The sequence below is a fragment of the Nocardia neocaledoniensis genome (assembly GCF_003182135.1).
GTDB lineage: Bacteria > Actinomycetota > Actinomycetes > Mycobacteriales > Mycobacteriaceae > Nocardia > Nocardia neocaledoniensis.
Genome location: NZ_QGTL01000010.1, coordinates 224,630 through 269,058, shown reverse-complemented (window position 1 = coordinate 269,058; position 44,429 = coordinate 224,630). Strand labels below are relative to the sequence as shown.

At 70.7% G+C, this 44,429-nt stretch carries 43 protein-coding genes and 2 pseudogenes (1 of these 45 cut by a window edge); 28 read left to right on the top strand and 17 right to left on the bottom strand.

What is annotated here, in order from left to right; translation table 11 throughout:
- A pseudogene (locus DFR69_RS25180) lies at positions 1–378 on the bottom strand (hypothetical protein); the annotation flags it as partial.
- A gap of 597 nt (positions 379–975) precedes the next feature.
- Here DFR69_RS25180 and DFR69_RS25175 point away from each other — a divergent pair.
- The 5 genes from DFR69_RS25175 to DFR69_RS25155 all read left to right on the top strand — a co-directional run bounded on the left by DFR69_RS25175 (position 976) and on the right by DFR69_RS25155 (position 6,784).
- Positions 976–2,340, top strand: coding sequence for an FAD-dependent monooxygenase family protein (locus DFR69_RS25175; protein ID WP_186817444.1), 1,365 nt, complete (start codon positions 976–978; stop codon positions 2,338–2,340).
- Positions 2,341–2,377: 37 nt separating this feature from the next.
- Entirely contained in the window at positions 2,378–4,420 is a 2,043-nt protein-coding gene (locus tag DFR69_RS25170) for an AAA family ATPase (RefSeq protein WP_110040079.1), read from the top strand.
- 123 nt (positions 4,421–4,543) lie between these two features.
- Complete coding sequence (locus DFR69_RS25165) at positions 4,544–5,347, top strand: CPBP family intramembrane glutamic endopeptidase (protein ID WP_110040078.1); 804 nt, start codon at positions 4,544–4,546, stop codon at positions 5,345–5,347.
- A 70-nt stretch (positions 5,348–5,417) separates the two neighbouring features.
- Positions 5,418–6,254: an NAD(P)H-binding protein gene (locus tag DFR69_RS25160; protein WP_110040077.1), complete on the top strand. Its 837-nt coding sequence runs from the start codon at positions 5,418–5,420 to the stop codon at positions 6,252–6,254.
- A 98-nt stretch (positions 6,255–6,352) separates the two neighbouring features.
- The gene (locus tag DFR69_RS25155) at positions 6,353–6,784 is read left to right on the top strand and encodes a bifunctional nuclease family protein (RefSeq protein WP_110040076.1); all 432 of its coding nucleotides are present in this window, start codon (positions 6,353–6,355) and stop codon (positions 6,782–6,784) included.
- A gap of 22 nt (positions 6,785–6,806) precedes the next feature.
- Here the strand turns inward: DFR69_RS25155 and DFR69_RS25150 are convergent, their stop codons facing one another.
- Both DFR69_RS25150 and DFR69_RS25145 read right to left on the bottom strand, forming a co-directional pair.
- Positions 6,807–7,262, bottom strand: coding sequence for a nuclear transport factor 2 family protein (locus DFR69_RS25150; protein ID WP_261774626.1), 456 nt, complete (start codon positions 7,260–7,262; stop codon positions 6,807–6,809).
- Between the two features lie 101 nt (positions 7,263–7,363).
- Positions 7,364–7,987 (bottom strand): TetR/AcrR family transcriptional regulator C-terminal domain-containing protein, encoded by a 624-nt coding sequence (locus tag DFR69_RS25145; protein ID WP_110040075.1) that lies wholly within the window; start codon positions 7,985–7,987, stop codon positions 7,364–7,366.
- 33 nt (positions 7,988–8,020) lie between these two features.
- Between DFR69_RS25145 and DFR69_RS25140 the strand changes: the two genes are divergently transcribed.
- From DFR69_RS25140 to DFR69_RS25130, 3 genes are all read left to right on the top strand, one after another.
- Positions 8,021–8,851 carry an acyl-CoA thioesterase gene (locus DFR69_RS25140; RefSeq protein WP_244198445.1) on the top strand — a complete coding sequence of 277 codons (831 nt, stop codon included), beginning with the start codon at positions 8,021–8,023 and terminating at the stop codon, positions 8,849–8,851.
- Between the two features lie 88 nt (positions 8,852–8,939).
- Positions 8,940–10,019 carry an alkaline phosphatase family protein gene (locus DFR69_RS25135; protein WP_208644042.1) on the top strand — a complete coding sequence of 360 codons (1,080 nt, stop codon included), beginning with the start codon at positions 8,940–8,942 and terminating at the stop codon, positions 10,017–10,019.
- 141 nt (positions 10,020–10,160) lie between these two features.
- Positions 10,161–10,478 (top strand): GYD domain-containing protein, encoded by a 318-nt coding sequence (locus DFR69_RS25130; protein ID WP_110040118.1) that lies wholly within the window; start codon positions 10,161–10,163, stop codon positions 10,476–10,478.
- 9 nt (positions 10,479–10,487) lie between these two features.
- On the opposite strand, the gene DFR69_RS25125 is transcribed toward DFR69_RS25130, so the two are convergent.
- On the bottom strand, positions 10,488–11,411 hold the full coding sequence (locus DFR69_RS25125; protein ID WP_110040074.1) for a LysR family transcriptional regulator: 924 nt from the start codon (positions 11,409–11,411) through the stop codon (positions 10,488–10,490).
- A gap of 136 nt (positions 11,412–11,547) precedes the next feature.
- On the opposite strand from DFR69_RS25125, the gene DFR69_RS25120 reads away from it, so the two are divergent.
- Together DFR69_RS25120 and DFR69_RS25115 are read left to right on the top strand one after the other, a co-directional pair.
- Complete coding sequence (locus tag DFR69_RS25120) at positions 11,548–12,738, top strand: MFS transporter (RefSeq protein ID WP_110040073.1); 1,191 nt, start codon at positions 11,548–11,550, stop codon at positions 12,736–12,738.
- A 28-nt stretch (positions 12,739–12,766) separates the two neighbouring features.
- Entirely contained in the window at positions 12,767–14,014 is a 1,248-nt protein-coding gene (locus DFR69_RS25115; RefSeq protein ID WP_110040072.1) for an SGNH/GDSL hydrolase family protein, read from the top strand.
- Positions 14,015–14,066: 52 nt separating this feature from the next.
- Here DFR69_RS25115 and DFR69_RS25110 read toward each other — a convergent pair whose 3' ends face one another.
- Entirely contained in the window at positions 14,067–14,705 is a 639-nt protein-coding gene (locus tag DFR69_RS25110; RefSeq protein ID WP_110040071.1) for a LysE family translocator, read from the bottom strand.
- Between the two features lie 274 nt (positions 14,706–14,979).
- Here DFR69_RS25110 and DFR69_RS25105 point away from each other — a divergent pair, with 274 nt between their 5' ends.
- From DFR69_RS25105 to DFR69_RS25085, 5 genes are all read left to right on the top strand, one after another.
- Entirely contained in the window at positions 14,980–16,578 is a 1,599-nt protein-coding gene (locus DFR69_RS25105; RefSeq protein ID WP_110040070.1) for an ATP-binding cassette domain-containing protein, read from the top strand.
- A gap of 121 nt (positions 16,579–16,699) precedes the next feature.
- Entirely contained in the window at positions 16,700–17,920 is a 1,221-nt protein-coding gene (locus tag DFR69_RS25100; RefSeq protein WP_110040069.1) for a cytochrome P450 family protein, read from the top strand.
- Positions 17,921–18,087: 167 nt separating this feature from the next.
- Positions 18,088–18,276, top strand: a complete 189-nt coding sequence (locus tag DFR69_RS25095; protein ID WP_110040068.1) for a hypothetical protein — start codon at positions 18,088–18,090, stop codon at positions 18,274–18,276.
- Positions 18,277–18,565: 289 nt separating this feature from the next.
- A complete protein-coding gene (locus DFR69_RS25090; RefSeq protein ID WP_110040117.1) occupies positions 18,566–20,803 on the top strand; it encodes an ATP-binding protein in 2,238 nt (745 codons plus the stop codon).
- A gap of 117 nt (positions 20,804–20,920) precedes the next feature.
- The gene (locus tag DFR69_RS25085) at positions 20,921–21,739 is read left to right on the top strand and encodes an IclR family transcriptional regulator (RefSeq protein ID WP_110040067.1); all 819 of its coding nucleotides are present in this window, start codon (positions 20,921–20,923) and stop codon (positions 21,737–21,739) included.
- 76 nt (positions 21,740–21,815) lie between these two features.
- On the opposite strand, the gene DFR69_RS25080 is transcribed toward DFR69_RS25085, so the two are convergent.
- From DFR69_RS25080 to DFR69_RS25070, 3 genes are all read right to left on the bottom strand, one after another.
- Entirely contained in the window at positions 21,816–22,673 is an 858-nt protein-coding gene (locus DFR69_RS25080) for a tyrosine-protein phosphatase (protein ID WP_110040066.1), read from the bottom strand.
- Positions 22,674–22,811: 138 nt separating this feature from the next.
- A complete protein-coding gene (locus DFR69_RS25075; protein ID WP_110040065.1) occupies positions 22,812–23,885 on the bottom strand; it encodes an alcohol dehydrogenase catalytic domain-containing protein in 1,074 nt (357 codons plus the stop codon).
- A 2-nt stretch (positions 23,886–23,887) separates the two neighbouring features.
- Positions 23,888–25,072: an LLM class flavin-dependent oxidoreductase gene (locus DFR69_RS25070; protein ID WP_110040064.1), complete on the bottom strand. Its 1,185-nt coding sequence runs from the start codon at positions 25,070–25,072 to the stop codon at positions 23,888–23,890.
- Between the two features lie 277 nt (positions 25,073–25,349).
- Here DFR69_RS25070 and DFR69_RS25065 point away from each other — a divergent pair, with 277 nt between their 5' ends.
- Positions 25,350–26,810: an alpha-L-fucosidase gene (locus DFR69_RS25065; protein ID WP_167456393.1), complete on the top strand. Its 1,461-nt coding sequence runs from the start codon at positions 25,350–25,352 to the stop codon at positions 26,808–26,810.
- Positions 26,811–26,821: 11 nt separating this feature from the next.
- Positions 26,822–27,415: a TetR/AcrR family transcriptional regulator gene (locus DFR69_RS34600; protein WP_167456392.1), complete on the top strand. Its 594-nt coding sequence runs from the start codon at positions 26,822–26,824 to the stop codon at positions 27,413–27,415.
- Positions 27,416–27,452: 37 nt separating this feature from the next.
- Here DFR69_RS34600 and DFR69_RS25055 read toward each other — a convergent pair whose 3' ends face one another.
- From DFR69_RS25055 to DFR69_RS25025, 7 genes and pseudogenes are all read right to left on the bottom strand, one after another.
- Complete coding sequence (locus DFR69_RS25055) at positions 27,453–27,932, bottom strand: hypothetical protein (protein WP_244198444.1); 480 nt, start codon at positions 27,930–27,932, stop codon at positions 27,453–27,455.
- Positions 27,933–28,039: 107 nt separating this feature from the next.
- Positions 28,040–28,957, bottom strand: a complete 918-nt coding sequence (locus DFR69_RS25050) for a TAXI family TRAP transporter solute-binding subunit (RefSeq protein ID WP_110040061.1) — start codon at positions 28,955–28,957, stop codon at positions 28,040–28,042.
- On the bottom strand, positions 28,954–30,375 hold the full coding sequence (locus DFR69_RS25045) for a sensor histidine kinase (protein ID WP_110040060.1): 1,422 nt from the start codon (positions 30,373–30,375) through the stop codon (positions 28,954–28,956). The genes DFR69_RS25050 and DFR69_RS25045 overlap by 4 nt, the downstream gene beginning before the upstream one ends.
- Positions 30,376–30,391: 16 nt before the next feature.
- Positions 30,392–31,051: a response regulator transcription factor gene (locus DFR69_RS25040; protein WP_110040115.1), complete on the bottom strand. Its 660-nt coding sequence runs from the start codon at positions 31,049–31,051 to the stop codon at positions 30,392–30,394.
- Between the two features lie 46 nt (positions 31,052–31,097).
- On the bottom strand, positions 31,098–32,468 hold the full coding sequence (locus DFR69_RS25035; protein WP_110040059.1) for an MFS transporter: 1,371 nt from the start codon (positions 32,466–32,468) through the stop codon (positions 31,098–31,100).
- A 117-nt stretch (positions 32,469–32,585) separates the two neighbouring features.
- A pseudogene (locus DFR69_RS25030) lies at positions 32,586–32,940 on the bottom strand (hypothetical protein).
- Positions 32,941–33,160: 220 nt separating this feature from the next.
- Positions 33,161–33,649 (bottom strand): DUF6328 family protein, encoded by a 489-nt coding sequence (locus DFR69_RS25025; RefSeq protein WP_110040058.1) that lies wholly within the window; start codon positions 33,647–33,649, stop codon positions 33,161–33,163.
- Between the two features lie 148 nt (positions 33,650–33,797).
- On the opposite strand from DFR69_RS25025, the gene DFR69_RS25020 reads away from it, so the two are divergent.
- The 7 genes from DFR69_RS25020 (at position 33,798) to DFR69_RS24990 (ending at position 37,866) form a co-directional block, all read left to right on the top strand.
- The gene (locus DFR69_RS25020; RefSeq protein ID WP_110040114.1) at positions 33,798–34,031 is read left to right on the top strand and encodes a hypothetical protein; all 234 of its coding nucleotides are present in this window, start codon (positions 33,798–33,800) and stop codon (positions 34,029–34,031) included.
- Positions 34,032–34,058: 27 nt separating this feature from the next.
- A complete protein-coding gene (locus DFR69_RS25015) occupies positions 34,059–34,613 on the top strand; it encodes a type 1 glutamine amidotransferase domain-containing protein (protein ID WP_110040057.1) in 555 nt (184 codons plus the stop codon).
- Between the two features lie 51 nt (positions 34,614–34,664).
- Complete coding sequence (locus DFR69_RS25010; RefSeq protein ID WP_110040056.1) at positions 34,665–35,333, top strand: methyltransferase; 669 nt, start codon at positions 34,665–34,667, stop codon at positions 35,331–35,333.
- Positions 35,311–35,520, top strand: a complete 210-nt coding sequence (locus tag DFR69_RS25005; protein ID WP_244198443.1) for a CDGSH iron-sulfur domain-containing protein — start codon at positions 35,311–35,313, stop codon at positions 35,518–35,520. The genes DFR69_RS25010 and DFR69_RS25005 overlap by 23 nt, the downstream gene beginning before the upstream one ends.
- Entirely contained in the window at positions 35,517–36,512 is a 996-nt protein-coding gene (locus tag DFR69_RS25000) for an iron-containing redox enzyme family protein (protein WP_110040054.1), read from the top strand. The genes DFR69_RS25005 and DFR69_RS25000 overlap by 4 nt, the downstream gene beginning before the upstream one ends.
- Before the next feature lie 19 nt (positions 36,513–36,531).
- Entirely contained in the window at positions 36,532–37,134 is a 603-nt protein-coding gene (locus tag DFR69_RS24995) for a TetR/AcrR family transcriptional regulator (protein WP_110040053.1), read from the top strand.
- A gap of 318 nt (positions 37,135–37,452) precedes the next feature.
- Positions 37,453–37,866, top strand: coding sequence for a helix-turn-helix domain-containing protein (locus DFR69_RS24990; protein ID WP_110040052.1), 414 nt, complete (start codon positions 37,453–37,455; stop codon positions 37,864–37,866).
- 26 nt (positions 37,867–37,892) lie between these two features.
- On the opposite strand, the gene DFR69_RS24985 is transcribed toward DFR69_RS24990, so the two are convergent.
- Positions 37,893–38,693: an LLM class flavin-dependent oxidoreductase gene (locus DFR69_RS24985; RefSeq protein ID WP_110040051.1), complete on the bottom strand. Its 801-nt coding sequence runs from the start codon at positions 38,691–38,693 to the stop codon at positions 37,893–37,895.
- An 81-nt stretch (positions 38,694–38,774) separates the two neighbouring features.
- On the opposite strand from DFR69_RS24985, the gene DFR69_RS24980 reads away from it, so the two are divergent.
- Positions 38,775–39,602: an SDR family oxidoreductase gene (locus tag DFR69_RS24980; protein ID WP_110040050.1), complete on the top strand. Its 828-nt coding sequence runs from the start codon at positions 38,775–38,777 to the stop codon at positions 39,600–39,602.
- A 1-nt stretch (position 39,603) separates the two neighbouring features.
- On the opposite strand, the gene DFR69_RS24975 is transcribed toward DFR69_RS24980, so the two are convergent.
- The gene (locus tag DFR69_RS24975; protein ID WP_110040049.1) at positions 39,604–40,887 is read right to left on the bottom strand and encodes an MFS transporter; all 1,284 of its coding nucleotides are present in this window, start codon (positions 40,885–40,887) and stop codon (positions 39,604–39,606) included.
- Positions 40,888–40,991: 104 nt separating this feature from the next.
- Here DFR69_RS24975 and DFR69_RS24970 point away from each other — a divergent pair, with 104 nt between their 5' ends.
- The 3 genes in view from DFR69_RS24970 to DFR69_RS24960 are tightly spaced (at most 44 nt apart) and all read left to right on the top strand, a layout consistent with a single transcriptional unit that may run on beyond the window.
- Positions 40,992–42,212 (top strand): acyl-CoA dehydrogenase family protein, encoded by a 1,221-nt coding sequence (locus DFR69_RS24970; protein ID WP_110040113.1) that lies wholly within the window; start codon positions 40,992–40,994, stop codon positions 42,210–42,212.
- Complete coding sequence (locus DFR69_RS24965) at positions 42,209–43,639, top strand: LLM class flavin-dependent oxidoreductase (protein WP_110040048.1); 1,431 nt, start codon at positions 42,209–42,211, stop codon at positions 43,637–43,639. The genes DFR69_RS24970 and DFR69_RS24965 overlap by 4 nt, the downstream gene beginning before the upstream one ends.
- A gap of 44 nt (positions 43,640–43,683) precedes the next feature.
- Positions 43,684–44,429, top strand: the 5' portion of a protein-coding gene (locus tag DFR69_RS24960) for a styrene monooxygenase/indole monooxygenase family protein (RefSeq protein ID WP_110040047.1). The gene runs 640 nt beyond the window's last position; the window shows 746 of its 1,386 coding nt (coding positions 1–746); the start codon lies at positions 43,684–43,686; the stop codon falls past the right edge of the window.

The window sequence follows — 44,429 nt, the reverse complement described above, 5'->3', positions numbered from 1 at the left end:
GCTGTCGATCACCGGTCGGATCTGCCCCCGAGCGACGGCCGGGATCACCTCGGGCAGGAGCGCGGCGATGACCTCGGCCATCTCCTGGTCGCGGGTGAAGCCGGCCGGATCGAGATCGCCGGGGCGGGGGAGGACGAAGCGTGGATCGTCGCCGAGCGCGACCACGTCACCGGCGTATTCGAAACCGGCGATGAACCGGTTGCCGTGTCCGCCGTGAGTCGGGTCCGCGGGGGCGAGCATCGGCAGGTCGGCATTGTTGGTGGCGGCGGCCCGATTGCGCACCAGGATCTGACCTGCTGCCGGCTGCGGGCGCGGAACTTCTCGTAGTACCCAGTCGGGGCCGATTCCGGAAACGAGTGCGCGCGTCGTGTCGATCAAGCGTGCTCCTGGCGGTAGCTGGGTCAGCGGTGCGCCCGACAGCTCCGGCCGGGGTGAGGATGTCCTCCGGCGTGGCCTCGATCCAGGGTGTTACCGAGTCCGGGCGACCTACATCAAGGATCCGGACAAACGCATGATTCTCGTTCAGCTCCAGCCAGCCGTCGGCACCACTTCGGAGGAAATGGTCCATAGCCCGCCGGAAAGCTGACCTGCGACCTGAAACCCCTTGGTGTGGCGGTAAGAAGGCACGAAGAATGCGCGTGAGAGCGGTTACCACTGTTCCGTGGGCGATACATCGCCGAGGTCTACGAGGCGAAGACGGCGAAGTTGCTGGGGACCGAGGTGGTTCTCGGGGACGCCTACCGCGGATGCCCGATGCTGGTGCGGTTCGAGTCGAACGAGCGGCAGTGGCTGTTCTCGAATCCGGACCTGACCGAATTACAGAAGGCGCTGGGCAAATACGTCTACCGATGAACAGGACAGCTGGGGGCACCACCCGGCAGGACGTCACGGGAATGAACAACGAAATGGACTGGTAACCGAGCACTTCTCGGCAGCATCCTGGCCACCCGTCGCCGAGATGTCAGGAGGTGCGTGATGGTGCGCAGAGGTGAACACGCGGTCGTGCTGGGTGCGAGTCTGGGAGGACTGCTGGCCGCTCGGGTGTTGTCGGAGTTCTTCGACCGCGTCACCGTCGTAGAACGGGACCGGCTCGGGGACGGCCGGGAGTTTCGCCGGGGTGTGCCGCAGGCGCGACACGTTCACGCGCTGCTGCCGAGCGGGTCGCAGGCGATGGAGACGCTGTTCCCCGGACTTCTCGCCGAACTCGCCGCGCACGGGACGAAGGTGATCTCCGACTACACCGAATTCTTCTTCTCGATTGCCGGGCACCGGCTCTCGGCCGGGGCCGACCCCCGAGTGCTCACCTACCTTCCGACGCGACGGCAGTTGGAGAGCCGGATCAGGGAGCGCGTCGCCGCGATCTCGGCGGTATGTATCGCCGATGGCCGTGATGTCGTCGGCCTGGTGAGTGATCGGTCGGGCGGCCGTATCGCGGGAGTGCGGGTGATGGCCCGCGAACCGGGAAGTACCGAGGAACTGGTGAGCGCCGACCTGGTGGTCGATGCGACGGGCCGCGGCACCCGCGTACCGGCCTGGCTCACCGCACTCGGCCACGAGGCGCCCGCTGAGGACACGGTCGCCGTGCACGTGGGCTATTCCAGCACGCGACTGCGGCTGTCTCCCGGCAGCGAGCCGGAGAAGATCGTGCTCATCGGACCCACGCCCAGCCGTCCGACCGGAATGGCCCTGCTGGCCACCGAGGACGAATCCTGGCTGTTCACCGCGACCGGCTACGGAAACCATCGCCCCGGCGACACCGTCGAGTCGATGGTCGACGGCGTCGCCGGATTCGCTCCACCGCATGTCGTCGAAGCGTTGCGGGCCGCGGAACCGCTCGCGCCGGTGGCCGGCTACCGCTACGAGGCCAATCGCCGACGCCGATACGATCGGTCGTCGCGCCCGCCGGGCGGACTGATCGCCCTCGGCGACGCGCTGTGCGGCTTCAATCCGATCTACGCGCAGGGCATGTCGGTGACCGCGCTCGAGGCGCTGGCCCTGCGCGAGTCGCTGCGCGCCGGCCGCGGCGACCTGGAACGCCGGTATTTCCGCGCCGCGGCCCGGATCGTGGAGGTCGCCTGGGAGCTGGCCGTCGGCCAGGATCTGACCCAGCCACTGGTCGAGGGCCCTCGACCGCTGCGGGTCCGGCTGGTGAACAAGTATGTCCGGCGGTTGCTCGAAGCCGGCGAGCACGATCCGGTCGTGGCCGCCCGATTCCTTCGGGTGTCGGCGTTCGTCGACGCGCCGGCCTCGCTGCTACGCCCAGATATCTTCGTCCGCACGGTGTTCCGATCCCGACGGCACCCCGACCCCGTCCCGGTCCCCGCCGCGCTCACCCGATGACCCTCCTCTCTGGCCTCGGAGCTGATACACAAGGGCGATGACGACACCGCCACCCACCGTCGCCGACCGGCTGCGCAGGGCCCGCCGGCGCCGGTTCGTCGGCCGCGTCGGTGAGGTGGAGTTGTTCCGTGCCGCGCTCGACGCCGATGAACCGCCCTTCACCCTGCTGTTCTTTCACGGCCCGGGTGGCATCGGCAAGACCGCGCTGCTCACCGAACTCCGGGATGTCGCGGCCACCGCCGGAGTCCGGACGGCCTGGATTGACGGTCGGGCCGTGGACCCGACGCCCGCGGCGTTCCAGCGTGTGGTGGAACCGGGCGACAGCGAATTCGTCCTGTTCGTTGACACATTCGAACGGCTGACACCGCTCGAGAGCTGGCTCCGCGAGGATTTCCTGCCCGCCCTGCCCGCCTGCGCGCTCGTGGTTGTCGCGGGAAGAAACCCACCGGCACAGGCCTGGACGGCCGATTCCGGCTGGCAGGAACTGCTGCGGGTGATTTCCCTGCGCAATCTCGCCCCGGACGACGCACGCGCGTATCTGCACGCCGCGGGCGTCGCCGAGAGCTCTCACGAACGAATCCTCACGCTCACTCACGGTCATCCGCTGGCCCTGTCGTTGCTGGTCGATGTCGTGCGACAGACGTCGGCGGACCTTCCGGCGAGTCTGCTCGAAGCACCGGACGCGGTGCGCGCGTTGCTGGAGCGATTCGTCGATTCCGTTCCCGGCCCGGCACATCGGTCCGCGCTCGAGGTGTGTGCCCATGTCCGCCACACGACCGAGGCGCTGCTGCGGGCCGCGATCGGCGACGCCGGGAGCGCCGAGGTGTTCGAGTGGCTGCGCGGGCTGGCGATCATGGAGCACGGTCCGCTCGGGCTCGCCCCACACGACATCGCGCGCGATGTGCTCGACGCCGACCTGCGCTGGCGCGATCCGAGCACCTACCTCGAGATCCATCAGCGGATCCGCGCGCATCTGCTGGAGCAGCTCGACGGTGCCGCGCACGACACGTCACCGGTCGCGGATCTGGTGTTCCTGCACCGCCACAACCCGACGATCTCCGGCTATTGGGACTGGTCGAGTTTCGGGCGCGCGTTCCCCGACAGGTTCCGCGCCACCGACCGGGAAGCGATCCTGGCGATGACGAAGCGGCATCAGGGACCCGAGCAGGCCGAACTCGTCGAATTCTGGCTCGAACGCCAGCCTGAGAGATTCGTCGCGGTGCGTGCATCGGGAAGCACACCGATCGGCTTCTTCTGCCGGCTGGCCCTGCACGAGGCGACCGAGGCCGACCTGACCGCGGACCCGGGGACGCGCACCATGTGGGATCACGCCACCCGCTACGGGCGTACGACGCCCGACGAGCCGGTGTTCGCCGGGCGCTTCCTCGTCGACGCGGAGGCCGATCAAGGCCCGTCGCCGACGATGAACACGGTGACCGCGTTCTCCACCCACGCGTGGCTGTCCCAGCGAGGAGTCGCCTGGGACTTCATCGGCGCCTTCGCCGAGTCCGAGTCCTGGGAACCGTTCATGCGCCACATCGACTTCCACCACGCCGACGGCTACACGATCGGTGCGCGACGGTACGCGGTCTACGCCCACGACTGGCGCCGCGTCGGTGTCGCGCAGTGGCTGGACCTGACCAACGACCGCGTCCTCGGCGCGCCGCTCGCCCGTCCGGTCCCGCCCGAGCCCGAACTCGTTCTCTCCCACCAGGAATTCACCGACGCGGTCCGTGCCGCACTGCGCGCCATGAAGCGCGGTGCTCGACTGGACCGCAATCCGCTGCTGCGCTCCCGTGTGGTCCGCTCCCGGCCCGGCGCGGCGACGGGTCAAGAACTGCGCGCGCTGATCACCGAGATCGCGGAATCCCTGCGGGCCGATCCCCGCGGCGCCAAGTTGCACCGCGTGCTCGACCGCACGTTCCTGCGCCCGGCCCCGACCCAGGAACTGGCGGCCGCGATGCTCGATCTGCCGTTCTCCACCTATCGGCGCCACCTCACCCAGGGGATCGAACGCGTGGCGGCCGAACTCTGGGAACGCGAGCTCTACCGGCCAGGAGGCGACTCTCCGGAACACTGACGAGAAGTGTTCCCGGCCTCGAGCGAGCGCGGCGGCGTTTCAGGGTGAACCTCAGGGTTTTTCCAGGATCCGGTGGCCGCGAACGGATTGCTACGGTCCGTGCATGAACCGAGGGAGGCAGTCATGACGACAGTCCGCGCGCGCTCCGATGCTGATCGGTCGGCTGTCACCGATGTCGCCTGGTTCGTCGCGATCGCCCTCGCGCTGTGCTACGCGCTGTCGGTTCCGATGGTGTTCCGGCTCGTTCCCGCCGACGTCAACAACCTGATCGTGCCGATCCTGCAGCTGACCCCGCTGCTCGCGGCGATCATCATGTGGCGCCTCCGGCGACCGGGCACGTTCCGGGAGACCTTCGCCACGGGGTGGCGCGGCACGCTCAGGTGGTCGAGCCTCGGTATCGGGCTCATCGCCGCGATCGCCGCCATCCAGGCCGCGATCGCGCTGGCGTGGGGGATCTGGCCGCTCAACCCGCTCGACGAGATCTTGGCGGCGACCGTCTGGCTCGTTCCGGTCTTCGTCCTGCAGTCGGTCTTCGCTGTCGGCGAGGAGTTCGGGTGGCGCGGCTGGCTGGCGACCCGCGCCGCCTCGTGGGGGTTCTGGCCGCTGGCCTTCGTCAGCGGCGTGGTCTGGATCTTCTGGCATCTGCCCGTGCTCGCCGTCATCGGTGATCGCCCACCGGGGGACATCGTCATCTACTTCGCGGGCATGCTGCCGTGGGCGCCGCTGCTGCTCGCCCTCCGTCGGCGGTCGGGCAGTGTCTGGCCTGCGGTGCTGACACACGGAGCGATCAACAGCGTCCGGGTGTACCTGTTGCAATCGGTCCCCGACGCCACCGATCACCTGCTGATCGAAGTGATCGGCTGGGTACTGACGCTCGCCGCCGCGATGTGGCTGATGCGCGAAGGCCGCCGCGATTCGATCAAGTAGAACGGAATGATCTGTTCTGTTAGAGTCGTGGAGCGGCCGGTTCGAGCCGCGCCTTTCGAAGGAGAAGCTCATGTACTTGGTCGTCGGTGCCACCGCTCACTTCGGCCGCCAGGCCGTTGATGCCCTGCTCGCGGCGGGGCAGCCGGTCCGCGCGTTGACCCGGCGCCCGGAGTCGGCCGATCTGCCGCAGGGGGCTGGGGTGGTGGCGGGGGATCTGACCTCGGCGGAGTCGCTCGCGCCGGCGCTGGCGCAGGTGGAGGCGATCTTCCTGGTGCTGCCGTACGGCATGGACGTGGCGCCGCTGCTGGCCGCGGCACGCGAGGCCGGCGTCGCGCGGATCGTGTTCCTGTCCTCGGGCGCGGTGGTCGACGGTGACCAGCCGCAGCCCGATGTCATCGCGCGCTACCACCGCGAGGTCGAGCTCGCGATCGAGGCGTCCGGGATCGAATGGACCTTCCTGCGGCTGTTCTTCCCCGCCGTCAACTCGCTGTCGTTCGCGATGCAGCTCGCGGGCGGCGACGTGATCCGGGCGGCGTACGGGCAGGCCACCGCGGCGCCCATTCACGAGGACGACGTGGCGGAGGTGGCCGCGACCGTCCTGCGGGGCGGGCACGCCGGGCGGATCTACGAGCTCACCGGCCCGGAATCGCTCACTCAGGTCGAGCAGGTCGACATCCTGGGCGCGGCGCTCGGGCGTCCGCTGGTGTTCGAGGAACTCGACGACGCCGCGGTGCGGGCGCAGATGGCCCAGTTCATGGATCCCGCGTTCATCAACGCGCTGTTCGACCTGATGGCGGCCACGGTCGGCAAACCGGCGCCGGTCAACACGGTCGTCGAACAGCTCACCGGCCACGCCCCGCGCGGCTACGCCCAGTGGGTCACCGACCACCTGGTCGACTTCCGCTGACCCTGCCCCTGCGGTCGCGAGTGCGGGTGTGGGAAGGGCGGAGGCCATCGCGCCGGTAGCATCGCGTTGGCCTCCGCCACTATTCGAAGAGGGACACCATGCGCGAAGTGCACGTGGTCGGTATCCGCGTCTCGGACGAGCAGGCCGCCGGCGAAGAGCCGAAGTCTCGGGCGGTCCTGATGCTGCGTGAGGCGTTGGGTGCCCGCCGCTACGTCCCGGTCGCCATCGGGAACGCGGAAGCCACCGCGGTCGTCCTGGAACAGGAAGGCGTCACGCCGGTCGAGCCGCTGACCCACGATCTGATCAACAACCTCCTCGTGGCGCTCGGCCACCCACTCCTCGAAGTCCAGATCAGCGACTACCGCGACGGAACCTTCAAGTCCGACTTGATCTTCCACGGCGCCCTCCGAGTCCCCGCCCGCGTATCGGACGCGGTGAACGTCGCGATGCGCGCACGGGCCCCGATCTACGTCGACGAGCAAGTGCTGGACGAGGTCGCACTCGTCGAACGCTCCGAAACCGAGGGGTGATCGGGGGCGTGGACGGCGGGTGTCAGATCGGTTCGCGGCCGGCGGCTACCCGGCCCGCGACGTGGCGGACATCGCGATGGGAGATGAGCCACTCGCCCTCGTGCTGTTCGAACTCGTCCCGGACCAGTCCGATGACGACCCAGTATGCCGGTCGGCCGACGTCGGTGCTCGAAAACCAGTGCCACACAGTGGCATAGGCGGTGAGTAGGGGAGTGTCACCGTTCCACTCGATGGTGGTCTGCCCGATGACATGCGCGACCAGGGAGCGCTGTGACTCGGGCACCCGGCTCATGTGCGCGGTGAACTCGTCGCGGCCGTGGAACAGTACCGGTGGGCCCGGCATGATCCGGTACTCGATGAGTGCATCGGGGGTGAAGCACTCGGAGAACCGCTCAGTCTGCCTGGTGTCGGCGATCCGGAAGAACTTGTGGAACGTGCGCAAGATCGCCCGCTCCGCTTCCGATGGTGGCGAGGAGATCGCCCCGCACTGCGGTCACGTCGGTCCTTTCGCTGCCGGCGGCCACGGAGCGCGCCGTTCGGTCGGCCGGTTGGTGGAGGCGTCGTGGAAAGTGTGGTGGCTCAGTGGGTTTCCGGCGTTTCGTAGGCCCGCAGGAAAGTGCCGACCGCGGCGGTGGCCACGGCGCGCATCTCGGCGGCCGTGACCTTTCGGGTGCCGAGCCGGGTCCGGCCCTCCATCGGACCGGTGATCAGCGCGAGGAACTGTTCGGCGGCGGTCGCCGGGTCGCTCGCGCGCAGGCGGCCCGCCAGCGCCAGGCGGGCCAGCCGATCGGCGAGGGCGTCGGCGAGCTGATCGGATGTCCGGCTCGCGACCACGTCGATCAGCTCGGGGAACTGGGCGACCTGACCGTAGGTGAGCCGGCGCGGCGACCGGGACCGCTCGGTACAGCACGATCGGATCAACCGGTACGCCACGTCTTCCAAGGTGGCCCGCAGATCCGCGCCCGGGTCGCGCAGCCGCTCGAGCACCGCCAGGTTCTCCGCGAGCACCGCGTCGCCCGCGGCGGCGAGCGCATGCCGGAACAAGGTTTCCTTGTCGTCGAAGTGGTTGTAGACGGTGGGTTCGGCGGCACCGGCCACCTTCGCGATCTTGCAAGTGGCGTTGTCCGCCCTCGGCCGGTGCGGCCGATCCTCCCGCTCACCGCGCACCAGGGCTTCTCCGGTGGGCGACGGGTGTGCGAGCATTCCGCGGTGGCTGGTGGAACTGATAATTGGCCGGTGGTCGACCTGGTCGACCTGCTGGATGTGCTCGAGCTCGAGGAAGTCGCGACGGGGCGGTTCCTGGCGCGGAATGTGACGTCGACGCTGCCGACCACGTTGGGTAGTCAGACGCTGGCGCAGGCCGTGGTCGCGGCCGAGCGGACGGTGCCGCACATGGCGGTGCAGTCGCTGCACGGGGTGTTCCCGCGCGGGGGATACGCCGACCGCGCGGTGGACGTGGAGGTCGAGGTCGTGCAGTCGGGGCGGTCGCTGGCCACCGCGCAGGTGACCTTCCGTCAGGACGGGCGCGAGCACGCGCGGGTGCTGACCATGCTCAGCGTCGACGAGCCCGACTTCCTCGCGCACCACGCCGCGCTGCCGGCCGATGTGCCGGGGCCGGAGGACTGCGCCGACCTGCCGTGCGCGCTGCTGCCGTGGGAGGTCCGGACGTTCGGTGGCGCCGACGCGCTGGCCCTCGACTTCGCGGGCCCGCCGTCGCTGGATGTGTGGATGCGCTGCGACAAGGCTCCCGATCTGCCGATGCTCTCGCGCGCTCTGCTGGCGCACGGCAGTGAGGGGTTCCTCGGTCCGGTCACCCTGCGGCCGTATCCGCAGGCCGAGATCGCGCGGCGCGGCGGCCGGGGGCGATCGGCCATGCTCGCCCAGACCGTTACCTTCCATCGGCCGTTCACCGTGCACAACTGGCTGCTGCTGCGCTGTGAGAGCCCGTTCGCGGGCGCGGGACGCATGTACTCCCGCATCCAGATCTTCACCCGCGCGGGCGAATTGGTGGCCTCGGCGGACGCGCAGGGTCTGATGCGCGCAGAGGGACCCGCCGCGCAGGCCTGAGCGCTCCGGCGCCGACGAACACCGACGTTTATCGGTCAATTGTCCAATTATCGCGTATCGAGGCCGCCCGGGTATTACGGTGCCGCGCATGGCTCGTACTCAGCACATGCTCGCGGCCGCCGCCCTGGCCGCCGTCCCCTTCGTCGCGACCGCGCCGGTGTCGGCGGCGCCGGTCGTCGACAAGGTCGTGGTCATCGGCATCGACGGCACGCTGTGGAGCGAGGTGGCGGCCGCCGATGCCCCGAACCTCGACCGGCTGGCCGCGGAGGGCACTCTGGCGCGCACCTCCATCGCCCCGCACACGACGATGTCGTGCGTGTCCTGGGCGACGGCGCTGACCGGTGTGTGGGACACCAAGCACGGCATCCAGGACAACGGGTCCACCTGCGCCGCCGCTGCTTTCGCGCCGTATCCGACGGTGTTCACCCAGGTGGAGCGGGCGCGGCCGGCGTTGTCGACGGCGTCCATCGGCACCTGGGACAAGATCGGGATGATCGCGCGGACCGGCAGCCCGGCGGCCGACCGGGTGACGGTCACCCAGCTCGATCCCACCGGCGCGGGCGTCTGTGAGACCACCGCCGACGCCAACGCCACCGCGGCGGCGGTCTCGGCCATCACCGAGGACGGGACCGATCTGCTGTTCACGCACCTCGATCAGGTGGACATCGTGGGCCACACGCTGCGCGGAATCTGGCCGCAGGCGTATCGCGATGCCATCGGCCGCGCCGACGCGCTGGTCGGCAAGATCACCGCCGCGGTGGACGCGCGGGCGGCGTCGCATCCGGACGAGCGGTGGACGATTCTGGTCACCACCGACCACGGGCACACGCCGGACGGTGGGCACGGCGGCCAGAGTGCCTACGAGACAGCAAGTTTCGTGCTGGCGCGCGGGGCCGGGTTCGCGGCCGGTGCGCAGCACAACGGGTACACCCTCGCCGACATCACCCCGACCGTGCTGGACCTGCTCGATGTCTCGGCACCCTCGAATCTCGACGGTGAGTCGATGCTGACGGGTGGTTCGGGCGACCCGGCCGCGCCGGTGCCGACCACGCCACCGGTCGATGCCGGGATCACCGGTTCGTCGTCGGGATCGGCACAGGCGGCGCTGGTGGCGAACCCGTTGTGCCTGCTCGGGAGTGGATCGGCGGGTGGCTCGTCCGACCGATGACGTGCCGGACGCCGAGGTATCGCGGTAGTTGCGGTGCCGCATCAGTGCGGCGACAGCGACTCGCGCTGGATGTTTGCCGCAGCACCCGCCGCCTAGGCTCGGTCTCGACGAAATCGTGTCCGACCGAGGAGGATGGTGCAGATGCCCAAGTACCTGTGGCGGGTCAGCTATTTCCAGGAAGGCGCGCAGGGGCTGTTGGCGCAGGGCGGTAGTGCGCGCCGGGCAGCGATCACGGAGATGGTCGAGAGCGTCGGGGGATCGGTCGAGGCGTGCTATTTCGCGTTCGGCGAGGACGATCTGTACGTGATCGGCGAGGTCCCGGACGACGTCGCGGCCGCGGCGCTGGCCATTCGCACGGCCGCCGCGGGCGCCGCGGTGTCCCACACGGTGAATCTGCTGACGCCCGCGCAGGTCGATGAAGCCGTCGCGCTGGACGTCACCTACCGGCCGCCGGCCTGACCACTCGGCTCACCGCGCGCCTCCGCGATCCGGTGGCGCGATGAAGTAGTGCTCGGCGCGATCCGCGACCGTGTCGACCACCGCGCGGACGAAGGCCCGGAGCCGGGCATTGTCGGCGCCCGGGAGCCAGACCGGTCGCCAGACGTGGCCGCGGCCGTCGTCGAAGGGGACGTAGACGGCGCCGTGGCGGGGGTAGTGACGTTCGGCGTGCGCGCCGGCGGGGTGGACCCCCGCACCGAAGGACACGGCGGTCAGCACGTCTTCGAAGGTGTGCGCGCCGACGGGGGTGGCGGGGGTGATGTGCCAGGTCTCGTCGAGATAGCGCTGCCAGTAGACACCGGACGGGCCGCCGATGGAGATCACCTCGACGCCGGACAGGCTCGCGCCGAGGGAGCCGGCGCGGGCGAGCCGGTGGGCGCGGGGGACGACGAGCCCGGTGGGTTCGGTGAGCAGCGCCGGTCCGGCGACCAGGTCGTGTTCGCCGACGGGGGAGTGGCTGATCACCAGGTCGAGTTCGTCGCGGCGCAGCGGGCCGAAGACGTCGCCGAGGTGGACCTCGCGGGCGTGCACCTCGCACTCGGGATGACGGCCGCGGAAGGTCGGGACGGAGTCGACCAGCAGACCGGCGGCGAGCCCGCCCAGATATCCCACGCGCAGCGTGCCTTCCACGCTGCGCGCCGCAGCCCTGGCCCGCTCCACGGCCCGGTCCAGCTGGGCCCGGATCGGTAGCAGGTCGTCGCGCAGTATGCGCCCGACGGGCGCCAAGCGGACCTGCCTGCTGGTGCGCTCGAACAACGGTGCGCCGAAATGACGTTCGAGCTTCTTGATCGTCTGGCTGACCCTGGCCTGCGTCAGGAACAGGCGTTCGGCGGCCCGGCCGAAGTGCAGTTCCTCGCACAGCGCCAGGAAGATCTCGATCTCCTGCCGTTCCATAACTCTCGCTAATCGGTCATGTCGCCACTGGCCGTTGATGGTTCGGCAGCGCGCCAGCAATCTGAAAACACGATCAGCCTAACGATCGCCACCGACACCTTGCTGAGCAGAAGATCTCGCACCGAGGAGCCCGCCCATGACAACGCTATCGACTGCCCCACCCCGGGCCCGGACCGCACACGAACCGGAATACGCGCTGGGTGCACTGGCGCTCGGCGCCTTCGGCATCGGCCTCACCGAATTCGTCCTCGTGGGACTGCTCGGCGTGATCGGCGACGACCTGTCGATCTCGGTGCCGAGCGCGGGCCTGCTGGTCACCGGCTATGCCGCCGGTGTCGCCGTCGGCGCGCCGCTGATGACCGCGCTGGGCGCCCGCGTTCCGCGCAAGACGATGCTCGCGTCGCTGCTGGGGATCTTCGTCGCGGGCAACCTGCTGTCGGCCGTGGCGCCGAACTACGAACTGCTGCTGGCGGGCCGGATCGTCGCGGCGCTCACCCACGGCGCGTTCTTCGGGATCGGTGCGGTCGTGGCGGCGGACCTGGTCGCGCCGCAGCGCCGGGCCGGCGCCATCGCCACCATGTTCACCGGGCTCACGCTGGCGAATGTGGCGGGGGTGCCGCTCGGCACCGCGCTCGGCCAGGCCTTCGGCTGGCGTTCGACGTTCTGGGCGGTGACCGCCGTCGGCGTGGCAGCGCTGGCCGCGGTCCTCGCGCTGGTGCCGCCACAGCCGCGCGAATTCGTGGACTTCCGAGCACAATTGGCGGTGTTCGCGCGGGTCCAGGTGTGGTCGGCGCTGCTGATCACCGCGCTCGGCTTCGGCGCCGTCTTCGCGGTGTTCACCTTCTTCGAACCGATCCTGACCGAGGTGACCGGGCTGCCGGACGCGGCCGTGCCCTGGCTGCTGGTCGTCTTCGGCGTCGGCCTGTTCGGCGGCAATCTCATCGGCGGCAGACTCGCCGACCGCGCGGTGCTGCCCACCTTGATCGGCGCGCTCGCCGCCCTGACGGTTGTGCTGGTGATCTTTGCTGCCGTCGCCGCCCACCCGGTCGGAGCGACGGTGACGATCCTCGCGCTCGGTGCGACCGGCTTCGCGATCGTCCCGGCGGTGCAGATGCGGGTGCTCGACACCGCGGGCCGCGCGTCGACGCTCGGTTCGGCGGCCAACATCTCCGCCTTCAACGTCGGCATCGCCGCGGCCTCCTGGCTCGGCTCCGCCGCCATCGACCGCGGGCTCGGTCTCACCGCGCCCGCCTGGATCGGCGCCGGTCTGGCGGCCGCCGCGCTGGTCGTCACCCTGGTCTCCCGCGCGCTCGACGGCCGCGGATAACCCCCACTCCCGAGAAACGACACACATCATGCACGTCTGGAAGAAGATCATGACCGCTGCCCTGGCGATCACCGCCACCGTCGCCACCGCGGCTTGCGGCGACACCTCCGCGAAACCCGGCGACGAACCCAGGATCGCCTGGTCGGTGCCGATGCAGCAGCCGAGTGCCGGCTTCGAGCCGAACTGGTCGCTCGACGGCTTTGCCGAGCACACCCTCCGGCAGGTCGTCCGGGTCACCACCGGCGGCGATTCCGCGCGCATCACGCTGTCGAACCTGTTCGGGCGCGACGAACTCCGTATCGCCGCCGCCACCATCGGCCGCACCGAGTCCGGCGCCGCCGTGCACCCGGACAGCCTGCGGCCCTTGCGTTTCCACGGCAGCGAGAGCGCCACGATCGCCCCGGGCGCCGACCTGACCAGTGATGTCGCCGAATTGCGGCTGGCCCCACTGGAATCCGCGACCGTCACGCTCTACCTGCGTGAACCGTCCGGTCCGGCCACCTTCCACGCGCAGGGCTACGCCACGTCCTACCGGGCCTCCGGTGACCACGTCGGCGCGGCCGACGGCGCCGCCTTCACCGACACCACGCACTCCTGGTACTACCTGTCGAGCGTGGAGATGACGGGCGGCACCGCCGGCGCGGGGGCGATCGTCGCGTTCGGCGACTCGATCACCGACGGCTTCGGTTCCGACAACGACGGCGACAACCGCTATCCCGACGCGCTGGCGGATCGACTCGCCGCCGCCGGGACGCCCCGCGTGGTGCTGAACGCGGGCATCGGCGGGAACACCCTGCTCAGCGATTCGCCGTGGTACGGCGAGAGCGCGACGCGGCGCTTCGACCGAGACGTCTTGGCGCACAAAGGCGTACGCACCGTCGTACTCCTGGGCGGGCTCAACGACATCGGCTTCTCGGAAGTGGACCTGCCGACCTACAAGCCGAATCCGATGGTGTCGGTGGAGCAGTTGATCGCCGCCTACCGCGACTTGATCGCCCGTGCCCACCGGGCCGGACTCACCGTCGTGGGCGGCACGCTGTTGCCGATGAAGGGCGCCGAGTACTACACGCCGACCTCGGCCGCCAAACTCCGCGCGGTCAACGAATGGATCCGCACCAGCGGCGCATTCGACGCCGTCGCCGATTTCTCGGCCGCCGTCGCCGACCCCGCCGACCCGGACCGCTTGAACCCCGCCTTCGACTCCGGCGACCACAAGCATCCGAACGCCGCGGGATACCGCGCCATGGCCGCGGCCGTGGACCTGAACACCCTCTGAACCCCGCGGGGCGCACCCGGTCCCGGCTCCCACGACAGGAGCCGGGCCCGGGTCAGTCCTTGCGTCCGGTCGCGGCGACGGTGACGCCGAGTCCGATCATGGTGAGCCCGCCGACCCCGCCGACCAGGGAAAGCCGCCGCGGTGACCGGGCGAACCACTCCCTCGCGGTGGCCGCGGCCATGCCCCACACCAGGTCGGACGCCACGGCGATGACGTTGAACACGAGTCCGAGCAGCAGCATCTGCGCGACGACGGATCCCTGCGACCGGTCGACGAACTGCGGCAGAACCGCGGCGAAGAACACGATGGTCTTCGGATTGGTGACCCCGACCGCGACACCCTCCCACAACGTCCGCAGACCACCCTGTTCGCCGCCCGCCCCGGCAACTGCAGTCCCCAAGGACCCGCGCTCCCGCCACGCCTTCACCCCCAGGTACACCAGGTAGGCGGCACCCACCAGCTTGAGAATCGTGAACGCCAGAACCGACCGTTCGACCACCGCGCCGACCCCGAAGGCCACGGCCACGACCAGCACATAGGCGCCAGCGGTGTTACCCACGACCGTGGTCAGCGCCGCACGGCGACCCTGCGACAGCGCCCGGCTGATGACGAACAGCACACTGGGCCCTGGCACCACGATCAGCAGGAACGACATCGCCGCGAAGGCGAGCAGACGGTCGGCGGACACCATCACTCCATGCAAGCACGCCCGGCCACCGTTCCTCCACCGGATTTCGCCGCCGCGGCCGGGTGCTAGCCTGACCACGTGCTCATCGAGGTCGACAGACTCTAGCCGCCCTCTCGAAGGCGGCGCCCCGAACTCACGTTCCCGCTCGTGCCGGAATGTGTCTTCGGCGTACCCGATCGAGCCCGCGCTTCCCGCGCCCTCGTCGCCTTCGACGGCTTCCGCGAATTCCGAACCTTTGCGGCCGCTCGTGTCACGAGCAGGAAGAGTCGAACGACCCATGTCATCATTCACGCATTCCGCGATCACACTGCACGACCTGAGTTTCGAATGGCCCGACGGGACCGTCGCGCTCGCCGGAGTGAACGGCGCGTTCGGTGCCGGGCGCACCGGGCTGATCGGCCGGAACGGCGCGGGCAAATCCACGCTGCTGCGCCTGATCGGCGGGCAGTTGACGCCGACGTCCGGGCACATCGATACGACCGGTGCGGTCGGGTATCTGCCGCAAACCCTCACGCTCGGCCGCGAGCAGACCATCGCGGATCTGCTCGGTGTCGCCGGAAAACTGGCGGCGCTGCGCGCGATCGAAGCGGGCGAGGTCGCGGATCGGCATTTCGAGACAGTCGGCGACGACTGGGACATCGAAGCCCGCGCGGACGAAGCACTGCACGAGATCGGTTTCAGCGCCGCCGATCTCGACCGGCGAGTCGGCGCGATCTCCGGCGGCCAGGCCGTTCTGGTCGCGATCACGGGACTGCGGATCCAGCGCACGCCGATCACCCTCCTCGACGAGCCCACCAACAACCTGGACCGCGCGACCCGCTCCGCGCTCACCGGCTTCGTGGATACCTGGCCCGGCACCCTCGTCGTGGTCAGCCACGACCTCGAACTGCTCGAGCACATGGATGCCACGGCGGAGTTGCACGGCGCGAACCTGGCCGTGTTCGGCGGTCCCTACAGCGCCTGGAAGGAACACGTCGAGCAGGAGCAGGCTGCGGCCGCCCAGGCGGCGCGAAGCGCCGAGCAAGCGCTGAAAGTCGAGAAGCGGCAACGGATCGAGGCCGAGACCAAGCTCGCCCGGCGGGAACGGACCGGGCGCGCCACCCAGCGCAACGGCGGCATCCCCCGGATCATGGCGGGCAACCGGGCCAGCAAGGCACAGGCCTCGGCGGGAGTGATGCGCACCACTCTCGATGCGAAAGTAGCTGCGGCCCAGGAGATTCTGGTCGCGGCGGCCGAACGGGTGCGCAGGGAGGAACACATCCGGCTCGACCTGCCGGATCCCGACGTGCCGCGGGGCAGGCGGATCGCCGAACTCCGCGACGGCGCGCGGGTCATCAGCATCCAGGGGCCGGAACGGGTCGCGGTCGTCGGAGGCAACGGGGTCGGCAAGACGACCTTGATCGAGGACCTGCTGCACGGTCGCGATCCGGCACGCGGCGTCCTGTTCACCGATCGCGTGGGATATCTGCCGCAACGCCTGGACGGATTGGACGAGCAGGCCAGTGCGCTCGAGAACGTGCACGCCGCCGCGGTGACGACGGCGCCCGGCGTGATCCGCAACCACCTCGCCCGGATGCTGTTGCGCGGCAACAGCGTCGATCGCCCGGTCGCGACGCTGTCGGGTGGCGAACGCTTCCGGGTCTCGCTGGCGCGACTGCTGTTCGCCGATCCGCCGGTCCAGTTGCTCGTCCTCGACGAGCCGACCAACAACCTCGACATCGCCAGTGTTGATCGACTCGTCGAAGCGCTGACCGCCTATCGCGGCGCCGTGCTGGTGATCAGCCACGACTACCCCTTCCTGCGCCGGCTCGGCATCGACACCGTCGTGGAACTCGACGCCGAAGGGCATCTCCATCAGGATGGCGCGCTGGAGTGACCTGACAGTTCCGGTCCCGTGGAATCCCCCTGGTCACTCCTCCACGCGGGGTAAGTTGCCACCCAGTGGTGAAAACAGCTGCGGCGCTGTCGATCGCGGCCGCGCGGGGTGGAGGAGTGTCATGGAACCGATCGTGCTCGATTCGACCGGCGTCGACATCCAGGGGGAGTCGGATCGGATCCGGCAGCGCGGCCCGGTCGCGCTCGTGGAGTTGCCCGGCGGGGTGCCCGCCTGGTCGGTCACCGACCAGGCGGTCCTGCGCGGCCTGCTCGCCGACCCGCGGGTGTCCAAAGACCCCCGGCAGCACTGGATGTCGTTCATCAACGGCGAGATCACCGAGGCGTGGCCGCTGCTGCCCTGGGTCGCGGTCGACAACATGTTCACCGCCTACGGCGCCGACCACCGCAGGCTGCGCCGGCTGGTCGCCCCGGCGTTCAGCCATCGGCGCAGCACCGCGCTGCGCCCGCGGATCGCCGAGATCACCGAGACTCTGCTCGACGGATTGGCGGACACTCCGGTCGGTGAGCCGGTCGACCTGCGCGCCGGCTTCGCCTATCCGGTGCCGATCCGGGTGATCACCGAACTGGTCGGCGTGCCGGAGGAACTGGGACCGTCGATGCACAAGTGTGTCGACGGCTTCTTCGACGGCACGTTCACCGCGGAGCAGGCACAGGCGAACTACCTCGAAATGTACGGGCTGGTCGGCGAACTCGTCGCCTACCGGCGCGCCCATCCGGGCGACGACGTCACGAGCGTGCTCCTCGCCACCCGCGGCGAGGACGCCCCGCTGTCGGAGAAGGAGCTCGTCGACACGTTGATGCTGGTGATCAACGCCGGTCACGAGACCACGGTCAATCTGCTCGACCAGGCGATCGTCGCCCTGCTCACCCACCCGGAACAGCGTGCCGCGGTGGTTGGTGGCGACGTGTCGTGGGCCGACGTGGTGGAGGAGACGCTGCGATTCCAGGCCCCCGTCGCGCACCTGCCGCTGCGCTACGCCGTCGAGGACATCGAGATCGCCGGGGGACCTCGCATCGCCAAGGGCGAGGCGATCCTCGCCTCCTACGCGGGCGCCAGCCGTGACCCGAAAGTCCACGGCCCCACCGCCGCCGGGTTCGACCCGACCCGGGCCACCCGCGACCACCACCTCGCCTTCGGACACGGCGCCCATCACTGCCTCGGCGCGTCCCTGGCCCGGCTGGAAGCCACAGTGGCGCTGCCCGCGCTGTTCGACCGCTTCCCCGCGATGCGACTGGCGGTGAATCCCGGCGAACTGGAGCCGGTCTCGAGCTTCATCTCCAACGGCCACACCACGGTCCCGGTGTACCTGAACGCCGATTAGGAAGTGCCCTGCAAGTTGACCGAGCGGGAGGACCTGCCGATTGCTATCGGTTCATTCGACTCGACCTTCTGTCGATGTCGTCGGTGACTACTACTTGATTTCGAGGTCGCCGTGCCTGGAGCGACTCTGCGTGTTCACAATGCAGACAAGTTCGGTCGACCGACAACTTGCAGACCTATGCCTTCCGCGACGGCGACCACCTGGTGATCACGTTTCAATTCTGGCGTGAGGCGCCTTTGCTCGATCATCCCGAGCATGCGGGTCAAATCTTCGAGGTCCAGATCGCGCCTGCGGAATTCACGGGAATTCTCGAAAACCTCGAGGCAGCTCTCCAGGTTGTCGGAGCCAGAGGCTGATGGCGCCGGTGGTTCAAGCGGGTTCCTCGATGTCGCTCCACCGGTGGGCGAGCTGATGCGCACCGTCCGGTGGATCCTGGCCACCGACACCGCCCTCGGTGCCGCGGCCACCGCCGTGAGCACCCCGATTCTGGCCGCGGCGGCGCGCTTGCGGCGGTGACGCCGCGCGCGGCAGGCGTGGCGGGCCGCAGCGCCCGGGAATCCGTGGTCCCGGTCTGCCTGTACGGCGAATCGGGGTGTGCGACAGTAGGGCGTGGGCAGGCGTGTGCCGGGGAATCTCCCGGCGGAGGTGACCAGCTTCATCGGTCGCGACGACGATGTCGCGACGGCGAGGAAGCTGCTCGGTGGGACGCGGGTGCTCACGCTGACCGGGGTGGGCGGCGTCGGCAAGACCCGGCTGAGCAGACGGGTCGGCGCCGTGGCGCGGCGGGCGTTCCCCGACGGCGTGTGGCTGGTGGAACTGGCCCACGTGAGCGACCCCGATCTCGTCGCCTCGACCGTGGCGCGCGAACTCGGCGTGCGCGACGACACCACCGCGCCGCCTGCCGCTCTCATCGCACACCTGGCCGAGGCCGAGCTGCTGCTGATCCTGGACAACTGCGAGCACGTGATCGGCGCGTGCGCCGCACTCGTCGACCGGCTCGTTCCCGCGACCACCGGCCTGCGCATCCTGGCGACCAGCCGGGAACCGCTCGGCGTCCCCGGTGAACAGATCCTGCCGGTGGCACCGCTGCCCGTCCCCGAGCACACCGATCTCGACAGCCCGGCGACCCGGCTGCTCGTCGACCGCGCCACCGCCGCGGACCCGAACTTCGGACAGCGCGCCACCGACGCCGTGACCCTGGCGGCGATCTGCCGCCGCCTCGACGGCATCCCGCTCGCGCTGGAACTGGCGGCGCTGCGGATGCGGATGTTCACCCCCGACCAGGTGCTGGCCCGCCTCGACGACGCGATGGGGCTGCTCACCACCGGACCGCGCGCCGCGCCGGAACGCCAGCAGACGCTCGCCTCGGCGATCCGCTGGAGCTACGACCTGTGCACCCCGGACGAGCAGCGGCTGTGGGAACAGCTGTCGGTCTTCGCCGGCGGCGTCGACCTCGCCGCCGCCGAAGCGGTGTGCCGGGTCGGCCCACCGCCGATCCTGCTCGACGCCCTGACCGGGCTGGTCGACAAGTCCGTGCTCGGCTACGGACCCGGCGCCGACGGCGCGGCCAGATACACGATGCTCGAACCGCTGCGCCAGTTCGGCGGTGACCGGCTGCGGGCGCGCGGCGACGAATACGCGGTCCGCCTCGCCCATCGCGAGTACTACTACCGGCTCGCGCGGCGCGGGCGCGCCGAGTACTGGAGCGCAGCCGACACCGCCTGGTTCGGTGACGTCGCCCGCGAACACGCCAATCTGCGTGCCGCACTGCAGTTCTCGCTCGACGATCCCGCCGGCGCGCGCCGCGCGCTCGAGCTCGCGACCGAGCTGTGGCCGTTCTGGGAACACTGCCACCTGCTGCTCGAGGGCTACCGCTGGCTGTCGGAGGCGCTGGCGAAGGACTCCGAACGCACCGTCGTCCGGGCGAGGGCGCTGGCGGCCTCCGCGGTCATCGCCGCCATGCGCTCGGAGACCGCGACGGCGGCGGAGTTCGCCCAGGCGTCCGCGGCGATCGCCACCGAGAACGGATCGGCGCGGGTGCTGGCCGAAGCCGAGATGGCCGGTGCCGTCCTGGCTTTCGGGGCGGGCGAGCTGCGCGACGCGCTCGACATCGCCGTGGCCGTGTCGGTGTCGGCGCACGAGTGCGACCACCCCCGGGTGGAGATGGAGAGCCTGGCCTTCGCCTCGGTGTGCGCGCTGGCCCTCGACGACCCACTCGCCGGCGCCCTCGCCGACCAATTGCTGGCCCTGACCACCGAGCACGGCTCCCACCTGCTCGGCGGACTCGCCCACTGGGCGGTCGGCACCCAGCGGCGCCGCGACGGCGACCCGCGCGAGGCGGTCGCCGCCCTGCGCCGATCGATCGAGCTGTTCCGGCTGTTCGACCGGTGCGCTTGGATCGCCACCAGCGTCGACGGCCTGGCCTGGGCCGCCGCCGACGAGGGCGACCTCGACCGCGCGGCGCGGCTGATGGGCGCGGCGTCGGCGATCCGCCGCGGCAGTTCGCAGCGGCTCGCGCACACGATGACCCAGCTCATCGGTGGCCCGATCCGCGACCGAGTTCAGGACGCGCTCGGCGCGCGCGAGTTCGCCGCCCGCTTCGACGCCGGGGCCGCGCTGGCGATCGAGGACGCCGTCGACTACGCGATGGACACTGCACCGACCGCGGACACCGCCGGCGAACCAGCCGGCCTCGACGTGCTGACCCGCCGGGAGCGCGATGTGGCCCTGCTGATCGCCCGCGGCCACGGCAACCGCCGGATCGCGCAGGAACTGGTGATCTCGATCCGGACCGCGGAGAGCCACGTCGACCACATCCTCACCAAACTGGGCTTCACCTCCCGCACCCAGATCGCCGCCTGGGTCAGTCGCGTCACCGTGTGACGCACTGTTCGTTCTCCGTAGTCGCAGCCCGCGATCTCCGTAGTTTCCGCGATTCCCGCGCGCCGCCGGGACGGCAAGGTGAGGCCGACAGCGCAGCGAACAGCAGGGAGGTGGCCCATGACGGTCGACGAGCGCACCATGCCCGGGTCGACGGCACACACCGGTGGCACACCGGCCTCGATGATCGAGCGGATGACCCTGATCCTGGACACCTTCGACGGGCCGGCGCCGATGCGCACCCTGGTCGACGTCGCCGACCGCACCGGACTGCCCCGCTCCAGCGCGCACCGCATCATCGACCAGATGATCCGGCTGCGCTGGCTGGCCCACGCCCCCGGCGGCTACCGGCTCGGCACCCGGGCACTGGAACTCGGCGGACTCGCCATCGAGCACAACGAGATCCGCGACGCGCTGGGACCGGTGCTGCACGAGCTGTGTCAGCGCACCGGCATGGTCGCCCACCTCGGCGTGCTCGACGGACCCGAAGTGCTCATCATCGACAAGGCGGTCGGGCGCGGTGCCGCTCCCGTGCCGACGCGGCTCGGCGGCCGGATGCCCGCGCACTGCACCGCGGTGGGCAAGGCGCTGCTGGCCACCCTGCGCCCGAATCTCATCGAGCTGGCCTTCCCGCCGCGTCTGCCGCGCCTGACCACACGCACCATCGCCCGCCGCGCCGAGTTGCACAGCGAATTGGACCAGGTGCGCGGTCATCGGGGCGTCGCGCTCGACCGCGCGGAGTCCATGCCCGGCATCGTGTGTGTCGCGGTGCCGGTCGAGGTCGGCGCGGCGCGGGGCAGCGCGGCGATGTCGCTGTCGGGCCCGATCGGCGGGGACCGCGCACCCGGGACGGGACGGTTGGCGCAGATCCTGGTCGACGCGGCCGACGCGGCCGCGCGGGCGATGGGTACGCCACGCCGGCGATCGCACCAGCGGTGACCCCGGCGGTCGAGCGCGGCACGGAGAGGTGGGTCGGGGCGAGGATGCCCCGACCCACCGATCGGTCGTGGAGTGGTCAGCCGACGAGGTTCTTCCGCAACTTCACCAGCGTGAAACCGTCGATGCCGAGGCCGTCGGTGAGAAACTTGCCGAAACTGCCGTATTCCTGTTCCAGTTTCCGCACCGCGGTGTCGAGATATTCGTCGCGGACCTCCTGCAGGGGGATGAGCAGGTCCGGGTTCTGCATGTAGCCGGCCTGCTTCACCTGCTCCCGCAGCTTCGCGTCCGCGGCGGCACGGAAGTCGTTGGAGCGCAGATAGTCCTGACGCGCCGTCTGCTCGGGCACCCCGACCGCGCGCAGCAGCACATTGGTGAGGAACCCGGTCCGGTCCTTCCCGGACGTGCAGTGGTAGAGCACGGCGCCCTCGGTGGCCGCCAGTTCGCGGATCGTGGCACCGAACGCGGCACGAGAGCCGGCGGCGAGGAAGCTGGCGTAGACGCCGTTCATGATCTTCTCGGCGCCACCGTTGCCCAGCGCGTCCTGCTGCCGCTGCGGATCCTTGGACTGGATGATCTGCATCATCTGGGTGAACAGCCCGGTGTCGTCGATGGGCCGCGCGACCAGCGGCACCCCGGCGGGCAGCCGGTCGGCCCCCATGAACTGCACCTCCCCGGGCGTGCGGAGATCGACCACGGATTTCAGCGAGCGACCGGCCAGGACGGCGACATCGGCGTCGGTCAGTCCGGACAGGGCGTCGGCGCGGATCACCTTGCCGGACTTGACCGTCGCGCCGTCGTAGGTGCGGTGACCGCCGATGTCGCGGACGTTGACCGCGCCCTGCAACGGGATCTGGCCGCCCGCGCTCGGCGCCGCCACCGCCGGCGGCAGGGCGGCGGTGGCGCCGAGGGCGAGAGCGGCGAGTACGGTGGCCATCACGGAGACGATGCTGCGTTTCGTGCGAATTGCTTTCACGGGCAGCGACGCTAACGAGGCGGCCTCGGGGTCGGTGGCGCCACAATCAATGGCCGGGACTGTGGCTTGACACCGCCTCGATCCCGGTGCGGGCGTTGCTCATTCGGCCGCGAGGCCGGGGCGCACGAGAATCTTCACATGCTCCTCGGGGCTGCGCAGGGCGGTGAACGCGTCCCCGACACCGTCGAGGCCGACGCGACCGGTGATGATCGCCTCGGCGTCGATCGCGCCCGACGCCAAGCGGTCCAGGGTGATGTCGTAGGCGTCCCGATAGTCGCCGTGACCGAAATTGACGGCGATACGCCGGAACTGGGGCACCACCGGGGTGAGCGTCTCGGCGGCGAACCCGGCGGCGAGCACCTGGATGCGCGAGTTGAACGGCATCCGATGGGTGAGCTCGTTGAGGATCCCGGCGCGTCCACTGCACTCGTAGGCGATGAGGATGCCGCCTTCGGCCGCGCCGACCACCGGGTCCTCGGCGATCAGGGTGTGCCACACGTCGATCGGGTCCTGCTCGGCGGGATCGACGACGATGTCGGCACCCAGCAGCGCCGCGAGCTCGCGGCGGCGCGGCGACGGTTCGGACGCGATCACCCGTTTCGCGCCGTGCGCCCGGGCCGCGACGATCGCCCCGAGGCCGATGGTGCCGCAGCCGATCACCAGCGCCGAGTCGGCGGAGGTGAGCTGTGACTGCTGGACATGCATCTCGCCCACGTGCAGCGGTTCGGCCAGTGTCGCGTGGTCGAGCCGCAGGGTGTCGGGAACCCTGCGGACCCAGTACGCGTCGACGACGATCGCCTCGCCGAACGCGCCGTGATAGGTGTTGGAGTAGCCGATGATGGTGGGGATGCCGGTATCGCTCTCGGTCGCGAGACCGATACCCGCCACCCGGTCGCCCACCGCGAAATCGGTGACACCCGTGCCTATTTCGGTGATCACACCGGCGTACTCGTGCCCGAGCACCACGGGCCGGTCGGGGTCGAACTCCGCGAGCGGGTAGCCGCCCGCCCGCGCCACCTCGACGAAGCGGCACGCGTCCTTGGACACCGACAGATCGCTACCGCAGATGCCGCAGGCGGCCACGGCGATGCGCACCTGGCCGGGGCCGGTCGCGGGCAGGTCGGGGACCTCGCCGACGGTGAATTCTCCGTCGCGGAATCGTACGGCGCGCATGCTCACGCTCCCGTCGCGGCGTCGGCGCCGTAGTAGTCGGTGTGGGCCTTGGTGATCGCGGTGACCAGCCCGCCGATCAGCGCGTCGCGGTGGTTCTCGGCGAACTGGAGGCTGGCCTGCCGTCCGGCGTTGCGGTTCTTGAAGTGCGGGATCACCTCGGCGGCGAACAGTTCGAAACTGCGTTGGGTGTCGGCCCAGTCGGCCATGTCCACGTGCAGGATCAGCAGCGTGCCGAACCCGCCGGTCTTGTCGATCAGCGCCTGGATTCGGTCGATGGCCTCGTCCGGCGTGCCGATGATCGCCTGCCCGAACTCGCCGAGGGTGTCCTCGCGCCACTGCTCGACGATGCCGCGCGAGGTTCGGGCCCAGTCCGGTTGCTGCCCGGTCTGCCGATGGACATAGGCCGCCATGGACCCGATGCGCCGGGCGACGGCCCGTTCGGCCTCGGCTCGCGACTCGGCCAGGAACATGGGGGTGACCAGCCGCCACCCCGCGCGGTCGGCGCGGTGGCCGTGTTCGGCGCAGGTCTTCTCGTAGACGCCCCAATTGCGGTCCAGCGCGGCGAAACCGGCGGGTGAACCGGCCGCCAGTGACAGCAGGGACAGGCCGTGCGTGCCCGCGAGCACCGAGCCGTTCGGCGAGATGGTGGAGGCCGCGGCGACCTCGAGGCCGGCCGGGTCGTAGGTGGGCAGCTGCGCTCGGGCGTCACGCAGGGTGAACCAGTCGGTGCGCATGTCGACGACCTCGCCCCGCAACAGCCGCACGATCGCCTCGAGCGCCTCACCCTGGCGGCGGCGCTGATCGGAGGGGTCGATGCCCATCATGTGCGCGTCGAGCGGGATCTTGCCCGGCCCGGTGCCCAGGATGACCCGCCCACGGGTCTGCAGGTCGAGCTGGGTGATGCGGTCGACGGTGATCAGCGGATGGTGGTACGGCAGCGAGGTCACCCCGGTGCCGAACCGGATGCGCTGCGTGCGCTCGGCCGCCGCGGCGATGAAAACATCCGGGGCGGGCACGATCTCGGCACCGGTGGAGTGGTGCTCACCCATCCACGCCTCGTCGAAACCGAGGTGGTCGAGATGCTCCATCAGATCGAGATCGCGCCGCAGCTGCAGTGCTGGGTCGGCGTCGAGGGGATGGTACGGGGCCAGGAAGGCGCCGAATCTCATCGAACTGGGGCTCCACATGGTGCGTCTCCTCGTCGAAACGGTGCCGCGAGCGGACCCACGGCGTCGTGCCCACCTTCGGTACCGGACACCCCGATCCAGTACGGCGCCTCCCGGTCACCGGGAACCTTCGCGAGACCGGTGGGGCGCTACGGGTCGACGGCGGTTACGTCGACTCGATCCTGCCCTGAGAGCCGAGCGTTCGGGCCTCGCTCGGATCGGTCGCTGATCATTTTTGCTTGCGCGTGCTAGTTTTGCTCGGGTAAGCAAAAATGGTTCGCTGAGTGGAGGGTCGGTCGTGACATACGCGCCGGACAGGGAATCGCTGGGGGCGCGGCCGGTCCCGGCGTGGTACCGGAAAGCGAAGCTGGGGATCTTCGTGCACTGGGGCCTGTACTCGGTGCCTGCCTATGCCGAGCGCACCGAGGCCGACTACACCGCGTTCATGCGGGACCTGACGGCAGGGAAGACCACGGCGGACCGGATCCCGTACGCGGAGTGGTATCGGAACTCCCTGCGGGTACCCGGCTCACCGACCGCGATCCATCACGCGGCGACCTACGGTGACGCGTCCTACGCCGAGTTCGGCCCGCCGTTCGAACAGGCGGCGCGCGACGTCGACTTCGCCGGGTGGGCAAGGGTTTTCGCCGAGGTCGGTGCGCGGTACGTCGTCCTGGTCACGCGCCACCTCGACGGCTACCCGCTGTGGCCCACCGCGGTCGAGCATCCGTACCGCCCGCGGAACTCGGGTGCGGGCCGTGACCCGGTCGGCGACCTGACGCGGGCGGTCCGGGCGGAGGGCCTGCGGATGGGCCTGTACTACTGCGGTGGGATGGACTGGTCGTTCCGGAAGGACCCGATGCGGACCATGACCGACCTCCTCCGCCACCAGGCGCTTGGCCCCGGCTACGCCCGCTACGCGGCGGCGCAGTGGCGCGAACTGATCGACACCTATCGGCCCTCGATCCTGTGGAACGACATGGGCTGGCCCGCGGAGGTCGACCCGCACGAGATCATGGCCCACTTCTACGACACGGTCGACGACGGCCTCGTCAACGACCGCTGGGTCCAACCCGCACTGCCGGGCAACCGGGTGGCGCGCGCGGTGTATCTGCGGTTCCTCGATGTGGCGCTGAAGGTGATGGCCGCGCGTGGCACCGAGATTCCCGAACCGGCCAAGAACTTCCATTACGACATCGAGACCCACGAATACACGCCCCCTGCCATCGCCCCGGCCGGCGCCTGGGAGCTCACCCGCGGGCTGGGTCGCTCGTTCGGTTACAACGCGCAGGAGACCGCCGCCGACACCCTCACCGGCGCCGAGCTCATCCACCTGTTCGCCGACGTGGTCGCCAAGGGCGGGAATCTGCTGCTCAACGTGGGCCCCGACGGCGCGGGGCGGATCCCGGAGCTGCAACTGGCGCCGTTGCGCGCCCTCGGCGCATGGCTGGCCAGGAACGCGGCCGCGATCTACGACACGACGCCGTGGGAGCGGCCGTCGACCACGACCGCCTCGGGCGCGCGGGTCAGGTTCACCCGCGGTGCCGACGGCACGGTTTTCGCGATCGTGCTCGCGGACCAGCCCGGTGGTGCGGTGATCCTCCGGGATGTCCGGCTACCGCCTCCCGGCACGGTCGGGCTCGTCGGCGGGCAGGCCGAACTCGAGTGGCGCCAGGACGGCACCGATCTGGCGATCGACCTGCCCTCCGAGGCGCCACCGCAGCGGCACGCCTACGTGCTGGCGATCGGCCCGCGATGAGGAAGCGGACGGTGCCGACGGCGATCGAGCGCGCCCGCCGCGCCCAGATCGTGCGGGCGGCGATCGACACCATCGCCGAGAACGGTTATGCCCGTGCGTCGTTCAGTGCCATCGCCGCCGCCGCGGGGCTCAGCAGCACGGGCCTGATCTCCTACCACTTCGCGAGCAAGCAGAACCTGATGACCGAGGTGCTCGGGACGATCATGGCCGACTTCACCACCTTCGTCGCCGCGCGCACCGACCACGGCACCCCGGCCGAACGGCTCGCCGCCTTCGTGACCGCCAACTGCGCGTTCATCCGCGAGCACCGCAATCACCTGGTGACGATGCTGCAGCTGCAGACCGTCGCCGCTGACCCCGAAACCCGTGACAGGCAAGCGGATTCGGATCGCGCGAAGCTGGCCGACCTGTTGGCGGAGGGGCAGCGCGCCGGCGACTTCCGGGCGTTCGATCCGGACCTGATGGCCGGGTTCATCCTCTCCCTCCGCAACGGCGTCATCCTGCGCGCCGCCGCCCGTCCCGACTTCGACCTGAGCGCCTGCGCCACCGAACTGCTCGCCACGATCCAGCTCGCGACCGCTGCCCCGCGGGACGCGGCGTCCTGAGGTGTGCTGTCGCACCGCCGATGGCGGGTCAGCCGGGTCAGCTGATGGCGACGGTGCCGTCGAAGACCAGGGGAGTGGGCCCGGGGAGGCAGTCGCGGAACGACGTGGTCGGCATCGGCGTGCCGTAGCCGATCATGTCGGGGGCGCCGTCGCGGCCCTTGGTGACCGTGATCTGGATGGCCATCGAATCCGGGGCGAAGATCATCACCGGTTCGGTCGTGGTGATCGGATAGACCAGCGAGACCGTGTCGCCCTGCACCCGCAGACAGGTGACGGGTCCGGTGACCTTCACCGGCAGCGGCATGTCGCCGAGCTTTGCGGTGGCGACATAGGTACCGGTGGCGGGACCGTCGCCCTGCCCGGTGGCATCGACGTGCAGGATGTTCATTCCCATCACCTGCATGTTCCCGTCGATGACCACCGACGCGGGGGCCGCGGCCGCGTGCCCTGCCGCCGCGACGGCCGCCGTGGCGGCCGCCGCCGCGCCGATACCGAGACGCACTGACCGTGTCTTCATGAGCAGACCTCCGGATCGTAGGGATGTGCGGCGCGTGTACCCGGCATCCCCGCGGCAAACCATCGAGGCCCGCGGTGGTCGGGACGCCGATCCGCCCGGCGGCGGCGTCAGCCGTGCCGGCGGCGGTAGGCCGCGGCCGCTCCTGGGTGCAGCGGGACGGTGCCGGTGCCGATGAGGAAGCGTCCGTCGAGGAACTGCGTACCGGCCGCCTCGGCGGGAACGAGCGCGTCGGCGTGCTGGACCAGCAGGTCGACGATGGCGCCCGCGGTCTCGTCGGGCAGGGTGACGGTGGCGAGGAGTAGATTCGCCACCCCGATCGTGTGGACCGCCGGACCGCCGGGGTAGGCGTCGGCCGGAATCGCGACGCGGTCGTAGACGGGCCCGTAGGCCTCGCGCATCGGGCCGGCCAGCTCGCCGAGATCGAGCAGCCGCATGGGATCGGGCACGGTGAGCGCGGCGGTCGGCACGCCACCGGCCCACAGCAGGGCGTCGATGGTGCCGTCGGTCAGTGCCTGGGCGGCCGCCCGCAACGGTTGGTGTTCGATGATGACGTCGGCGGGGTCGAGTCCGGCCGTGCTCAGCAGGCGCTCGCCGGTGGCGGCGGCGCCGGAGCCGGCGGCACCGAGATTGACGCGGCGGCCACGCAGGTCGCCGACCCGGGTGAGCGGGCCGTCGGCGCGGACCGCCAGCTGCAGATAGTTCTCGTACACGCGGCCCAGCGCCACCACGCGCCCGCCGAAATCGCTCGCCGAGTCGGCCAGCGCCAGTGCCGCGTCGACCTCCCCGTCGGCCACCATCCGCAGGTTCTGCTGCGAGCCCGCGGTTTCCACCGGTTCGATGCGCAGGTCGCCGGTCTCGCGCGCGGCGGACGCCAGCAGCCGGGCGAAGGCGAAGTAGAACCCGCCGTCCTCCCCGGAGGCCAGCCGGACCGTCGGCGGGCTGTCCGCACCGCAGCCGAACACACCCGCCGACGCCAGCGCGGCCAGGGCCAGCATCCGGCGGCGGCTGATCCGCGCCGCGCTCATCGCGCCACCGCCGGGACGCGGACCGCGACGGCGAGACCGTGCGGGCGCACCGCCTCGACCGTCAACTCGCCGCCGCGCGCCTTGGCCAGGGCCTGGGCGATCGACAGGCCCAGACCCGTGCCGCCCGCGGCGGCCGCGGAACCGCGGAAGAACCGGGCGGTGAGCCGGTCGAGTTCGTCGAGGGCGACGCCGGGGCCGTCGTCGGCGACGCGCACCGTCACCGCGCCCGCCTCGGGCGACACCGTGACGACCGTGTGCGCGCCCGATCCCGCGTACCGGCACGAATTGCTCAGGGCCACATCGAGAATCTGGGCGAGCGCGGCGGCGCTGATCGCGGCGACGGAGCGCTCGTCGCCCGGCCCGGCGGCGCAGGACGGCGGCGCGGCGCTGAGCCGCACCCCCGCCTCGTCGAACGCGGAGGTCCACGCGTCGAGGCGATCGGCGACGACCTGCGCCGGATCGCAGTGCTCCGCGGCGGAGGCCGTCGTGCCGAAGGCCGCGGGTGTCTCGGCGACGGCCAGCCGCAGCAGGTCGTCGAGCAGCGCGGTGAGCCGTTCCACCTCCGCGGTGGCGCCGCGGAAGGTCGGCGCCGCGGCGGCGGGGACCGCCGCTTCCAGCGAGTCGAGCCGAATCGTCAAGGCGGCGAGGGGATTCCGCATGGCATGGGCGGTGTCGGCGACGAGCTGATGCTGCGCGTCCGCGGAGTCGGCCACGGCGGTGGCCATCGCGTCGACGGACTCGGCCAGGGCCCTGACCTCGGGTGGTCCGCCGTAGCGCCGGGTGATCGGGGCGCGCCCGCGTGGTTTGGGCAGGGTCGCGGTGAGGTCGGTGACCGCGTCCGACATGGCGGCCAGCGGGAGCAGTACCCACCGGCTCAGCACCAGTGCCAGCAGCACGAACACCACCATCGCGCCGAGCGCGCCGACCGCGATCACCGCCCACATCCGGGCGATCGCGGTGCGCGCGGCCGCCGTGGACGCCTCGATCACGACGGCGCCGTTCACCTGCACACCCGTGCCGACCGGGCGCGCGATGAGCATGTCCGGCGCGCCCCAGGGCGTCAGCCGGTCCACCTGTTGGGGCCGCTGGTTGCGCCGGGCCGCGGCCACGGCGGCCCGGATCCGTGGATCGTCCACCGCGACACCGGCATTGACGATCGGCGCGCCGCGGGCATCGACGACGAGCACGTTCTCGCCGTACAGCTCGTGATAGCGGGTGACCTCCTCGGCCAGCGCCCGCACGCCGCCCGCCGACCCGGCCGCGTCGGCCAGGGTGGCGAAGCGGTCGGCGTCGCCGGAACGGCCGAGCACCAGCTGCTGGGTGCGGCTGGTCGCGGCGGTCAGCGACAACGGCACGGCGAACGCCAGCACCGCGAGGGCGGCGAAGACGGTCAGCGCGCTCAGCAGCCTGCGCCGCACGGCGGTCCTCCGGTGCTCACTCGCCCCACCGGTAGCCGTAGCCGCGGATGGTGGTGATCAGGCCCGGACGGCCCAGCTTGGCGCGCAGCCCGGTCATGTGGACATCGAGCGAGCGCGAGACCGCGACGAACGCGTCGCCCCAGATGCGGTCCATCAGCTGCTGCCTGCTCACCGCCGCGCCCGGTCGCTCCACCAGCACCTCGACGAGCTCGAATTCCTTCTGGGTCAGCGCGATCGGCGCTCCGGCCACCTCGACCACGCGGGCCCGCAGGTCCACCCGGACATCACCGGTGACGACCTCCGTCCTGGCCCGCACGGCGACGGCGGCGGCCCGGCGCAGCACGGTCTCGAGCCGCGCCATCAGCTCGGCGATGCGGGGTGGCTTGACGACGTAGTCGTCGGCGCCGCCGCGCAGACCGCGCACGATGGACCGCTCGTCGCTGCGGGCGGTCAGGATCAGTACCGGGATCGCGCTGACCTCACGCAGTTGGCGCAAGATCTGCAATCCGTCGGCGTCGGGCAGCCCGAGGTCGAGAAGCACGGCGTCGTAGTCGCGGTGGGCGATGAGCAGATCGGCGCCGCGGCGCAGCCGTTCGGCCCGGTAGCCCCGCGCGGACAGCGCCTCCACCAGGGCGTCGCCCACTCCGTCGTCGTCCTCGACCACCGCAAGCCGCACGCGCCGATCCTCCCACAGGGGCAGGACCGGCGCGGATGCCGGACGGTCAGCCACGCACGGCGGCCATCGCCGGTTCCGGCTCGACCGGGTCGGCCGCGACGGTGCCTTCGGCGTCGATGGTCGATTCGGTCGAGGTCTCCCGCATGAAGTAGTAGGTGAGCAGCGAGATCGCGACACACCCGGCGACGTAGAAGAAGTACAGCGACTCCAGACCGGCCTTCTTCAGTGCCAGCGCGATCATCTCGGCGGTGCCGCCGAACACGGCGACGGTGAGCGCGTAGGGCAGTCCGACGCCGAGCGCGCGGATCTTGGTCGGGAACAGTTCGGCCTTCACGATCGAGTTGATCGAGGTGTAGCCGGTGACGATCACCAGCGCGGTCATCATCAGGCCGAAGGCCGCGAACGGGTTGGACGTGTGCGCGAGCACGGACATGATCGGCACCGTCAGCAGCGTGCCGGCGACGCCGAAGAAGATGAGCAGCTTGCGGCGACCCACCCGGTCCGACAGACCGCCCGCGATCGGCTGCAGCACCACGAACACCAGCAGCGCGAGGAAGTTGATCCAGGCGACGGTGTCCTTGGAGATGCCCGAGGTGTTGATCATGAACTTCTGCATGTAGGTCGTGTAGGTGTAGAACGCCACGGTGCCACCCATGGTCAGGCCGACCACCAGCAGGCATTCCCGCGGGTACTGCAGCAGCACCCGCAGCGAGCCGCGCGCGCTGCTCGTGGCCGCGGCGGTGGACTCGGCCGACCCCGCGATGGCCTTGAACGAATCGGATTCGTCCATCCCGCGTCGCAGCAGCATGACCACGATCGCGCCGCCCGCCCCGATCAGGAACGGGATGCGCCAACCCCAGCTGTACATCTGCTCGGCGGTGAGCACCTGCTGCAGGACGATCTGCACGCCGAGGGCGGTGAGCTGGCCCGCGACCAGGGTCACGTACTGGAAGCTGGAGTAGAAGCCGCGGCGGCCGGGCGAGGCCACCTCCGACAGATAGGTGGCGCTGGTGGCGTACTCGCCGCCGACCGAGAGGCCCTGCAGCAGCCGGGCCATGAGCAGCAGCACCGGAGCCGCGATGCCGATGGTGCCGAAGCCAGGGGTCACCGCGATCATCAGCGATCCGGCGGCCATCACGGTGACCGACAGCGTGAGCGCGGCGCGGCGGCCGAACCGGTCGGCGTAGCGCCCGAGCGCCCAGCCGCCGATCGGGCGCATGATGAAGCCGACCGCGAATACGGCGGCGGTCGAGAGCAGCTGCGCCGTGGGATCGCCGTCGGGGAAGAACGCCTTCGCGAAGTACACGCTGAACGCGGCGTAGACGTACCAGTCGTACCACTCGACGAGGTTGCCGATCGAGCCGCGCAGCACGTTCGCCACCACTCGCCGTTCTCCACCGGCCTGTGTCGTTGTCACCTTGGACCTCCTCTGTCGGCGCGGCTTTGCGCCGTCGGAGACCACTGTGTCGGCTGTCACAGGCCGGACGGAAGCCGCGCGGGAGGTTCCTAACGTTCCCTTAGGACGATCGCGGGATCAGCTCTGCGCCGGGTAGTTCTCGGTGCGGAGCAGGCGGGCGAGGTGGGCGGCGTTGCGCGCCATGGTGCGAGTCGTCGCGCGGACCGGGTCGGGTGTTTCGGACAGGTCGACGTAGTCGACGCCCTGCATGGACTCCCCGTTCCAGTACGTGCAGCCCTGGGCGGGGATGGTGAATCCCACGTCGTCGAGCGCCGGGCCGGATGTCGAAGTCGGCGATCCGGACCGATTCACCGTCGACGCCGTGGCCGGTCAGCTCGTCGAGGGCCTGATCGGCGAGCAGGGCGCTGCTCGAGGCGGCGGGTGAGGGCTCGAGGGTGCAGACCAGGGCGACAGCGGACAGACGGGTGCTCATGCGGGCTCCTTCGACGAGGTTCGACCGCGGGACGAATCGAGCGCCGCGCCACGCCGACGTCGTTGGCGGCGCGGTGCGGCGCTTCGACTCGCCCCCGCGGTTTGCCGGTGTCGACACCGTGTACCGAAATGAATGGACCGCCGGCGCCCGTATGCATCCGGTCGCCCGACTTCCACGCAGCGGTGATTCCCGGATCGGTCCCCGTGAAACGGGCCGATGATCATCGGCGCGCGGAGCGGCGGCGTTCGAGCAGGGGCCGCACCAACCAGGTCACCACGAACAGCGCGCCGAACAGCACGCCGGCCACCACCGCGGCCAGCGGTCCGGCGACCACGTCGAAGAGCAGGACGGCGACCCCGACCAGCGCGACGCCGAGCAGGGCCAGTCCGCCCAGCGCCAGCTGATGCGCCGTGTCGACGAGCCAGGCGAGCTGATGCCGCCGGAAGACGATCCGGTGGGCCGCTACCGGCGCGACCAGCAGCGCGGTCGCGCCGATCGACGACGACAACACGATCAGGTACAGGACCCGCATCGGTGTGTTCATCGCCTCGAAGCGCGGCTGGAACGGCAACACGATCAAGAACCCGGTCAGGAGCTGGACACCGGTCTGCACCACCCGCAATTCCTGCAGTAGCGACGACCAGTTCCGGTCGAGGCGTTGTGTCTCGTTCTCGCCGCGGGCATCGAGATTCCAGGCGGAGTCGTCCATCGGTCATCACCTCGCGCTGCGCTTTTCCTGATCGCCGGCCACAGGGCGGACATACCCAGTTCCGGGCTGTCGGCACGGCGCCGATTCGGATGCGCGCGGCCGGGTACGCGCGCCCTGTGAACGAGCCGACCGAGGAAAGGTGGTCACCATGGCCGTCTGCGACACCTGCGGCAACGAGTACGCCCGGGCCTTCACGGTGAGCCGCGACAGCGAGAGCTGGACTTTCGACAGCATCGAATGCGCGGCGTCGAAGATCGCGCCCAGCTGCGCGCACTGTGGCTGCCGGGTCCTGGGCCACGGCGTGGAATCCGCCGACACCGTGTACTGCTGTGCCAACTGCGCCCGCCACGCGGGTCACGACGCGCTGGTCGACAGCGCCTGAACCCCGAAGTCGAGGAAAGGAACATTCATGCCCCAGCACACCCTGACCGGAAAGCGCGTCGCCATTCTCGCCACTGACGGAGTGGAACAGGTCGAACTCGTCCAGCCGCGCGCCGCGGTGGAGGACGCCGGCGCGACCACCGCTCTGCTGTCCCTGGAATCCGGCAGTATCCAGGCGATGAATCACGATGTCGAGAAGGGCGACACGTTTCCGGTGGACCAGGTCGTCGCCGAGGCGAGCCCCGACGATTTCGACGCGCTTCTGCTCCCCGGCGGCACGACCAATCCGGACAAACTCCGGCAGGATCCGTCGGCGGTCGGCTTCGTGAAGGAATTCGTCGCCACCGGAAAACCGATCGGCGTGATCTGCCACGGGCCGTGGACGCTGGTGGAAGCCGACGCCGTACGCGGCCGGACGCTCACCGCCTATCCCAGTGTGCGCACCGATATCCGCAATGCGGGCGGCACGGTGGTCGACGAGGAAGTGGTGACCGACAACGGACTCGTCTCGAGCCGGAATCCCGATGACCTTCCCGCATTCTGCGCCAAGATCGTCGAGGAATTCGCCGAGGGCAGGCACTGACGCTCCGGGGCGCTGATTGGAAATTCCCGGCCGGGCTATATCCGCCGTGTGATGGTATTCCGAATTCCGGGCGTCTACCGCCCGCAGGCCGACACCTGGTTGCTGGCCGAGACCCTGCGGCGGGCGCCGCTGCCCCGCGGCGGTTCCGTGCTCGACGTGTGCGCGGGCACCGGCATTCTCGGCTGCACCGCGGCCGGTCTGCTCGGTGCCCGGCTGACCGCGGTGGACATCTCGCGCCGTGCCCTCGCCTCGGCCTGGCTCAACTGCCGGGCCAGGGGCGTGCCGGTGCGACTGGTGCACGGCGGCTTCGAGTCCGCGCGTGCGCTGCCCCGGTTCGACGTGGTGGTGGCGAACCCGCCCTACGTCCCCGCGCCGGGGACGCCGAGGCGCGGTCGTGCCAGGGCCTGGGATGCCGGGCCGGACGGCCGCAGCGTGCTGGACCGGCTGTGCGCCACGTTGCCCGATCTGCTCACCGAGCGCGGCGTGGCGTTCATCGTGCACTCCGCGCTCAGCGACGCCGAGCGCACGGTGACGCAGCTGCGGGCCGGCCTGGCCGGGACCTCGGTGATCGCGCGGGCGAGCGTCGCGTTCGGGCCCGTCCTCCGGTCCCGATCCGCGTGGCTCGCCGAACGGGGACTGATCGAGAAGACCCAGCGGACAGAGGAATTGGTGGTGATCCGTGCCGAACGAGAACCCAGTGTCGAGCTCGCGCTCCCGTGATCGGCGCCGGGTGGAGTACACCGCCGACGGTCCCGCGCTGATCGAGGGACCGGTGGAACTGCACATGCCCGACGGCCGGGTGGTGCGCAGCGACCGCTTCGTGGTGGCCCTGTGCCTGTGCCGCCGCTCGGCGAACTATCCGCTGTGCGACACCAGTCATCGCCGGATCAGGAGACAGGCCCCATGACCGAGCCCGCCCGCCCGCTTCCCGAACCCCGTGGTGAATTGTCCGGCGCCACCGCCGAAGTGCTGCTGAAGGACCCCGGTTCCCCGCTGCCGGTTCTCGCGCCGGGCCACGAGTGCGACGAGGACCTGCTGCTGGCCCTGCACACCTGCTACGAACTGCACTACCACGGGTTTGCCGACGTGGACGAGGACTGGGAATGGGATCCCGGCCTGCTCGCGTGGCGGGCCGCACTCGAAGCGGTCCTGCTGGCCGACCTGCGCGAGCACGTCCCCGGCGGCGACGACGTGCACGCCGAGCTCGACCGCCTGCTCACGGCGCCGCGCACCGAACCGGACATCGCCGGCTTCCTCGCCGAACAGGGCGAGCCCGGCCACGTGCGCGAGTACTTCGCGCACCGTTCGATCTACCACCACATCGAGGCCGATCCGTACGCGTGGGTGATCCCGCGGTTGCGCGGTGATCCGAAGGCGGCGCTGGTGGCCGTCGAGTTCGACGAATTCGGTGGTGGGCGTGGCGAGAACGTGCACGCCCAGCTCTACGCCGACCTGCTCACCGGGGCGGGCCTCGATTCCGGCTATCTGCACTATCTCGACGATGTCGGCGCGCCCATGCTCGCCCTGGTCGACATGATGTCGCTGTTCGGGCTGCACCGATCGCTGCGCGCGGCGACGGTCGGCCACTTCGCCGCCGTGGAGATCAGCTCCTCGCCCGCCTCGCGACGGCTGGCCGAGGTCGTCGGGGACCTGCTCCCACATCCGGATTGCGTTCGCTTCTACACCGAGCACGTCGAAGCCGACGCCGTGCACGAACAGGTCATGCGTCATCGCGTCATCGACGGCCTGCTCGCCGCCGACCCGGCGCACGCGGCGGGCATCGTGTTCGGGATCCAGGCCACCGATCTGCTCGAGAGTCGCTTCACCGACCACGTCCTCGGCGCGTGGCAGCAGGGACGCAGCTCGCTGCGGTCGGATCGCTTGCTTTCGAAACGGTGAAGTTTCGTATGCTGGCCTGGTGGCGAGGGCGAAACGGGCGGGTGGGCGGCCCCGCGAGCAGCGGGTGGACACCGCGATCGCGGCGGCGGTCCGCGAGGTGATCGAGGCGTCGGGCTACGCGGGCCTGACCGTCGACGCGGTCGCGGCGCGCGCCGGAGTGAGCAAGGCCGCGATCTACCGCCGCTACTCCACCAAGCAGGAGATGACCTTCGCGGTCCTGCTGCACGATCTGCACGAGGAGTCCCCGGCCGACACCGGCAGCCTGCACGGCGACCTGATCGCGCTGACCGAGCAGATCGCCGCCCAGGCAGCCGGCTCGAGCCCCGACACCCTGTCCGGCCTGCTCGCCGACATCCGCGCCGATCCGGACCTGCGCAGCCGCTTCGCGTCGTCGTTCCTGACCGTGGAGCGCGGCATCATCGCGGCGGTGCTCGACCGCGCGATCGTGCGCGGCGAACTGGCGAGCCGCCCCGATCCGGCGCTGGTGCAGGCGTTGCTGCTCGGCCCGCTCTACGCGTGGCTGATCGTGCTCGACGAAGACCGCGGCCGCGTCCCGGAGCTCGTCCGCGTGGTCGCGACCACGGCGGCGCACGCGCTCGTCACGAGCGCCGTTCCGGCGTAGGCGCCCGCCCCCACGTCCGGTGCCGCTCGTGGAAACGCGGTCGCCAGGGCCCGGTCGGCCTCGACGGCGTCACCGGTAGGCGGCCGGTGACGGGGCGCCCGCCCGCCGGATGCCGACGGGCAACAGTGCCGCGGCGGCGGTGGCAGGCAGGCTGTGGGGGAGACGGCACCGGCTCGGCCGCGTCGCCGCACTGCACAGCTGAAACAAGCGGTGGCCCTTGGCTTTGTGATGAAAGCCGCAGGTTTGCTGCGGATGTTGCCAGGACCACACTCCGTGGCCCACCATGGATCTCGACGTATCTGAAGCCGAGGAAACACCGTGACGCACTTCGCCGCCCGCCTCAACGAGCTCTTCGACAATGCCGCCGCGCCGGGCGCGCCGCAGTGCACGAACCGTCACGTCGCCCGCACGCTGCGCGCGGCCGGGCATCGCATCTCGGCGCCGTACCTGTCGCAGCTGCGGTCCGGTGACCGGCGCAACCCCTCGCCCAAAACCGTTGCGGCACTGGCGGAATACTTCAAGGTCGAGCCCGCCTACTTCTTCGTCACCGAACTGCCGGACCCGACCGCCGACGACCACCTGATCATCGGCCGCCTCGAACTCGCCCAACCACGCGCCCTGCTGACCCGCGTGATCGGTCTGTCCAGCGAATCCCTCGACATCCTCGTCACCATGGCCGAGCGCCTGCGCGCCGGTGACGGCCTGCTGGTCGACATCCACCACGACGCCTGATCACCCAGCGCGTCAAGGGTTCTCGATCAGGGCGGACCCGCGCGCAGCCGCGCACGCGCCGTGGCCCGGGTGACGCCCACCGGCAGCTGGGTCAGCCACCAGGTGGCGCCAGCGCGCTCGTAGGCCGCGCACTCGTCGTCGGCGGGTCCGGCGACCACGACGTCGTAGCCGGTGAGATCGCCGCCGCGGTGCCCGGCGACGATGGCGAGCATCGCGGCGAGTTCGGCCGGTGTGGCTTCCGGGCACAGCCCGTCGTAGCGGGCCGCGCGCCGCAACGGCGCCTGGCGCACCGACTGGGCGGCGACCCAGATCGGGATCCGTGGGCGCTGGAGCGGGCGTGGCAGGAACTGGAGCCCGTCCACCGGGAATGCCGGACCCGGATGGTCGACGATCTCGCCCGACCACAGCGCGGTCAGCACGGTGAGTGCCTCGTCGAGGCGTTTCGCCCGGTCGCGTGGCGCCGTCACTTCGCCGAGCCGGGCGAATTCGCCGGTAGCGTCGGAGCCGAGGCCGACGCCGAGGGCGAACCTGCCGTCGCTCAGCTGATCGAGGGCGACGCTCGCACGGGCGACGTCCTGTGGGCGCCTGCGTGAAAGCGGAGTGACACGGGGTCCGAGGACGACCCGCCGCGTGGCGGCCGCGATGGCGGCCAGTCCGATCCAGGCGTCGCCCACCGCCAGACCCGGCTCCTGTGGGCGCGCGACGTGGTCCCACAGGAAGACGCCGTCGAACCCGGCCATTTCGGCCTCGGCCGCCAGTTCCGCCAGCACCCTCGGGTCGGCCAGCTCGCCGAACGGCGGCAGGTACACCCCGTGTCGCAGGACCATGTCCGCAGCCTAGAGCTTGACCTGGACATTGGTTGAGATCTTAGCGTCGTGTCGACCAGCGCATCCACGAGAGGACTGCTCATGATTCTGCTGACCGGCGCGACCGGGAACATCGGCCGCACCCTGCTAGGCGAGCTCCGCACGGACGGAAGGGAACCGCTCAGGGCCGTGACACGGGAGGTGCGCGGCGCGGAGTTCCCGGACGGTGTGGAGGCGGTAGAGGCCGATCTGTCCGACGTCTCCTCGCTGCCCGCCCTCTTCGCGGGCGTGCGCGCGATGTTCCTGGTGCCGAATCTCGGCCCGGATGCCGAGATCATCGCGGCCGCGCGCCGCGCCGGGGTCGAGCACGTGGTCCTGGTGTCGTCGATCACCGTCGAGACCCATCCGCACCTGGCGGCGGCCGCCGAGAACGCTCGCGTCGAGAAGCTCCTCGACGCGAGCGGGATGGACCTGACCGTGCTGCGGCCCACCCAGTTCGCCTCCAACGCCTTGCTGTGGGCCGCGGAGATCCGTGCGGGACAACCGATTCGGATTCCGTACGCCGACACCGCGCTGCCCACGATCCATCCCGGCGACATCGCCTCGGTGGCCCGGGTCGCGCTGACCGAGCCCGGCCATCGGGGACAGCGGTACGCGCTGACCGGTCCGGCTCCGATCAGCGCGCGCCAGCAGATCGCCACCCTGGCCGCGCTGCTCGGCCGAGAGATCGACGTCGTCGAGATCACCCGCGCGCAGGCGCGTCCGCGCCTGCGCGAGATCTTCGGTGACGCCGCCGACGCCGTCCTCGACGTGACCGGCGGCGACGTGAACGACGACCTGCTGCGTGTGCGCGACACCGTCACCCGGATCACGGGCGCGCAGCGGACCTTTCAGCGCTGGGCCGAGGAGAACATCGACGCCTTCCGCTGAGTCAGCGTGGTGTGACGCCGTACTCCGCGGAGGCTCCTCCGGTGGCGTGCGGCGCCGCGTCGCGCGCGTACAGGGTGGCGGGTCCGAGGCGCCGCGCCAGGCCGGCGAGCAGCGCGGCGCAGCCCAACCCGGACAGCACCAGCCCCGTCCCGAAGAGGGCCGGGTAGCCGAACAGGTCGCCGACGATGCCCGCGGCCATGCCCGCCATTCCCTGGACCACGACGATGGCGCAGGCCAGCAGCGTGTAATCGGTGCCCGCGTAGTCGGAGTCGGCGGCGTCCATCATCAGGGCGAACACCGCGACCGTCGCCGCGCCGCCGAAGACGTGCTCGGCGAGCGAGGCCGCGACGAGCAGTTCGAAGCCGCCGAGCCCCAGGGCGGCGACCAGATACAGGGCGATGCTCGCGGTCTGGGTGACCCCGCCGAGGAGCAGCGCGCGCCGGCGGCCGAAACGATAGGCGAGCCACCCGCCGACGGCGGCACCGGCGAGCGCGCCCGCCGAGGAGAGCACGCCCTTGACCAGGGCGATCTGGCCGAGATCGAGCCCGGCGTCGGACAGGAACGGTCCGGTGAGCGCGGCGGCCATCGAGTCACCGAACTTGAACGCGCCGATCAGCGCGACGAAGGTCAGCACGCCGGGCCTGCGCAGCCGGGTCAACCAAGCGACGGGCATCACCGCCGACCGCGGACGCGGTGGGCGGTCGGAGACCGGTTCGCGCAGCAGCCACACCGGCACCGTGGTGAGCAGGATCAGCGCGGCCATGGCGAGGAACAGCAGCCGCCAGCCGGACACGGCGAACAGCCACAGCAGCGCCCCGCCGCCGACGATCATCCCGATCCGGTACGCGCCCACCTGGATACCGTTGCCGAGACCACGTTCGCGTGGCCCGAGCAGGCGCACGGCCAGGCCGTCGGTGGCCACGTCCTGGGTCGCCGAGAGCAGGTTCACCACCACGATGCCGACGAACAGCCAGCGCAGCGAGGCCGACAGGTCCAGGCAGGCCAGCAGCATCGCGACCGTGGCCGCGGTCAGCTGCAGGACGAGCAGCCAGGTGCGCCGGGTGCCGTACCGGTCGACATAGGGCGCCCACAGGAACTTCAGCGCCCACGGCAGGAACAGCACCCCCGAGGCGCTGATCGCCACCAGCGAGAAACCGGATTCGCGCAGCACCACGGGCAGTGCCTGGGTGAAGAAGCCGAACGGCAGACCCTGGGCGAAGTACAGCGACGACAACAGCGCCAGCGTGCTCGCGGTGATCACACCCGGACGGGTGGTGGTGCTCATGGGGTCATCGTCGCAGAGCCGACGGCCGCGCGCCGCGCGCACCCATTGTGATCGCGCTGCGCGCAACCGGTGAGCGCGCGGCCAGGCCGGGCCATGGTGAGGACATGACATCCACAGAGAAGGCACGCGTCGCCGATTCCGCCCTGGACGAGCTGTTCGCCCCGATCTTCGCCCGCATCGCCGAGGGCGCCGTCGCCCGCGAGACCGACCGGGAACTCGCGCACACCGAGATCGCCGCCCTGCGGGCCGCCCGCTTCGGCGCGCTGCGGGTGCCCGTGGAGTACGGCGGCCACGGCGCGAGCGTGCGCCAGCTGTTCCGCCAGCTCATCGCCTTGGCCGCGGCCGAATCGAATCTGCCGCAGGCGCTGCGGGTGCACTTCTCCTTCGTCGAGGACCAACTGCTCGCCGAGGCCGGGCCGGTTCGGGAGCGGTGGCTGCGCGCGATCAGCGCGGGCACGCTGGTGGGCAACGCGATCACCGAACCAGGCGTAGGCGCCGTCGACCGCTACCGGACCCGGCTCACCCGCGACGGCGAGCACTGGCGACTCGACGGCACCAAGTACTACAGCACCGGCTCGCTGTACGCCGACCACATCCTCGTCGCCGCGGACCGTGACGGCGAACGCGTGGGCGTGCTGGTCGGCGCCCGCGCCGACGGCGTCCGCCAGCACGACGACTGGGACGGATTCGGGCAGCGGCTCACCGCCAGCGGCACCACCGAGTTCGCCGCGGTCCGCGTCACCGACGAGCAGATCCTCGGACCGGGTTATGGGGTGCCCGGACCCACCTATGCCACCGCCTACCTCCAGCTGGTCCAGCTCGCCGTGCTGGCCGGCATCGCGCAGCGCGCCGAAAGCGATGTGCGGGAATGGGTGTCGCGCCGCACCCGCGGCTACACCCATTCGGCCGCCGACCTGCCCCGCCACGATCCGCTCGTGCAGCAGGTGATCGGGAAGCTGTCCGCGGCCGCCTTCGCCGCCCGCGCGACCGTGCTCGCGGTCGCCGACCTGCTCGACGAGGTGCTCGCGGCGGGCGCGACCGACCGGCGCGCGCTCACCGAGGTGGAACTGGCCGCCGCCCAGGCCCAGCTCGCGGTGATCGACACCGTGCTGCCCGCGACGAGTCTGCTGTTCGAGGTCGGCGGGGCGTCCATCGTCTCCGAAGGCCTTCGCCTGGACCGGCATTGGCGCAACGCGCGAACGATCTCCGTGCACAATCCGGCCATCCAGAAGGCACGGGTGGTGGGCGATCATCTGCTCAACGGCACCGACCTGCCGTTCGGCTGGAGCGCGGGCGAGCGGGCCGCGGCGGAGGTGAACCGATGACGCGCCGGATCCGGTTCAACGCCTTCGACATGAACTGCGTGGCCCACCAGTCGCCCGGTCTGTGGCGTCACCCCGACGACCAGTCGCACCGCTACAAGGAACTCGGCTATTGGACCGAGCTCGCCCGCCTGCTCGAGCGGGGCCGCTTCGACGGCCTGTTCATCGCTGACGTCCTCGGCATCTACGACGCGTACGGCGGCAACGACATCGCCGCGCTGCGCCAGGGCGCGCAGGTGCCGGTGGCCGACCCGCTGCTGCTGGTGACGGCGATGGCCGCGGTGACCGAGCACCTCGGTTTCGGCGTCACCACCGGCACCGGGTTCGAGCACCCGTTCCCGTTCGCCCGCCGCCTGTCCACCCTGGACCATCTCACCGACGGCCGGATCGGCTGGAACGTGGTGACGGGCTATCTGCCCTCGGCCGCGCGCAACATGGGCGCCGACGACCAGCTCGACCACGACGATCGCTACGACCAGGCCGACGAGTACCTCGAGGTGCTCTACAAGCTCTGGGAGGGCTCGTGGGAGGACGACGCGGTCGTCCGCGACGCGGCGAGCGGGGTCTACGTCGATCCGGCCAAGGTGCACCACATCGGCCATCGCGGACGGCATTTCAGCGTGCCCGGCATCCACCTGTCCGAGCCCTCGCCGCAGCGCACGCCGGTGATCTATCAGGCGGGCGCCTCGCCGCGCGGTGTGCGCTTCGCCGCGGAGAACGCCGAGGCGATCTTCGTCGCCGCCCCGTCGAAACGCGTACTCGCCCAGACGGTGTCGCGGATCAGGGACGCGCTCGAGCAGGCGGGCCGCGACCGCTACGCGGCGCGGATCTACGCGCTGGCCACCATCGTCACCGACGCCACCGACGAGGCCGCGCGCGCCAAACACGAGGAGTACCTGTCCTACGCGAGCGTGGAGGGCGGGCTGGTGTTCATGTCGGGGTGGATGGGCATCGACCTGTCGCGCTACGACCTCGACGATCCCATCGGCGAGGTGCACAGCAACGCCATCCAGTCGGCCGTGGCCGCCTTCCAGGAGTTCGACGACGACGGGCGCGAGTGGACGGTGCGCGACATCGGTCGCTGGGCCGGGATCGGCGGCATGGGTCCGGTGTTCGTCGGATCGGGGGAGACCGTGGCCGACCAGCTGCAGGACTGGGCGGGCGAGACCGACCTGGACGGGTTCAACCTCGCCTACGCGATCACCCCGGGCACCTTCGAAGACATCGTGCGGCACGTGGTTCCGGTGCTGACCGCGCGGGGCGCGTATGCGGCCGAGTACCCTGGGGGCACCCTGCGGCACGCGCTGTTCGGCGCCGGCGACCGGCTCCCGGACGAGCATCGCGGCGCGAGTTACCGTGTGGGCGGACCGAATTCGACCGCCCTGGCCGACGCACAGGCCCGGCCGGGCTCGGCCATCGACTCCCGCTGAGTACAACCCTGCTGCGGCGGACCGGAATCGCGCACCATTCCGGTATGACATCGCAGAATCCCGCTTCACGTTCCACGCGTTCGGCCGCGATCGTCGGCGCCGGACAGACCGGCGTCTCCGCGGCGCTAGGTCTGCTCGACGCCGGCTTCACGGTCACGCTCTACAGCGACCGCGACCAGCCCGCCCTCCGCGACGACGTTCCTGCCACCGGCACCGCCCTGGAATTCGGTGTGGCCCAACAGGCCGAACTGGCTCTCGGCCTGGACACCTACACCGCCAGGGCGCCCCGCCACACCGGGCTCAGCGTGCGCCTGGTCGATCCCGACCGCAACGAATTGATCGCCTTCGACGGCGCCTTCGACGGCTACGTCGGGGTCGCGGTCGACACCAGGCTCAAAGCCGACGAACGGCTCTCCGCGTTCCGCGCCCGCGGCGGCCGCTTCGTGGTCGAGCAGGTCACTCCGGAAACCCTGGACGGTATCGCCGCCGCGCACGACCTGACCCTCGTCGCGACCGGCCGCGCCGGCCTGTCGGACCTGTTCCCGATCGACACCGCCCGCACGGTCTACGACGCGCCCCAGCGCAAGCTCCTCACCGTGACGGTGACCGGCCTCGGCCACGACCCGGACGTGTTCGCCCATCGCGGCCCGGCCGGCGGCGCGCACAGCGGTTTCTCCATCTTCGCCGATCAGGGCGAGGGCTGGTGGGGTCCCTACCTGCACAAGGACGCGGGCCCGAGCTGGGCGTTCCTCGGCTGGGCGCGACCGGGCAGCGACTGGGAGCGCCGCTT

Bases quoted from the DNA above. Each gene is read 5' to 3' on its own strand.
- DFR69_RS25175 (WP_186817444.1), top strand. From the start codon at position 976: ATGGTGCGCAGAGGTGAACACGCGGTCGTGCTGGGTGCGAGTCTGGGA.
- DFR69_RS25170 (WP_110040079.1), top strand. From the start codon at position 2,378: ATGACGACACCGCCACCCACCGTCGCCGACCGGCTGCGCAGGGCCCGC.
- DFR69_RS25165 (WP_110040078.1), top strand. From the start codon at position 4,544: ATGACGACAGTCCGCGCGCGCTCCGATGCTGATCGGTCGGCTGTCACC.
- DFR69_RS25160 (WP_110040077.1), top strand. From the start codon at position 5,418: ATGTACTTGGTCGTCGGTGCCACCGCTCACTTCGGCCGCCAGGCCGTT.
- DFR69_RS25155 (WP_110040076.1), top strand. From the start codon at position 6,353: ATGCGCGAAGTGCACGTGGTCGGTATCCGCGTCTCGGACGAGCAGGCC.
- DFR69_RS25145 (WP_110040075.1), bottom strand. From the start codon at position 7,987: ATGCTCGCACACCCGTCGCCCACCGGAGAAGCCCTGGTGCGCGGTGAG.
- DFR69_RS25135 (WP_208644042.1), top strand. From the start codon at position 8,940: ATGGCTCGTACTCAGCACATGCTCGCGGCCGCCGCCCTGGCCGCCGTC.
- DFR69_RS25130 (WP_110040118.1), top strand. From the start codon at position 10,161: ATGCCCAAGTACCTGTGGCGGGTCAGCTATTTCCAGGAAGGCGCGCAG.
- DFR69_RS25125 (WP_110040074.1), bottom strand. From the start codon at position 11,411: ATGGAACGGCAGGAGATCGAGATCTTCCTGGCGCTGTGCGAGGAACTG.
- DFR69_RS25120 (WP_110040073.1), top strand. From the start codon at position 11,548: ATGACAACGCTATCGACTGCCCCACCCCGGGCCCGGACCGCACACGAA.
- DFR69_RS25115 (WP_110040072.1), top strand. From the start codon at position 12,767: ATGCACGTCTGGAAGAAGATCATGACCGCTGCCCTGGCGATCACCGCC.
- DFR69_RS25110 (WP_110040071.1), bottom strand. From the start codon at position 14,705: ATGGTGTCCGCCGACCGTCTGCTCGCCTTCGCGGCGATGTCGTTCCTG.
- DFR69_RS25105 (WP_110040070.1), top strand. From the start codon at position 14,980: ATGTCATCATTCACGCATTCCGCGATCACACTGCACGACCTGAGTTTC.
- DFR69_RS25100 (WP_110040069.1), top strand. From the start codon at position 16,700: ATGGAACCGATCGTGCTCGATTCGACCGGCGTCGACATCCAGGGGGAG.
- DFR69_RS25085 (WP_110040067.1), top strand. From the start codon at position 20,921: ATGACGGTCGACGAGCGCACCATGCCCGGGTCGACGGCACACACCGGT.
- DFR69_RS25080 (WP_110040066.1), bottom strand. From the start codon at position 22,673: ATGGCCACCGTACTCGCCGCTCTCGCCCTCGGCGCCACCGCCGCCCTG.
- DFR69_RS25075 (WP_110040065.1), bottom strand. From the start codon at position 23,885: ATGCGCGCCGTACGATTCCGCGACGGAGAATTCACCGTCGGCGAGGTC.
- DFR69_RS25070 (WP_110040064.1), bottom strand. From the start codon at position 25,072: ATGTGGAGCCCCAGTTCGATGAGATTCGGCGCCTTCCTGGCCCCGTAC.
- DFR69_RS25055 (WP_244198444.1), bottom strand. From the start codon at position 27,932: ATGAAGACACGGTCAGTGCGTCTCGGTATCGGCGCGGCGGCGGCCGCC.
- DFR69_RS25050 (WP_110040061.1), bottom strand. From the start codon at position 28,957: ATGAGCGCGGCGCGGATCAGCCGCCGCCGGATGCTGGCCCTGGCCGCG.
- DFR69_RS25025 (WP_110040058.1), bottom strand. From the start codon at position 33,649: ATGGACGACTCCGCCTGGAATCTCGATGCCCGCGGCGAGAACGAGACA.
- DFR69_RS25020 (WP_110040114.1), top strand. From the start codon at position 33,798: ATGGCCGTCTGCGACACCTGCGGCAACGAGTACGCCCGGGCCTTCACG.
- DFR69_RS25015 (WP_110040057.1), top strand. From the start codon at position 34,059: ATGCCCCAGCACACCCTGACCGGAAAGCGCGTCGCCATTCTCGCCACT.
- DFR69_RS25010 (WP_110040056.1), top strand. From the start codon at position 34,665: ATGGTATTCCGAATTCCGGGCGTCTACCGCCCGCAGGCCGACACCTGG.
- DFR69_RS25000 (WP_110040054.1), top strand. From the start codon at position 35,517: ATGACCGAGCCCGCCCGCCCGCTTCCCGAACCCCGTGGTGAATTGTCC.
- DFR69_RS24985 (WP_110040051.1), bottom strand. From the start codon at position 38,693: ATGGTCCTGCGACACGGGGTGTACCTGCCGCCGTTCGGCGAGCTGGCC.
- DFR69_RS24980 (WP_110040050.1), top strand. From the start codon at position 38,775: ATGATTCTGCTGACCGGCGCGACCGGGAACATCGGCCGCACCCTGCTA.
- DFR69_RS24975 (WP_110040049.1), bottom strand. From the start codon at position 40,887: ATGAGCACCACCACCCGTCCGGGTGTGATCACCGCGAGCACGCTGGCG.
- DFR69_RS24970 (WP_110040113.1), top strand. From the start codon at position 40,992: ATGACATCCACAGAGAAGGCACGCGTCGCCGATTCCGCCCTGGACGAG.
- DFR69_RS24965 (WP_110040048.1), top strand. From the start codon at position 42,209: ATGACGCGCCGGATCCGGTTCAACGCCTTCGACATGAACTGCGTGGCC.